Genomic DNA, 57,671 nt, shown 5'->3' with positions numbered 1-57,671 from the left:
CTAATTTGCATATTTTATCTGCATTAATAGAGACTTCTTGATCCAAAACAGATCGCTTCGCATCCCCCGAAAGATTAAAATAAGCATGATTCGTAAGATTTACAATCGTATCTTGATCGGTTTTTGCTTTATATTCAATAGTTAGTTCATTTTCATTATTAAGCTTATAGGCTACTGTTACTTCTAAATTACCCGGAAAGCCCTCTTCGCCATCCTTACTCAAATAAGTTAACTTTAAAATAGCTTCATTTTTGGTAACTTCTACTGAAGCTGTCCATATTTTTTTGTCAAATCCTTTAATGCCTCCATGTAAAGTGTTGCCGTTATTATTTTTAGCAAATGTATAGACTTTATCATTAATCGTTACTTTTGCATCATATATTCTCCCAGCTACGCGACCAATTAAAGCATTGAAATAGCCTGGGTTTTCTTCATAAGTCTCCATATTCTCCCAGTTAAGAAGAACATTCTCAAAACTACCTTCCTGATCCGGCACTAAAATTTTTGTAAGGATACCGCCTAAACTTAAAATTTCTACTTGCATGCCTTTGTCATTAATAAGTTGATAAACAGTAACTTCCCTGCCACTGCCAAAAGTCACTTTAGCATTTTGTATCTCCATCTCAAAACCCCTTTTCCTGAATATTAATAGACTGCCTATAAATTATCATATCAAATATTATGAATTTTTTCCACAACTTTCTCTTATAATAAGTCTAGTGGGAATTAATGTTTTTTTAGAAATCTTCCGGCCGCTTTTTAGTCTTTCAGCAAGTATCTCTACAGCTGTATCTCCCATAAAATCTGTATAAACCTTAATCGTTGTAAGCGATGGTGTCAGAAACTGCGCCGTATAAATATCATCAAATCCTATAATACTTATATCGGTTCCTATACGTAATCCTTTCTCTGATGCAGCCTTATAAGCGCCAATCGCCATAGGGTCACTCGCAATAAAAAAAGCAGTTAATCCTTGCTGTTTTTTAAGAGCCTCATGCATGAGATTATAGCCATCTTCTGGTGTAAAACTTCCCTTTAACATATGGTTCTCATTAAATAGATTCTTTTCTTTCATAAAATCTTTATAAGTTTCTTCGCGGTAATCTTTTATCATATCTTTTTTGTCATTAATATATTCTGATCCCCCAATATAACCAATAGCCCGGTGCCCCAATGCATAAAGATAACATAGGGCATCTGTAACTCCATTTTTATAGTCCGTAACAACGCTGTCATATCTAACCTCATCTGGTGAGGAATCTATAAATAGAATATGCTTAGAGAATTTATCCAAAATTTGGACCTCATCTTGTCCAAATTTACCAATAGCAATTAAGCCATCCAACTCTTTAGAGAGTGCTTCATAAAGACTAACATTTCTAAAATTTATACCCTCTTTCTCACACTTTTTTTCTACAGCAATTCGAATAGATAAATAGTATGGATCTTTAAGTTCCTCTGTCTCCGTATACCACTGCACAATGCCAATATTAAGCTTTTTAACACGATTTTTTCTTTGGTTAACTGTTACATATTGAAGTGCCTCAGCTACTTCAAAGATGCGCTTCTTAGTAGTTGGCGGCACATTAAGCGTCTCATCAAAATTAAGTACTCTTGATACGGTAGCAATAGATACTCCAGCTTTTTTTGCAACTTCTTTAATAGTAGCCATCACTCTACCCCTCTCATCTTTTTACTAAAATTAATTCACTTAGATTATATCCTTTTCCAGCTATAAAACGCTGATTTTCTGGGATGTAATATCTATATAATATTATATCCCTTTTTATTATTTCAATCAAGTCATTATTTTTTTAGTAAAAATCTTGATTTTTTTTACCTATCCTATATAATAAAAATATAATACTATTAAATCAGATTTAGGAGGATGCTTATGGATCTATCATTTTTTCAAGAAAAATTTACTGCTGTATTTGAAACCCGTCCGAAAGCCAGTTTTTTTGCACCAGGGAGAGTTAATTTAATTGGTGAACATATTGATTATAATGGCGGCCTTGTTTTCCCTTGTGCCATTACCTTAGGCACATATGGCAGTGTCAGTAAACGCTCTGATAAACTCTTCAGAGTCTATTCTTTAAACTTTGAAAGCTTAGGAATCATCGAGTTCTCATTAGATGATTTAGCCTATAATAGTGCACATAATTGGTGTAATTATTTAAAAGGTGTTCTTAAATATTTGCTCGCTGCTGGTCATACTATAGATTCAGGCCTTAATATCGCTATATTTGGAAATATCCCTAATGGTTCAGGCCTTTCTTCTTCAGCCTCTTTAGAAATTTTAATGTGTAAAATATGCACAGATATATATGATCTCAATCTTAGCAGCGTAGAAGCCGCTCTTTTAGGCAAAAAAGTCGAAAATGAATATATTGGTGTCAACAGTGGTATTATGGATCAATTTGCTATTGCACTTGGCAAAGAAGAGCACGCCCTACTTCTAGATTGTAATACCCAAAAATATCAGCACATTCCTTTTCAAATAGAAGGGTATAGTATTGTTATTATGAATACTAACAAACGCCGCGAACTAGCTGATTCTAAATATAACGAACGCCGCAGCGAATGTGAAAGTGCCCTTTTGAAACTCAAAAAAAGTTTTAATATCCAAGCTTTATGTGATCTTAAGGAAGAAAACTTAGATGAGGCTGCTGCAATCATTAATCATCCTACAGAATTCAAACGGGTTAAGCACACTATTACAGAAAACACACGGGTTATAGCTGCCACTAAAGCGCTTGAAGCTCGCGATCTTATCACCTTTGGCAAACTTCTTAATGCCTCTCATCTGTCTCTTAAAGATGATTATGAAGTCACTGGCAGAGAATTAGATACCCTTGCCCAAGCTGCATGGAACACCGAAGGGGTTCTTGGCGCACGTATGACAGGCGCTGGTTTTGGAGGTTGTGCCATTGCCCTTGTAGCGGACGAAAATGTAGAAATATTTATAGAAAAGGTTAATGCAGCGTATACAAAAGAAATTGGCTATGAAGCTTCATTCTATATTGCTTCAATAGGCAATGGCCCTAAACAAATTCATTAATACAAGGAGGTTCTTATGAAAATACTTATAGTTGGCGGCGCAGGTTATATTGGTTCTCATGCTGTTAAACAGCTTGTTGAAAATCATTTTGATGTAGTTGTTATAGATAGTTTAGAAACAGGTTATAGAGAAAGTGTTCCAAGTCATCTTCCTTTTTATCAGGTAGATATCAAAAACAAAGAAGCACTTAAAGAAGTATTTATTAAGGAAAAATTTGATGGGGTTATTCATTTTGCAGCCAATTCTTTAGTGGGAGAATCTATGACTAAGCCTCTTAAATACTATAATAACAATGTACATGGCACACAAATTTTATTAGAAGTTATGGTAGAAACAGGTGTTAAATATATTGTCTTTTCTTCTACAGCTGCAACGTATGGTAATGTTGAAACGATGCCTATTACTGAGGATATGGCGACACATCCTACAAACACTTATGGTGAAACAAAGCTTGCTATCGAAAAAATGATGAGTTGGACAAATAAAGCACATGACTTTCACTTTGTTTGTCTAAGATATTTTAATGTGGCGGGGGCAGATGCAAGTGCTGCAATCGGGGAGGCGCATAACCCAGAAACCCATCTCATTCCACTAGTTCTTCAAGTCCCCCTAGGTCAAAGATCTCATATTACCGTTTATGGCAATGACTATCCAACTCAAGATGGTACTTGTATCAGGGACTATATTCACGTTACAGATCTCGTGGATGCACACATTCTTGCCCTTGATTATCTTATGAAAGGCGGTCAGAGCAATATCTTTAATCTCGGCAGTAACAGCGGCTATTCAGTTTTAGAGATTATCAATGCTGCCAGAGAAGTAACAGGTCATGAAATTCCTTTAGCAATCGGCGAAAAACGTGCTGGAGATCCTGCTGTCTTAATTGCTTCTTCTACAAAGGCTAAAGAAGTTCTTAACTGGTCTCCACACTATACAGATGTAAAAACCATCATTTCTAGTGCTTGGAATTGGCATCAATCTCATCCCCAAGGCTATAAAGGAGAATAATATGAACAATGTATGTGCACTTATTGACAGGCTTATTGAAATTTCTATAGCAAATCATATCATTTCAGAAAGAGATATCATTTATGCCCGCAATAGATTACTTGCTCTATTGCAAGAAACAGAGTATGACCCCTCTGACAGTTTGAACCTGGATCTTTATCAAACCTTAGATGCACTGGGTGATATTGCTGCAGAAAAAGCTATTATCGCAGACAGTCTCTATGCTAAAGATATTTTTACAAGTACTATTATGGATGTCTTTTTACCTGTGCCTTCTATCATAGAAGAAAATTTTTATAACGCGTATAAAAGATCGCCTAAGGAGGCTACTGACTTTTTTTACAATCTTAGTCAAAGTTCAAACTATATTAAAATGAGCCGTATTGCTAAAAATATACAGTTTAAATCTGATTCTAAATATGGTCCTATAGATATCACTATTAACCTTTCTAAACCTGAAAAGGATCCTAAAGAGATTGCCCTTCTTAAAACGGCACCGCCTAATAAATATCCTGCTTGTTTATTATGTATTGAAAACGAGGGATATGAAGGTACGCTCAAACTTCCTGATAGGGCCAACCATCGTATGATAAACCTTAATCTTAATGATAAAGAATGGATGCTGCAATATTCGCCTTATCTTTATTACAACGAACACTGTATTTTACTTTCTAAAAAGCATGAGCCTATGAAAATGACCAAAGCGAGTTTTTATAATTTACTGCATTTTGTTGAGAAGTTTCCGCATTATTTTATAGGTTCAAACGCCGATATCCCTATAGTAGGTGGTTCTATTTTATCTCACGAACACTACCAAGGCGGCTGTTACCAGTTTCCGATTCATTCTGCAGGTACATTATGGGAGTTTAAAATCTCAAAATTTCCTCATGTAACTTGTAAAGTCTTAAATTGGCCTCTTTCTACCATTCAGTTATATGGAGAAAATTTAGAAGATGTTGCTGAATGTACAGACTATATTTATACTGCATGGCAATCTTATTCTGATGAAGAAGCTGAGATTCTTTCTCATACAGAGGATGTGCCTCATAATACAATAACTCCGATTGCACAAAACGACGGTCGCCAATTTGTGATGAGTGTGGTGCTTAGAAATAATCGTACTACAAGTGAACATCCTCTTGGTATATTCCACCCCCACGCAGATGTTCAGCATATCAAAAAAGAAAATATCGGACTAATAGAGGTTATGGGCCTTGCTATACTCCCCGGAAGACTTCTTGAAGAAATTGAGGCTATTAAAGCGTATTTACAAGGCCTAAGTGATGAGGTTTCAGATTATCATAAGCCATGGGCTAATCAGTTAAAAACTAATTACTCCCGTGAAATGGCTATAGATCTATACTTGCAAAAAGCACTGGGTGATAAATTTGTAAGGGTATTAGAAGATGCAGGAGTATTTAAGTTAAATGATTTTGGCATTCAAAGATTTAAAGCTTTTATTGACACTTTATAGCAGACTATTAACTTAAAAATACCCTATCATTACTAACAAAATAAAATAGTACATAAAGCAAAGTTTATTAATGCTTTATGTACTATTTTTGAATTTCTTATATTTTACTTTTACCTTTTATATACGCCAAGTTAAATTCTTATAATGCTTGTACTATTCCTAAAACAACAGTTGCAAGTCCAACTATTAAAGTATAAATTGCAAACACTTTATACTTATCCGTCTTAACTAACCAGGCAATAGCTTTTATAGAAAGAAAACCTGATAGTGCTGCAGCTATAAATCCCACTAGCATAGGTAAGATTTCAAGATTGGAACCTACTTCCAGAGCATCTTTTATCTCAATTAAACTTCCGCCCAATATTGCTGGTATACCTAGTATAAATGAAAATTTAACTGCAAATTCTTTTGAAAACCCAGCTATTAATGAACTGCTTATTGTAGAACCTGAACGAGATACCCCAGGGAATATAGCAAGTGCTTGAAAAAAACCGATAAAAAGCGCATTACCATATTTCATTTCTTTAATCGCTTTTCTTCCATGATCTTTTCGATCTGCTAGAAAGAGCACTGTTGAAGTAAACAAGAAACATGCCCCTAATATAATAAGACTCCCTTGCCTCACAATATTATCATAAATGGACTTAAAGGGTATTAAAATAAGTAAAGGTATCGTTGCTACGATCAGCATCATAATCATTTTTCTATTTAAGTTCATATTTTTCAAAGTAAATTTAAGCGTAAAAATATCTCCCAACATATTAAACGCCTCTTTAATAAGCTCCCAAATCGTCTTATAGAAAGCTATAAAAACTGCCAGTAGTGTGCCTAAATGAAGTACAGCCATAACGAAAGTGGAACTTTCCGGCGCCATTCCTGTAAAGTGTTGATATAATGCAAGATGCCCTGAACTTGATACAGGTAAAAACTCTGTAATTCCTTGTACAATACCTTGTATGATTGCTTCTAAAATTGTCATATGTACGCTCCTTATCTTTTTGTTCTTCCTGATGCTAAACGCTATCATTTATCTATACATGCTTTCTCATTATACAACTTTCTATCCTATTTTGAAAGCATTCCCAAAACTTAAAACCTTAATTTAAGGATAAATTTCTGTAATTACGGTAAAAATGTTAATATATTTTATAATAGGAGTGATACCATGAAATCATTGCAAAAAGTTATATCTCAAAACCAAAGCAGAGAGGATCATAATAAAGAAGCGTGGAATGCTAATAATGGTTTTAAAACAAATGGCAACAGCGGTGTTCAAGAAGGAATCGGGCAAACTAAAAACAAAAGATAAGCACTCAATGGGAGCAGAAAACACTGCTCCTATTTAATAGGATAAAAAAATCTATGCAGATTTATTTGTATAATAAGACTGAATAAATTTTATCATTGTCCAAATAAAGGCCGCACTTATAACTACTGCTTCCATAACTATAAATAGCGTGTCTACCTTATTCCAAAAAAGTGTGCTAAGTTTTATTATCCCAAATACAAAAAATAAAGCCGCGGAAAATGTTTTAATAAAAATATCCGGGATATTCTTTCCTATCTTACTTCCCACCCATATACCCATTACACTCGTTGCTACCATTGCGCCTACTGTCCCTATTAAAATCTCCCATGGACACACAGCATCCATGGATAGTGTAATCGCTGCAAGCTGCGTTTTATCTCCCAGCTCACCTATAAAAAAAGCTGATGCTACTGTAATAATAGGACTTTTATAATTGATTAATTCTTCTTTCTCCCCTTCTTCATATCTTAAAGAGGTAAAAGCAAAATATATAAAAGCTAATCCAGCGATAGTGCCAAGTAATGTGAGGGGTATGAGACACCCTAGCTGGTTGCCGAGCAGCACAGCGAGTCCATGATTAAGCAGCGAGCCTATAAATACGCCTGCCAAAACAGACCTTGCCTTATATCTCGTTGCAAACATCATCGCTAAAATCTGTGTTTTATCTCCCATCTCTGCAACAAATACAAGCAAAAAGGCACTCAATAATTCTCTCGTCATTACCAATCCCTCTTCCCTCTTGATACTGTGTATTTACCAAACTCCATAAACCTCATTAGAGCTTACTTTAATGTATATGCTTGTATACTAACAGGGTATAACATTAAATTTACAATTAATTTTTTGAATGCTCTAAATGGCCTTTTATAGACATAAAAAATAAGGGAACCAAAAAGCTTTAAACTTTTCGATTACCCTTATTATCTTATTTTTTATTTAATTATATCAATTTTATTTGAAATATCTTTTTAAAAGTCCTGCAAATGCCTGGCCATGTCTTGCTTCATCTTTGCACATTTCATGTACTGTATCATGAACTGCATCATAACCTAACTCTTTAGCAAGAGTTGCAAGGTCTTTTTTACCTTGACAGGCACCATTTTCTGCATCTACTCTCATTTGAAGGTTTTTGCGTGTATCACCTGTTACAACTTCACCAAGAAGTTCTGCAAACTTAGCAGCATGCTCAGCTTCTTCTATTGCAATACGTTTATAGGCTTCTGCAACTTCTGGAAATCCTTCTCTATCCGCTTGACGACTCATTGCAAGATACATACCAACTTCAGTACATTCACCCATAAAGTTTTGACGAAGACCCTCTACTACTCTCTCATCTAAGCCTTGTGCTACACCTATTCTATGTTCATCTGCCCATGCAAGTTCTGCTGCCTGCTCAGTAAATTTTGATGCTGGCGCCTTACAAATAGGACATTTTTCTGGTGCTTCATCTCCCTCATGAACATAACCACAGATTGTACATACATATTTTTTCATTATTTAACCCCTCCAAATATTTAATAATTTTTATTAAGTAATAATAATTATTACTTAATATGTTTATATAATAACATATTTTCTTGTTTTGTCAATAGCCTATTTTATTTTTATAAAAAAAACTACCTAAACAATTCAATATATGATGTTTAGATAGTTTTAAATGCTTATTTATTTAATGATGTCTATTTTATTATACAGATCTGTTTTTTCTACAGATAAAGCTTTGCTGAGCTTAATGAGTTCATCTTGAGCATATTGTGTTTTAAGCATGCCTTCACTATCTTGTTTTATTTGTTCAAGAGCTCCCACATCTCTAGCTTCTACCTTAATGATATGATAACCATAGTCTGTCTCTACAAGTTCTGGATATACTTTTCCTATTTCTCCTGTAAATGAAGCCTCTTCAAACTGTGGTACCATTTGGCCTCTTGGGAACGTATACTCTCCGCCACTGTCTTTTGACCCTGGATCTTCTGAATAAACTTTAGCAAGCTCTGCCATATCTTCACCTGCTATTGCCTTATTTAAAACTTCTTGTGCAAGTTCCCTTGCTTTTTCATCTTTACTGGCAATAAGGACATGTTTTACTGTTGCAGTCTCGTAACCCGCTTTAATCTGCTCCATTTGCGTATTAATCTCGTCTTCACTTGGTGTATAATTATCCCTTAAACCTTCTACAACCTTTTGTATCGTAAAATCATACTTAAGAAATCTCTCCATATCTTTAATATCAAATTTTAATTTCTCTACTAACTCTGTATTATTCATTATAATTGTATTGGCCTGTTCATAAACAAGATCTTGATCCTCTTTGGATAATTCTAATCCTAGGGCTTCAGCTTTTTGCTTAGCTGCAATAACGAGACTAATATTATCCAATGTATTTTCCTTAGCTATATCTAATGTTTTGCGTCCGCCCGTCTCCATTTCCCATATGTTAGGCCCAGCACTTTCAAACTGTTGCTGTGTAATCCAAAAGTATAAGTTGAAAACGGGATGTGTGATCTCTTCTCCACCTATTACAACTACAATTTGATCACTCTGACTACTCTCTGGTAATTGTTCTGCTGGACTATTAGCCGCATCTTTTAATTGATCTGCTGAAGGTTTTTGATTAGCGTACAACGCTATAAATATTCCAACAGCTATTAGAAGTACAATCCCTGCAATTAATTTAGTATGCTTACTTTTTTTAGTACCAATTTCTTCTTGAAATCCAGTTGGTTCCTCATTCGTTATATGACTTACTTCTGTATCATCTGTTACTTGTTCTTCCTCTACCGCTTGTTCTTCTTGAACAGTCTCTTGCTCTTCACTTAACTGTTCTCCACATTCTAAACAGTATATTTGATCCTCTGGATTCATATTGTCGCACTTATTACATTTCATCATATAGTCTCCTCTTTAAATTTTCTACAATGTTATTATTTTTTTATGTGTAAAATGTTTTTCACCGGTTGCATAATCTGCTACGATGTGTCCATTTCCACATAGCTTATATTTATAAATGAGTAGTCCTTCTATGCCTACAGGGCCTCTTGCATGAATCTTAGCTGTACTTACACCTACTTCTGCACCAAACCCATATCTAAATCCATCACTAAATCTTGTCGATACATTATGAAAAACATTCCCTGAATCAACTAGCATCATAAACTGAGCTGCTGTTTCTTCATTCTTCGTCACAATACAATCTGTATGGCCTGAGCCGTAGTTATTAATATGATCTATTGCTTCTTGAAGATTATCTACTATTTTAATAGAAAGTATATAGTCCAGATACTCGGTTTGCCAATCTGCTTCATCTGCAGCTTCTGCATGAATGATGTTTCTCGTTTTTTCGCATCCTTTTATAAGCACTTTGTATTGATCTAGAGATGCTTTAAGCTTTGGCAGAAATATAGGAGCAATCTCTTGATGAACGAGTAGTGTTTCTAATGCATTACATACTGCTACATACTGTACTTTTGAATCTGTTACTACTTTGACTGCAAGATCACTATCTGCTTCTTGATCCACATAAGTATGGCATATGCCATCCGCATGTCCCATAACAGGGATATTAGAATTTTTCATAATATAGCTTACAAACTCATTAGATCCTCTTGGAATAAGCAGATCTATAAACTTATCCATTTTAAGAATGGCATTTACATCTTGCCTATTTTCCATAAGCGCTATCCAGCCCGTAGGTATACCTATGTCTTCTGTTGCTTTTTTTATAATTTGAAAAAGTATTTTATTCGTTTCTTTTGCCTCGCTGCCACCTTTAAGGAGTACAGCATTACCACTTTTTAAACATAGTGCAGAGATCTGAACAAGTGCATCAGGTCTCGATTCAAAGATAACGCCTATAACACCAATGGGTGATGCAATCCTAGTTAAGATTAAATCTTTATCTAATTCTGTCTTAAGCTGAATCTTACCAACTGGATCTTCAAGACCTATAAGACTTTGTATGCCTTGTACTACGTCTTTTATTTTCTCTTCACCAAACTTCAATCTTTTTAAAAGCGGCATAGCTGCTTGTTCTTTTTCGCTGTTTTCTAGATCTATGCTATTGGCTTTTTCTATTGCATGCTTATTTTTCTCAAGGGCTTTAGCAATAGCTCTTAATGCTTCATTCTTCTTATCGCCATCTATGGCTGCTAATTGAATAGCTGCCTTTCTTGCGTTTTGGGCTGCCTCATATATATCCATATGCATAATCCTCCTTAAATTGTTCTGTCTTTACTAAACACATAGAACCATTATACCTTTTTTATAATAGGCTTACAAACATTATCTCATTTCCCTAAGCTTTTATAAGTTCTAAAAAATTCTCTTCTGTAATAATCGGGATGCCAAATGCTTTAGCTTTCTTGTTTTTACTAGAGCTTGACGCATTGTCATTATTAATTAGATAATGCGTACTCTTACTCACAGAACCTGTTACTTTACCACCTAGTTCTTCTATTTTAGCTTGCAGCTCCTTACGGTTTTTAAAGTGATAAACTTCTCCGGTTATAACAAACGTATGGTCTTTAATCTGTGATTCCGGTATAGCAGCCACACTCTCCTGTCTTAAGTGAAGTTCTTTCAGCATATTCTGCACCATAACTTGATTAACTTCCAAACTGAAATAGGCACTGAACTCTCTTGCAATAACCGGGCCAATCCCTGAAATATTTTTTAGTTCTTCCTCTTTTGCATGTATCATTTGATCAATTTCATAATTAAAATGTTTACAGATAAGCTTAGCTGTATTTAGTCCAACTTGTACAATCCCTAGTGCATAGATAAACTGTGCAAGGCCAACATCTCTTGATTTTTCAATAGATTGCATTAGGTTCTGATAAGACTTTTCTCCAAACCCCTCTATTTGAACGATTGATTCCTTATAGCCTTCTAAATGATAAAGCGAACTAAATTCCTGCAAATAACCTTTCTTAAGAAATTTATCGATTGTCGCTTCTGAAAGTCCTTCAATATTCATAGCATCACGACTTGTAAAATGTACAAAAGCTCTTAAGCGCTGCGCTTTACAGTTGGTATTTGTACAATAGAGTGTCTTCGATGCTTTCTCTTGTTTAATAATGGTATGTGCGCCGCACACCGGACATGCATCTGGCGCTTTAACAGGTCCAGTTGGGGTTACATTCTCTGAAATCTGAGGGATGATCATATTGGCTTTATATACCTTTACGGTATCCCCTATTCCAAGTTTTAGATCTTCTAATATACTTAAATTGTGGACACTAGCTCGCTCCACAGTAGTCCCTTCGATCTCTACCGGTTCAAAAATAGCTACTGGATTAATAAGCCCTGTACGAGATGTATTCCATTCAATATTAATAATTTGTGTCTCTGCTATTTCATCCTGCCATTTAAAGGCAATTGAGTCTCTTGGAAATTTTGCTGTTTCACCAAGCCCTTTAGCATAAAAAATATCATTATAAGTCAGTACAAGCCCATCTGATGCAAAGTCTTTATTTGATATTTCTTCTGCGAAGTATTTAACGCACCTTTCTAGGGTTGCTTGTGTAACTTTCTTATACTCTACAGTTTCAAATCCCTTTAAACTTAACCAATCTATCTGCTCACTCTTTGTCTGAAACGCCATACCACCTTCTACAATCGCAAAGGCAAAAAACCTAACTTTTCTATCTGCCGTAATTTTGGAATTAAGCTGTCTTACACTGCCGCTGCATAGGTTTCTAGGATTTTTATATTTTTCTTCTTTTTCACCTAGTTTTTCATTGATTTTATGAAAGTCTGAATAAGTAATAATCGCTTCACCTCTTATGACAAGTGACTCTTCATAATCTATTTTCAGCGGAAGATTTTTAAATACTTTTGCATTATTAGTAACATCTTCGCCAATTTCTCCATTTCCTCTTGTAACTGCACGGACAAGTTTACCTGCCTCATAAGTACATACAATCGTAAGGCCATCCAACTTCCAGGATAAGAGCCCTTCCTCGGCACCTAAAAATGTTTTAAGCCTCTCACTGTCTTTAGTTTTATCTAGTGAAAGCATTTTCTGTGTATGCATTATTTTAGGTAAGCTGCTTACAACACCATAACCTACCTTTTGGGTAACACTTCCTGCAAGAATAATGCCTGTCTGTTCTTCAAGATTCTTAAGTTCATCATAAAGCTTATCATATTCATAGTTACTCATTATTTCTGTATCTTGCTGTTCATATGCATAAGCCGCTCTATTTAATAGCTCTACCAATTCTTTCATTCTGCTCATTTGATCACTACGCATAAACTTCTCCTAACTTAAATACTTTATATTTTATAGGTTATAAGACTATTAGTAAAGCTCCCTAAAGCACTAAAATTAATACTTTTAAGGAGCTCTTCATATTATTATTTTTTTTGTTTGTAGCGCTGCATAAGTTTAGTCCCAAGTGTATGACATCTAGCTTGATCTACAAAATTCCTCTTAATAAATGTCATTTCATCATATTCCTCAGATGTCAGCCTTCCGCTTTTATACATATCCTCTGCAAGTTTTAAAAAATTTTCCGTGTTCTTAATGAGTTCTTGTAATAGCATATAGGATTCACACTTCCTTAACACAATATAACATATTGTATAGCATTTAAGCTTATTTTATCACTTCGTTATTTATTAATCAATTATTTATTCCTAAATATGCACTATTTACTATACAAAATAATTAAAACTGTTACTTATTAAAATTATAACTTTTGTAGTTTAGCAAACCTTGTACTTAACTGTCTTATTTCACCACTTTGAAAGCTAATTGTCACAAATACATCATCTTTAATTTTGTCAATTTGTTTAATAGTTCCTTGCCCAAACATCTTATGCTTTACAATATCACCTTCCGTAAAATCTAAAATGGGCTGAGGTAAATTTTCTATTTTAGAAGGTGCATGTCCTAGATTATGGCCTATAGGTCCTTTACTCCTAAAAGACGGCATAGTAGGCTTAGGTATTTCTTTAGTAACAAACGTTTTTTTCTCATTTGCAGACTTTGTCTCAAAGGTTCTAAGACTTTTGGAGTCTTCCTGAGATTTTTGCAGTCTTGATTCTCCTCTTCCAAGTTCTCTGATAAATCTAGAAGGTAAACTGTACTGTGTACGTCCAAAAAGTGTTCGCTGTTCTGCGTGAAGAATATATAGTTTTTCTCTGGCTCTTGTAATGCCCACATAACATAATCTTCTTTCTTCCTCTAATTTATCGTCTCCCTCTGTAAGGCTCATATAGCTTGGAAAGAGCCCTTCTTCTACCCCTGGCATAAACACGACAGGAAACTCAAGTCCTTTGGCACTATGTAGCGTCATAAGTACTACCGAGTTACTATCTTCATCGTAATTATCAATATCTGCTACAAGTGCAACTTCTTCTAAAAATTCATCTAATCTAGGCTCCTCGGCATGGCTCATATAATGCATCGTCTTTGCAATAAGCTCCTCGATATTTCTTAAACGATCTTCTGCCGTTTCAGCTTCTGTTTGACGAATGTAGTTTAAATAATCAGTTTTTTCTATAATGAGTTCAAGTAACGCTTGGATATTGTTTGAAGCTGCAGCTTGCTGTAACTCTTCTATAAGTACTGCAAAGCTTAAAACTTTTTGACTAGGCCCATTCCCTAGTATACCAAGTTCTTTTGAAAGTCTGGCTGCTTCAAAAAAATCCATGTTTTGTCTTAGGGCATAATCAGTCAGGGTATTAACACTAGCTGCCCCTACCCCTCTTTTGGGAACATTAATAATACGTTTTATAGCCACATCATCTTTTATGTTCGCCACCACTTTAAGGTAGCTGACTAAGTCTTTAATTTCTTTTCTCTCATAGAATCTTGTTCCGCCAAGAAGTCTATAGGGTATAGAGTTTTCTACCATTTTTTCCTCAAGCACACGGGACTGCGCATTAGTACGGTATAAAATAGCAAATTCTCTATAATCTCTTTCTCCTTCTTCAATACTCTTTACGATGTTTTTTGCAATAGCTTCCGCTTCTCTATATTCATTAGTTGCTGGTACTATAGTAATCGTTTGACCGTCTTCGTTATCTGTCCAAAGTTTTTTAGGTTTTCTCCCTTTATTGTAGGCAACTACTCGATTTGCAGCCTCTAATATGTTTTTAGTGGAACGATAATTTTGTTCAAGTTTAATGACTGTTGTTGCTGCAAAATCTTTCTCAAAGTCCAGTATATTGCTGATATCCGCTCCTCTCCAGCCATAAATAGACTGATCATCATCTCCCACTACACAAAGATTATGATGCGCCTTTGCCAACATTTCTACGAGCTGATACTGTGCACCGTTTGTATCTTGATATTCATCTACTAAGATATATTTAAATTTATTTTGATAATAGTTAAGTACGTCCGCGTGATCTCTTAGGAGTAAATAAGCATTCATTAAAAGATCGTCAAAGTCCATCGCATTATTATCCTTTAATTTTTTCTGATAAGCTGCATAAACTTGGGCTATAATCTTTTCTCTATAATCCTCAGCTGCTCTTTTTGTGGCCATATCTGTTGTAATAAGTTCATTTTTTTTACTGCTTATGGCGCCTAATACTGTACCTACTGGGAAATTTTTTTCATTAACATTAAGAAGCTTTAGGATATCTTTTAAAAGAGATTTTTGATCAGCGGTGTCATAAATAGTGAAATATCTGCCATATCCTAGCTTTTCTGAATATCTTCTTAAAATACGTACGCACATTGCATGGAAAGTACTAACCCACATATCATCGGCCATTTCTTCTCCAATTAAAGCAGCTACTCTTTCTTTCATTTCTTTTGCTGCTTTATTCGTAAAAGTAATGGCAAGAACTGACCATGGTGCTACGCCTTTATTTTCTACTAAATGGGCAATACGATGAGTTAGAACCCTTGTTTTGCCTGAGCCTGCTCCTGCCAATATAAGAAGTGGTCCTTCTGTATGAAGTACAGCCTCTTTTTGCATATCATTTAATCCTTTAGTAAAATCCATATCCTTATTTCTCCTTTATTTTAAACTTGGAAGATAAGCTTATGCTTTTTAGACTAACACAAAACGGCAGGCTCTTTAAGGGGCCTGCCACTACGGATTAGTAATACATTATAGCTTGCAACAGCATGTGTATCTATTTGCCAGAAACTGCTTATTTTTTCACTCTGTCTAGCACGACTTTATACCCATCTGAACCATAGCTCAGACATCGATTAACTCTGCTGATAGTCGCTGTTGAAGCGCCAGTCACCTGTTGGATTTCTATATAAGTCCTTTTGTCTTGTAACATCTTAGCGACTTCCAACCGTTGTGCAAGGGACTTAATTTCATGAACTGTACATATATCTTCAAAAAAAGCATAACATTCTTCTACTGTATCCAGTGTTAAAATAGCCTCAAATAACTTATCCGTTAAATCATCTTTAATCTTTGAGTTCATAATAGGCTCATTCATCTCCTCGCTATCTTCTTCACTTTAACATTTTACAGTATGGAACTCTTTATTTCAATCGCTTTTTTGAAATAAATGTAAGAAGTGCTTCTACATCAGTATTTATAACTAGTTCTTTTGGAAAGTTCAGTTCTTGAAGCAAATTATAAGATTCCTTAAATTCTCCTACATCATAAGCAATGTGCGCATCAGAACCTACTACAACATGTGTTTGGTATTTTATACAATAATGCAGCATTTCAATCAAGCTTTCCCTAACCCCGGGTCTGAAACTTGATGGTTTGAGTGAAGCGTTATTAATCTCAAGGAGTGTGCCTGTTTCTTTAGACATTTTCACAATTCTTTCAAAATCCAGTGGATATCTAGCGTCTCCAGGATGCCCTATAATATGGATTAAAGGATTTTGCATAACCTTTTCAATACAGCTTGTAACTGCCTCTTTTTTTGCAAAAGCAATACATGGCGGATGAAGACTTGCAATCACCATATCTACTTCATTCATAATCTCTTCTTGGGCATCTACATTGCCTTCATAATCGATAATATTAATTTCTGCGCCTCTAAGGACTTTTACACCATATATTTCTTCCGGTATTGCCCGTAGATTCATAAAATGAAAATCATGGGCTCCTCCCGGCATTCCACTTGTATGGTCCGTAATGGCAACAAGCTTCGTACCTTTTCTACTGGCTTCTCTTATTATTTCATCTACTGTACTGTAAGCATGACCGCTTGCTAGGGTATGGACGTGCGTATCTGCTAAAATTTTCATTTTTATTCCCCTTCTATTTTAAGTTGATAAATGATTGATTTAAGATGCCTTCAATGCTATTATTATACAGTATTATACGTATTTTAAAAGCCTTAATTTCATATATTAGTAGTACATACAGTCTTATAGACTATGATATTACTTTAAAATCAAGCTCAATAGACTAAAATTTTAAGTTAAAACTTTAAGTTACTTTTAACTACACAAATCTAAAAGTACACATGGGGAGATAAAATGAACGATCATTTATTTAATATAAAACGCATACTAAGTATTATCTTCGGAACTTTATTAATAAGCATTGCTATTAATGGCATATTTGTCCCTAACAAACTCCTTAGCGGTGGCGTTACCGGTATTGCAATTCTCTTTCATTTTATTTTTAATTTTAAAGTAAGTCTTGTTGTACTTATTTTAAATATTCCTCTTTTTATAATAGGCTCATTTTTTTTAAAAAAAACTTATCTGAGCTATAGCGTATTTGGCATGATTATGTTGTCTTTGTGGCTCGAGCTTACAAGTTCTCTTATCATTCACACAAACAATATTCTTTCAATTCTTGTAATAGGTGGTTTCTTGTATGGAGCTGGTATAGGCATTATCTTTAAGTCAGATGGTTCTACTGGCGGCATAGATATTATTGCTAAAATAGTCAATAAATATTTTTCTATTAATATGGCTACAGTTACTTTTTTTATCAATAATTTTATTATTCTCTTATCCATCTTTTTATTCGGTGTTGATATTGCAGTAACGACCATCAGCACGATGTTCATAGGGAGTAGAATAACGAACTTTGTAGTAGACGGTATCAATCATAAACGTACTCTGTTTATTATTACGGACAGTGAACATTATGAAGCCATTTCAAATCATATTATTCAAAATGTACACCGTGGTGTCACTGTTATCCCTGCTATAGGGGCTTATACAACGCGGCCTAAATATATATTATATACTACTGTTGGACTTCGAGAAGTGGCCAAAGTTAAACAGCTTATACTAAAACACGATCCTAATGCTTTTATGACTGTTTCTGAAACAGCTCAAGTTATTGGCAAAGGCAAAGGATTTTTGCATCTAGACACTGATTAATATATAAAAAAAAGACATTGGCCAATGTCTTTTTTTTTATATATTAATCAGCACCCCTTAAACAATTCTATTAAGCTCTGTCTGAGCTTATCTGCTAATGGGTACAAATCCAACCTTTTTCTGTACTTTTCTTAGGGTTTTTGCAGCTAAATAATTAGCTGTTTCTGCATTTTTCTTAATAATCGTATCTATATAAGTCTTATCTTTAGCAAGCTGCTTGAATTTATCTTGAAGCGGCCTAAGTTCTTCTACCACTGCTTCTGCAACTTTAAGTTTAAAGCTACCATATCCTTGGCCTTCAAATTCTGTCTCTATCTGCTGCATTGTCATTCCCGTTGCAACGCTGTAAATTGTCATTAGATTGCTTACTCCTGGTTTATTCTCAGGGTCAAAACGTACTACGGTATCTGAATCTGTAACAGCTCGTTTAAATTTACGCACAATAGTATCAGGATCATCTAAAATAGAAACTGAAGCATTGGTATCTTCATCTGATTTAGACATTTTTTTAGTTGGATCCTGAAGACTCATAATCTTAGCGCCTACCTTTGAAATATAAGGCTCTGGTACCTTAAAAGTATCTCCATGCGTATTATTAAAACGTATGGCTATATCCCGGGCTAGTTCTAAATGCTGCTTTTGATCTACTCCTACTGGAACTAAATCCGTTTGATATAATAAAATATCTGCTGCCATTAATGCTGGATAAGCAAACAAACCTACATTTACATTATCACTATGCTTTTGAGACTTATCTTTAAACTGTGTCATACGGTTAAGCTCTCCCATATAAGTAAAACAGTTTAAAATCCATGCGAGTTCTGCATGTCCTGAAACATGTGACTGCATATAAATAACATTTTTTTCTGGATCTAAACCTGCTGCTATATAAAGCATTAGTAAGTCTCTTGAATTCTTTCTAAGGACAGCAGGATCTTGTCTTACAGTTATAGCATGCATATCTACTATACAATACAAACAATTATATTCATCTTGAAGGTTTGTCCAATTTTTTAGCGCCCCAAGATAATTGCCTAATGTAATAACCCCTGACGGCTGCATACCGCTAAAAATGACCTTTTTTTGCTCACTCATTTTGTGCACCTCTTAACTTAGTAATCTTATTCAATGTTATCAAACAATCCATGTGAAATCAAGGAAAATGTCATTAGTTATGTACGAATACTATCATTATAGTATATAATAAAATTATCTATAGATAAGAAGGGATGTTTTTATGAAAAAAATAGCAAGCTTTAATGTTAATCATTTAGATTTATTGCCAGGCATTTATGTGTCTAGGATTGATTATATAGAAGAAATGCCACTAACAACTTATGATCTGCGTATGAAGGCCCCTAATCTAGAACCTGTTATGAATACAGCAGAAATCCATGCTATTGAGCATATTGGTGCTACATTTTTACGTAATCATTCGGTATTTGAAAAAGATGTTATTTATTTTGGACCTATGGGATGCAGAACAGGTTTTTACCTGATCTTAAAAGGCAGCCGTTCTTCTAGCGAAATCGTACCCCTTATTACTGAGTTATTTGACTTTGTTGCTAAATTTGATGGGGATATTCCAGGCGCTAGTGCAAGAGATTGTGGTAATTACTTGGATCTAAACTTACCTATGGCTGTTTTTGAAGCTAAAAAATATTTAGAAAATACCCTTTTAAAACTTACTGATAAAAATCTCAATTATCCCGAATAACTTCCATTAAAATTATATTAAAATACTGGGTGCCCCTCTAGATAGATGAGCACTCAGTTTTTTAATTTTCTTTTATTAGTAAAATTATATTAAGCTATCTCTAAACAGATTCTAATTCCATAGATTGTGTTGATGCTTTATATGTATTAAATTCTTTCAAAAGAAAGCCTGCTATGACGCCTGTACAAATAATATCACTTACTGGCTGTGCAAGCCACACCCCAGTTAGCCCCCATACACTTGAGAGCATAAACAACATAGGGATAAGAACAATAACTTGTCTTAACAAGCTTAAAAACATTGCAATGCCAGCTTTACCTATAGCTTGAAAGTAATTAGATCCTACAATAGAAACTGCTAAAATGGGCATTGTTGAAGCATAAATGCGTAGTCCTGGAACAGCTATATCTATCATAGCACCCTCTCCATCAAATAATCTAATAAGGGTATTCGGCATGGTTTCTATAATAATAAAACCAACTATTAAAATAATGGTTCCTCCGAGTACTGAAAAAAGTAATGCTTTCTTTGACCTTTGATAATTCTTTGCCCCATAGTTATACCCTATAATAGGTTGTGCGCCTTGGTTAATACCAAATAGAGGCATTAAGATCAGCATCATAATAGACATGATTGCCGTCATAGCTCCTATGGCAATCTCTTCTCCTGTAGCCTTCAAAGTATTATTCGTTATAATCTGTACTAAGCTTATAGCTATCTGCATCATAAAAGGAGCACTTCCTATTGCTAAAATAGGTTTGATACAAGGTAGCGTTATTTTAAGATTCTGTTTTTTAATCTTTAAGTGAGATTTTCCTTTTGTAAAGTATATAATGCCTAAGATTGCTGTAAGGATTTGTGAAATAATTGTTGCAGCGGCTGCACCTGCAATCCCCATACCAAGTACAAAAATAAAAAGGGCATCTAATACAATATTCAGCAAACATCCTGATACCATAACAATTGCTGCCATCTTTGGACTGCCATCTGCTCTCATAATATGATTAAGTGCAAATCCAACTAGATTAATTGTTGTGCCTAGTAAAAAAATATGAATATACGTTATACCATATTGAATAGTATTTTCGCTGCCACCAAATAACATAAGGAGCTGTCCTGAGAAAATGATACCTAGTATTGTTAATATAAAACCTATTAGGACCGAAAGGCTTACTGCATTTCCCAGAATAACCTCAGCCTCATCCCTTTTTCCTTGTCCTAGTTTGATAGATATACTCGCAGTTGCACCTGCACTTATAAGTAACGCAAAGGCTAGAATGATTGTAATAATAGGCATAGTAATCCCAACACCAGTAATAGCAAGTGCCCCTATTCCTGGTATGTTGCCTATAAACATTCTATCTACTACATTATATAAAGCGTTAACTAACATCCCTATAATGGCAGGAATAGAATATTTAACAAGTAATTTAATAATTGACTGTTCACTTAATTCTTTTTGTCTATCCATTAGATTCTCCTTCTTTTTATGCTATAGAGAAACATCCTATAAACTATTCATCTGTAATGTCATATAGCCTCATTCAGAATAAATATTGCAATTAAATTAGTATAATTCATTTATAATTATTTTACAATAGCATAAAACGTGCAAAACAAAAGCCCTGTATACTATTGTCTAGTACACAGGGCTTTTTTAAAAGAAAAGGGGAAACATTTTTTTGTATATCAATCCCTACATATATATTATCAAATAATTAATACAATCACATTTCATTTATATTAAAATTACACTACATATAGAGAAACAACTTATAGTTAGTTTATGTAACAAAGTTACATTCATTCCTTTTAAAAAGAAGTATATTATAATTGATGCTTCATATAGTAATGATAGTACTGAATGTATTCTAAATATCCTTTAAACAGGAGGTCTTATATGAATAAAACATATGTTATTGTCGGTGGTGTTGCTGGAGGTGCAAGCTTTGCAGCAAGACTTAGAAGATTAGATGAAACTTGCAGAATAATTATGTTTGAACGGGGCAAGTATATTTCTTTTGCTAATTGTGGATTGCCTTACTACGTAGGCGGTACAATTACAGATAAAAATCATTTAATTCTCCAAACCCCCGAGGAAATCCAAGATAAATTTAATATAACTATTCATATTCAAACGGAAGTAATAAATATCCTGCCAGATTCTAAAAAAGTAGTGGCTAAAAATTTAATGACTGACGAAGTATCAGAAGTTGCTTACGATCAACTCATTCTTTCTCCGGGGGCAACACCCTTTGTCCCAGACATTATGGGACTTTCAGATGCATCTAACCTTTTTACGCTGAGAACTATTCCTGATTCTGATAACATTAAATCTTTTGTTAAGTCTCAAGCTGCTAAAACTGCAGTTATTATTGGCGGAGGCTTTATCGGACTTGAAATGGCTGAAAACCTTAAGGACTTAGGGCTCCAGATAACGATTATTGAAAAAGCTAATCAGTTAATGAGTCCGCTTGATTTTGAGATGGCCGCTATTATCCATCACCACCTTAGAGAACACCATGTCAATATTCTTTTAGAGTCAGAAATTACTGAGGTTAAAGACAATGGCAGACGCCTTATGATTAACCATTCAAAAGAATTAACAGCTGATATTATTATTCTAGCTATTGGTGTCGTATCGGAAAGCGAACTTATAAAAAGTATCGGAGGCGCGCTTGGCGTAAGAAATACGATTAAGGTTAATGAGCGTTTTGAAACAAGTGTTAAAGATATTTATGCCATAGGTGATGCTATAGAGGTCACAGATTTTACAACTAAGACACCTACTTTTATTCCGCTCGCTTGGCCTGCCAACAGACAAGGCAGGCTGCTTGCAGATATTTTAAACGGAAGTGATGAAAGCTATAAAGGTACTTGCGGTAGCAGTATTGCTAAAGTATTTGATCTTACTATCGCTCTGACGGGTGCTAATGAAAAAAATCTTTCTAAACTGCACATACCTTATACAGCTATTCATACTCATCCCTACAATCATGCCGGTTATTATCCTGATGCTGCTATGATGAGCTTTAAATTACTATTTAACAGTCAAACTGGTCAAATACTTGGCGCACAAGGTGTTGGTATGAGTGGCACTGATAAACGTATTGATGTAATCGCCACAGCTATGCAGCTTGGTGCTCTGGCTCCTAAGCTTGCTGATTTAGAGCTTTGCTATGCACCTCCCTATTCTTCTGCAAAAGACCCAGTTAATATGTTAGGTTATATCGCTGAAAATATTCTAGACGGTAAAGTTAAAATTATATCCGCAAAAGATGTAGATACACTCTTAAAACAAAATCATGTAATATTGGATATCCGTGAAACTATTGAATATGAACTCTCTCACATTCCAGGCAGTATCCATATCCCTCTTGGAGAGCTCCGCACACGACTTGATGAACTGCCTAAAGATCAAACACTTATTACCACGTGTATGGTAGGCCTTCGTGGTTATGTAGCTGCCCGTATGCTTATACAGCACGGCTTTAATGTCCTTAATTTAGATGGCGGACTCAAAAGTTATGAACTTTTAACCTTAGGTACTAGTGAAGATGATATTATTTTAGATAAAGGAGATGCTAAAATGCCTGAAAAACAAACTGCTTCCCTTAATACCTTAGCTAAAACTATTGAACTTGATGCCTGTGGTCTTCAGTGCCCAGGCCCTATTATGAAAGTAAATGATACCTTAAAAACACTCCAAGACGGCGATATTATTAAAGTGAGTGCAAGTGACTTTGGTTTTAAAAAAGATATAGAAAAATGGTGTGGCAAAACAGGCAATACCTTTTTAGATGCTTCATTTGTAAATGGCAGAGTATCGGCCACTATTCAAAAAGGTACAAGTCTCTCTGCGTGCAGCGATACACTACAGCAAGCTATTCCACCGTCCACCAAAGAAGGTACTACTTTAGTTGTCTTCAGCGGCGATTTTGATAAGGTTATGGCAAGCTTTATCATTGCTAATGGGGCTGCTGCAATGGGCAAAAAGGTAACTATGTTCTTTACGTTCTGGGGACTTAATGTGCTTAGAAAATCAAATTCTCCAAAGGTTAATAAAGCCTTTATCGAAAAAATGTTTGGTGCGATGATGCCAAAAGGGGCCAGAAAACTTCAGCTTTCTAAAATGAATATGGGGGGAATGGGATCTGTAATGATGAAGGGGGTTATGACCAGTAAAAATGTTGACTCACTCGAAACACTTATTGAAAAAGCTTTAGCTGGGGGTGTCCATATTGTTGCTTGTACGATGAGTATGGATGTTATGGGGATCAAGCAAGAAGAACTTATAGACGGCATAGACTTTGGAGGCGTAGCTTCCTACCTTGCTGAAACAGATGATGCCAGCCTTAATCTGTTTGTATAAAACTTACTCTGCACTATGTAAAAACGGCTTAGAACCAAAAAGTTCTAAGCCGTTATATCATTACCTAACTTCCTGCTTACCAGTAATTGAAGATTTCTCATCCATCTTAAACCCAGCTTTAGCATCTTCACTATTAAAATAAATGTTTCCCTCAACTACAGCATCTACTAATTGAAAATCATTAGTTTCTACATAAAGTTCACCTTTAAAGGTTCCGCTTTGAATTCTGGCATTTGGACTCTTAATCGTTAGCTTAGGTGCTGTTAAAGTAAATCTGTTTGTTACTTTTCTATCATCATCTTGTGTATAAAGGGCTATTTTACGTTGAATAGCATCTGTCCCATCATCATTCTTTTTACCGTTTTTAAATTCACCTTCCAGAACAAGATCTTTCTCAAATGTTAAATCTTTTAACGCACATATAATCCAAGTCCCATCTTTTCCTATTGCTTTTTCAAAAGCATCCTCACTATCTACTATTGAAGCTGTTGTAACTGCATCAACTTTTTGTTCTTTATCTTGAGTACTCTTCTCTTCTGTTAAAGTTGTATCTTTATTGGTTTCCTCTTGTGTTGGAGTCTCAGTTGGTTTAGGCTCAGCTTCAGCTTTTGGGGTGCATCCTGCTAATATTGAAGCAGTTAAGGCTGCGGCTAAGATTAATACTTTCATTTTCATAAATTTATCCTCCTAGTTAAACTATAATCCTACATTCTCACATTATTTTTACCAAAAATTATTTTATTATACATTTTTTTCTATAAGCTATATTACCTTTTATAAACCACAGCTGCTGTATAATCTATATCATTTATCAAATACTAATAATGCGATATTTTAAAGGGGGTAACTTATGAATACTTTAACAACAAAAGAATTATCTGCTATTCAAGATTTACTAAGTATTGAAGAACTTACTATCAAAAAATTTGCCTCCCAAGCCAACCGCTAACACCTTATACACTCTAAATGATCAATAAGCTAGTTAAGATAACTATCTATCCTAACTAGCTTATTGATCATTTACTTTATTTTAGTACAGCCTGCTCATTTGTTAATCAAATCTAATTAGCCTACTATAGCAGCAGAATGCGCTGCATCTGCCTGAGAATAAGCTTCAAACAGATGGCAAGCTACAAAGTGCTCTTTACCACTTACATCTACAAGCTCCGGACATACCTTCATACAGCTTTCTAGTTTGTCCCTGTAACATCTTGTATTAAAACTGCATCCTTGAGGCGGATTAATTGGACTTGGTACATCGCCAGTTAGAATAATTCTTTCTTTTTTAGCTTTAAGCTTTGGATCAGTAATAGGTGTTGATGAAAGTAACGCTTTTGTATAAGGATGCGTAGGATTTGTATAAAGTTCTTTTTTGTCTGCAAACTCTTGGATTTTACCAAGATACATAACGCCTACACGATCACTAATATGTTTAACCACATTTAAGCCATGGGCAATAAATAAATATGTTAAGCCAAACTCTTCTTTCAAATCACTCAGCAAGTTTAAGACCTGTGCTTGGATAGATACATCAAGTGCCGAAACCGGTTCGTCACACACAATTAACTTTGGCTGAACAGCTAAAGCTCTAGCAATCCCAACCCTTTGACGCTGGCCACCGGAAAACTCATGAGGATAACGGTTACGATGGTGATTTGCAAGCCCTACACAATTCAATAAATAAGTCACACGTTTTTCTATCTCAGCTTTTGGTAATAATTTATTGATTATAATAGGCTCAGCAATAATATCTCCAATAGTCATTCTTGGGTTAAGTGATTCGTAAGGATCTTGAAATACAAGCTGGATCTCACTGCAGTATGCTCTTCTTTGACGTTCACTAAGCTTTGCTAAATCCACACCATTATAAAGTATTTGCCCGCTTGTTGGCGCATAGACATTGGCCAGCATTTTACCAATAGTTGTTTTGCCACAGCCACTTTCTCCAACAAGTCCAATGGCTTCTTGTTTATATATTTTAAAAGATACAGCATCTACAGCTTTAAGAACTTTAAGTGGTTTACCAAAAAAGTTTTTTTCTACTATGAAATGCTTGGAAAGATTTTTAATTTCAAGAAGTACTTCTTTTTCCATTATTTAGCCACCTCCAATTGTTCGTTATATAAATGACATCTCACTTTATGTCCTTCATATGCTATAGAATCTGGCATCACTTCTTTACAAATGTCCATACATTTCTCACATCTATCAGAAAAAGCACATCCTGTCGGCATCTGCATTGGATTTGGAACCATTCCCCTAATCATATAGAGTCTTTCCTTATCTTCTTCAATATGAGGTATAGAAGCTAAAAGACCTATAGTATAAGGATGAAGTGGCTTTTCAAACATCTTATCTACTGTAGCTTCTTCAACAATCTTCCCACAATACATAACCACTACGCGATCAGCAGCTTCTGCTACTACCCCCAAGTCATGGGTAATTAATAGAACTGCCATCCCGAGTTTTTCTCTTAACCTATAAATAATATCAAGAATTTGAGCCTGGATCGTTACGTCTAGGGCGGTAGTAGGTTCATCTGCTATCAATAACTCTGGACTACAAGATAAAGCCATAGCAATCATAACTCTTTGTCTCATTCCCCCAGACATTTGATGGGGATAATCTTTTATCCTTTGATCAGGTGAGGGAATACCCACTATTTCTAGCATTTCTACCGCTCTTTTAAGTGCATCTTTCTTGGATAACTTCATATGTAACATAATACTCTCTATAAGCTGATCTCCTATGCGCATAACTGGATTAAGTGAAGTCATGGGCTCTTGAAAGATCATGGATATTTGATTGCCTCTAAGCGCTCTTATCTCTTCGATAGGCTTTTGGAGTAAATCCTCACCCTTATATAAAATTTCTCCACCTGCAATCTTTGCATTATCTGCTAAAAGCTGCATAATAGATAAAGAAGTAACGCTTTTACCCGATCCACTCTCTCCAACAATGGCTAAAATTTCTCCCTTTTCACAGTTAAAGCTGATATCATTGACTGCACTTACTATGCCTTTTTTCATTTTAAATTCTGTTTTAAGATTTTTTACTTCAAGTAACATTTTCTCACCCCTTATATCAAATTACTTTCTAGCCTTAGGATCAAATGCATCTCTTAGCCCATCCCCTAAAAGGTTAAATGCAAGTACTGTAATCGTAATTGCAATTCCTGGGAAAATAAGCATATAAGGTGCTTCAAAAATAAATACTCGCGCGCGGCCTAGCATATCGCCCCACTCAGCTGCTGGTGGCTGAACACCTAGTCCTAAAAATCCAAGAGCAGCAGTATTTAAAACGGCTGTAGAAATACCAAGTGTTGCACGAACAATAATAGGCGAAAGTACGTTAGGCAGAATATGTTTAAATACTATTCTAACATCATTATTTCCAATCACTTTAGCTGCCTGCACAAACTCGCTTTCTTTAATAGAAAGAATGCTTCCTCTTACAATCCTTGCATATTCGGGAACTGTCACCAGTCCAATAGCAATAACGGCTTTATCAATGCCTCGGCCTAGTGCTGCCATAAAAGTAATGGCAAGCAATATATCTGGTATCGAAAGCATAATATCCATAAATCTCATAATAATAATATCTACTTTGCCGCCTTTATAGCCAGCAATAGCGCCCAGCACAGTTCCTACACTTAACGCAAAAGCAACTGCTATTACACCTACTGAAAGTGAGATTTTAGTACCATCAATAACCCGTGATAAGATATCCCTGCCCTGTTCATCTGTTCCAAACAAGTGGGCCGCAGATGGTGCCTGCTTATTAATAGATAAATCCGCATAGTTCGGATCATAAGGCATAATAAATTTTGAAAATACCGCTAAAAATATTAAAAACAAGATAATAATCATACCAGCAACAGCTGCTTTATTTTCAATAAGTGCATACCACATTTGTTTAAATTGAGACTCTGGCTTTTCGATATTTTGGGTGCCACCCTCCGCTTGAACGATCTCTTCTGTCTTCATCTCTGGGTCCCTCCTTTAAGAATATTTGATACGTGGATCAAGAAATGCATAGATAATGTCTACAACAAGGTTCATCATGACAAAGATAAATGCTATTAAAAGTACAACACCTTGTACAATAGGAAAATCAGATTTCATAATGGCTTCTACAGTAAACTTACCAATTCCTGGCCATGCAAATACAGTCTCTGTAAGTACTGCCCCGCCCATAAGATACCCTAATTGTATCCCTATGACAGTGACTATAGGAATAAGTGCATTTGATAGCGCATGTTTTTTAATTACCTTATGTTCTGCAATCCCTTTTGCTCTTGCTGTTCTTATGTAGTCTTTTGATAATGTTTCAAGCATTGTACTTCTGGTCATCCTTGCAATAATTGCCATAGAATACATAGCGAGCGTTACAGATGGAAGAATGAGATGCCTAAGGGCTGAAACAAAAGAATCCATATCTCCTTCTATTAAACTATCAATCAAATAAAATCCTGTTACATTGCTTGGTCTTAAAAGGGTTTCTATTCTGCCTTGTGCTGGAACCCACCCAAGCGTCCCCGAAAAAAGTATAATGAGTAAAATACCCAGCCAGAAAATAGGCATGGAAACACCTACTAAAGCTGTTACCATACTTATATTGTCAATAATAGAATTCTTCTTAACTGCAGATATAACGCCTAAGAATATCCCTACAATTGAGGCTAAAATTATAGCGCAGATTGCAAGTTCAATAGTTGCTGGAAACCTTGAAAAAATTTCTTTTGCAACTGGTGTTTTAGTATAATAAGATGTCCCAAAATTACCTTTAAATACCCCCTTCATATAATCTAAATATTGCGTTACAACTGGTTCATTAAGCCCATTTGCCTCGCGCCACTCAAACATTTTTTCCTGTGTTGCATGTTGCCCTAGTACAATAGATGAAGGATCTGGGGAAAAAACACGCATAATACTAAAAATGATAATAGAAACACCCAGTAATACTGGAATAAGTAATAATAGTCTTTTTATGATATACTTTATCATCTTATCTACTTTCCTCCTATGTTATTAATTGTCAAACTAAAGTGGTCATAAATCCCTTATTAAATAACATAGCAAATACCATTCACTTTCATTAATGAATGGTATTTGCTCTTGTATGATTCATTGAAATCTCTATTATTTAGCAGATTCCTTATACATATCTTTAAAGAAAATATTACCTGTTGCATGATAAGAATAATTCTGAACACTTGGGGTATGTGCTGAAAGGCTAGATGCATGAGAAATCGGAACCCAAATAGCAAGATCTGCAATATATTGTTCTGCTTTTTCATAGATTGCATCTCTTTCAGGACCTTTCTCAGTTGAAGTACCTTGTGAAATCATTTCGTTGTATGTAGCATCATTAAAACGAGAAACATTAAGTGCTGGATTTTGATCTCCTAAAAGATTAAGGAAGTTATCAGGGTCACCGTTATCCCCGATCCAACCGTAGAAACATACATCATAATCTCCAGCTATTACTTTATCTTTATAAGTGGTCCAGTCATAATCTTCTATTATAACATTTACACCCACTTTACTGAAATAAGATAGAATCGTTTCAGCTAAAGCTTTATTTCTTGGGTTATAAGGTCTTGGGTTATTATAAACAATCATTTTAATATCTTGATTAAATCCTGCTGCAGCAAGTTCTGCTTTTGCAGCTTCTGGATCATATGCAACTTGTTTAACATTCTCACTGTATCCTGGAATGAATGAAGGAAGTATTGTTGTTGCTGTTTCTGCATAATCACCATAAAGTGCTTTTACAAGTTCTGGTACATTGATTGCTTTAGAAAGAGCTACTCTTACAGCTGGATTATCAAATGGTTTTCTTGATACATTATAAGCCATGTAGTTGATATTCATACCTGGCATATTATAAAGCACATTGCCATCTGCTTCTATTTGAGCAACACCAGTTGAGTCAATACCGTCTATAATATCAACTTCACCATTTTTAAGTGCAACGATTCTAGCTGAGTTATCAGGAATAAATTTAAATACTACGTTTTGAGTCTTTGCTTTTTCTCCCCAATATTCTTCATTTCTTTCTAAAATAATATCCTCTGCTGGACTCCAGCTTACAAACTTATAAGGGCCTGTTCCAACTGGTGCTTTATTGACATTACCAGCGTTTTCTTCAAGTGCTTTAGGGCTTACAATAGGCGCTGCAAGGCTCATTGCAAGGTTTGCAAGAAATGCTGAGTTTTGTTTTGTAAGATTAATCTTAACAGTATATGTATCAATAGCTTCTACATCTTTCACATCTGCAAAAACGAAGCTTGCATAGGGCATATCTTCAACAACCTGTGGTGGAATTTGTCTATCGATATTCATTTTTACTGCTTCTGCATTAAAGTCAGTTCCATCGTGGAATTTAACCCCTTCACGTAATTTAAACGTGTAAGAAAGGCCATCATCACCTTTTTCCCAACTTTCAGCGAGCGCTGGTATAACTTCTGTAGAATCTTTTTCATATGCTAAAAGACCTTCATAAATATTAACGATTACCTTTGATGATTCGCCATCATCAACAAATGCAGGGTCTAATCCTCGTGGTTCTGCCCCTTGTGCAAATACTATTGTTTGACTTGCTTTATCTTCTTTCGTACTAGCACTACTTTCACTAGCATTTTTACTACCTGTTTCACTGCTACCACAACCAGTAAGCATTGTAAAAGCCAGTGTTGAAGCTAATAATAAAGCCCATGTCTTTTTCATTCTCTTTCATCTCCTCAACAGTTTACATAAATTCGATCACACGTATCCATTCCGAATCATTATTCGCTTTACTGCAAATTTATACACTTCCTTGTTTTTATGTATACTGTTCAATATTTTCAACAGTATCATAATTTGCAGTTTAAATAATAAAAACATTTTTTTATTATTAGTACGTGCTCTATGTATTATATATTTACTAGTAAATTATGTCAATAAAATATCAACTATTTGCCACTATTAAATAGTTTATCTATTCAAACATTTAATTTTTTAGCAACATAAAATTTCTCTTTTGTAGAATTATCTCCTTTCAATCATTTTATCTATCTATTTTGTTATTTCTTTTCGCCTAATAATAAATGTATAATTAAAAATACCTATAAACTTTTTTTAACTTATAAGGAGGTATCGACAACTTCAACGCGTTATCGTTACCTCCTTATAAGTAGATCTAGTAATAATTTAATATACAAAGCTGCTGATAGTTATACCCTTTAGCCTTTACTACTGCTCTATACTATGCGCTATGATTAATTAGTATTATTTTCTTCTTACAACTATATGAATCCCTTCATCTTGTTTCCATTCACCATAAAAAACATCCTCAATCTTTTCAACGCCAGATAAACGTACTTGTTTTAGAAGCCACTTTTCATCAAATCCAATCGCCTTTAAATTATGCATTAAAACTTCTCCGTCTAGAATTATTGCTATAGAAAGAAATACAGGCTTATAGGGTAAGTTTAAATCCTGGGATATAGGTCTATCATATTGAGATTTTTTTAAAACACTAATGGCCCCACTCTGTTCCAAAATAGCAAACTCAATCTCTCGTATTGAGAAGGTGTCTTTTTGTCTTAAAATACTGAGCAACTCATTTATGTCTAACTTTTGCTTTTTGATTACTTCATAGTCAATTTGACCATCTCTTATTATTATTGCCGGATCTCCTTCTAAAAGCTTTCTTGTTCTTCTGAATTTTTGTGTTATCCATTCAACTGTGTATGTTAAAATGCCCCATAAGCAAAGTGCGTAAAGTATATATCCGATCGTAATTTCATCATCATAAATTGCATTTCCTAATAGTTCTCCAAGTACAATAGCTGATAAAAAATCAAAGGGCGTTATGGCATTTATTTCTGCTCTACGTACAAACTTTGTCAGGGTAAATAGTGCAAAAAATCCAATAATAAGTTCAAATGTTAATTGCGAAATGGGCCCCTCAAACATCATCTCACCTCTTTTATCCTTTTGATAACTAGATACATCTTTGAGCAAAAAAATATGTAAGTTTACTGGATTATACTTACTCTCCTATCTTGTCCAAATTCATCTAATATATCCTCTAAAGTAAAGTATGGTTCTTGGCACACGGCTATCCCACCCACACAAGAAAGTGTGCAAAAAACGCACACACTTGTGAAACAGGAAAGTTTGGTCTCTTGCAAGTAAGACGCACTTTCCTATTTCAAAATAAAAGCAGCTACTCCATAATCTAGTAGCTGCACGTTAAAAATAAGTATTAACTTATAACCAGGGATACAATCATTTATAAAGATTTTAATTTTAATCACTGTTTTTTAAAGTTTGATAAATATGGACGTCCCTTTGTGGAAATGGTATCGAAATGCCCTCTTTATCAAAAGTTACTTTAACTTGTTCTTGTAAGTCATAATAAATACTCCAGTAATCTTCTTTTTTACACCATACTTTAACTGCAAAGTTAATAGAACTTTCTGCGTGTTCTGCAACTCGGATAATTGGTTCAGGATCTTTTAATATCAGTGGGTGCTCTATACTGATTTTATTAAGTATGCCTTTAACTTTAACTATATCCTCTTGATAACCAACGCCAAATATCAAATCTACACGACGGGTATCTTCAACAGAATAATTAATCATCTTGCCATTTGCTAAATCGCCATTAGGTATGACCACTCTCTTATTATCAACTGTCGTTAGATACGTATATAATAGATGTATTGTAGTAACTGTTCCCATATAGCCTTGCGCTTCTATAAAGTCCCCCACATTAAAGGGGCGAAACGTTAAAATCAATACCCCTCCTGCAAAGTTTGAAAGACTATCTTTTAAAGCTAACCCAACCGCCAAGCCTGCTGCGCTTAATACTGCAATAAAAGTAGTCATTGGAATGCCCACTATAGTTGCTGCTGTTATAAGCACTATTATCTTTAAGATAAATGATGCTACTGATTTGATAAAAGAGTGCAGGGACATATCTACCTTGCTTTTAGTTAATGTGTTATCCAACATATGAATAATACCTTTAATTACTTTAAACCCTATAAACAATACAAGAAGTGCGCCCAAATATATAGGACTGTACTGCATAGTAATTTCCATAAGTTTTTCTTTCACATTCATAGCTTTTCTCCTCCCTATCTGCTAGTCATATTTTTTGATGCTTTTTATTGTACATAGCCTATATGTATAAATGATAAATAGCTCCTATCCTATACATTATAAAATTATCCTGTAATATCTTCAACACTTAATCAAACTGAGCACTTATTAATAGTATTATATCCATTTATAAAAAAATACCTAAAGGAGCCGTCACCTCTAAACTGACCGTTCCTCTAGGTATTTTAATTTGATTAATTTCTTATACTTATAATTACTTTATTTTTGTTAGTTCAATAGCTCTGGCATCTGCGAAAAATTGGTTTTCACCTGACATAGCCCATATAAAAGAATAGTTTGTTGTACCAACACCGCTATGAATAGACCAATACGGTGAAATAACTGCTTCTTCATTTCTAATCACAATATGCCTGGTTTGATCTTCACATCCCATAAAATGAAATACAAGATCTGTTTGAGGTATATTGAAATACAGATAGACTTCACTTCTTCTTTCATGAATATGAGGTGGCATACTATTCCATACACTACCTTCTAACATCGTCGTGAATCCCATTACTAAATGGCAGCTCTTAACGCCACTAGGATGAATGTACTTATAAAGCACGCGTTCATTAGCAGCTTGCGCCGTCCCCAGTTCAAGTTTTTGGGCATCTTTTTTATAAATCATTGTAGTTGGGAATGTTACATTGGCTACCGTACTTATAAAATAAAACTTAGCTAAATTGTTAGGATCTTGACTTGAAAATTCAACAGACTGTTGTCCTTTACCAATATAAAGTCCATCCATTAACTCCAAATGATATGATACACCATCAACCTTAACATCTCCAGGCCCGCCAATATTAATTATTCCCATCTCTCTGTTTTCTAAAAAGAAAGTTTGGCTAGGTGGTGTTAGTTCTTTAATATCAAGAGAGTTTTCTGGATAAACACCTCCAATAATCATACGGTCTGCATGAGAGTAAACTGCTTTTATAGTATTTAATACAAATAATTCATTAACAAGAAATGCTTCTCTTAATTGATCCGTATCAAAGTGCTTAACCTCATTATAATGAGATATGTGTTTTTCCTGCATAACTAAATCTCCTTATAGCTCTATATTTTATACTTTGAGTGATTAAATTTATCTAAAGTCTTGACCGCCATTTATTTGAATGACTTCACCTACAAGATAACTCGACTCTTCAGATGCAAGGAAATACATTGCATTTGCTACATCTTCTGGTGTTCCAAAACGCTTTGCAGGAATACCTTGTTTCCAGCTCTCCATAAGTTCTTTATTGGTTGCACTATGGAAGTCAGTATCTACAACCCCTGGTGAAACCGCATTAACTCTAATATTATAGCCAATAAACTCTTTTGCTGTAGCTCTTGTAAAAGCTAAAATAGCAGCCTTTGCAGCAGCATATGCCGCAATACCTGGGCCTCCGCCATTGTATGCTGCGATAGATGTAATGTTAAGAATACTTCCGCCCTCATTTTTCATATAAGGAATAACGGCTCTTGTACAATAAAAGGGATTATACAGATTAAGCGCTAAAACTTTATTCCAAAAATCTGTACTCATTTCTTCTACTGGGCATCTACCACATAAACTTCCTGCATTGTTAATAAGTACATCAATCTTACCATACTTCTCAGCTACTGCTTTCATCATACTGTTAACTTCTTCTTCCTTTGTCACATCAGCATAGAAAAAACTTGCTTCATAACCTTCTTTATTTAGGGTTTCTATAGCGTCTTTTCCTGCTGCTTGATCTATATCATTAAGTGCTATAGTATAACCTTCTTTTGCAAATCTCTTTGCAGTTGTAAAACCAATACCTCTTGTTCCACCTGTAATTAAAATAACTTTTTGTGCCATTGTATGATCTCCTTTTTTATATTTATTAATTAATCTTTCAAAATTAACCTAGATTACTTGTTTTTTGTAAGCTGTCCTTAGATTTTCTACCATCTTCAGAGCACCTGTTGATGCCGCTCTGTCTGTAATATCATCTGTAAGCACAGTAATATCAGTTTCACTAATGCCTTTAGCCTCTAAAACCACTTTGAAAATATCTTTTAAAGGTGAAGAACCTCCTATATAAATGTGATGATATTTATTTTGGATATCTGATATAATATTTGGATTAATATCATTACAAATCAATGCTCCTGCTAAAAAGTTAGCCCGCTCATTAGGTGTAGTATCTAGTTGAATATCCATAAGCCTAACTGCAAAAGCAGATTTCGTTACACCATTTTCAAGTTCAAAGGCTATACCTTTTTTGACAGACTCTTCATCGATTTCTGTAATGAGACTAGGTAATATTGAACTTGATAAAATAGTAGCATTTACAAGTGCATGTAAAAACTCACCTAACATCGTTGTCGAACACTTTTCAATTTCATTCGCTTCATTGATCCATACAAACTTTGTATGAGATCCTGGTAAAATCATAAGTGCAGGCCCTTTGATATTGCAAAGCTCAATAATGCCAAAAGCTTCAACTTCTTCGCCTCTCATAACATCTATCTGACTTAAAGTTTCCATAGAAGGTAGATCTACAGCATTCTTTACCCCTGGTATAAAATAAAAAGGTTTGTTTTCTAACCAAGTAAATTCTTTCTTTTCAATGCCATTTATTAGATCATTCATAGAGACTGGGCTTATGCGATAAGGTAATTCCATGAGCCCTAGATTACATGTAATCATACCAGAAGCTGCGAAGTATTCTACATCTGATATTTGTCGACCCGCTTTTTCTAACCCTTCAAAAATAATTTTAGCAAGCCCGGATTCTAGAATATCCTGACTGCCTGTAATAGCTACGTCTTTAATCCCTACTTTAGTGCTGGCTGTAGAAAGAATTTGACGACCCTCTATAACTTTAATACGACTATTTGTTGTTCCAACATCAACTGTTATTGCTATCACTTATGTTCCTCCCTCGTTGTCTCATTTGTGTAATTATATTTTTAATGATCGGCATGAAGAACGTAACAACTGCAATACTCAATAAGACAGCACTAATAGGTCTTGTAAATAAAACGTTAATTTCTCCACCTGACATCATCAATGATTTTCTAAGTTCTCTTTCAGCCATAGGCCCAAGTATTAGTGCAAGTACAATAGGCGAGGCAGGAAACTCAAGCTTTTGCATGATATAACCAATAATGCCACTTATAAACATGACTATCACATCAAAAAAGTTATTATTAATGGCATAAGATCCTACTATACACAGTACAAATATTACAGGTGTAAGTATGTAAGATGGGATGGCTATAATTTTTGTAAACCATTTAATACCTATAAAACCGAGAATTAGCATAAAAAGATTGGCTGTTAAAAACCCAATGAAAATTGTATAAACTAAAGGTCCGTGATCTCTAAATAGAAGTGGTCCTGGCTGAAGTCCCTGCATAATAAGTGCCCCCAGCATAATAGCCGTTGTTGCGTCTCCTGGTATCCCAAGTGTTAATAAAGGCACCATCGCACCACCTGTTACTCCATTGTTTGCAGCTTCTGGTGCTGCAATAGCTTCCGGTATACCTGTTCCAAATTTCTCTGGATGTTTTGAAAATCTTTTTGCTTCATTATAAGCTACAAAAGCACCGATATCTCCACCCGCGCCCGGTATAATTCCTATAAAGGTCCCAATAAGTCCAGAACGTATTGCCGTTGGTATAACTTTTTTCAAATCTTCCCATGTTGGCAAAACACGGCTTACTGTTTGTTTGATACTTATTTTTTTCATCATGTCCTCAAGGCTGATAAAGGATTGAGATAAAGCAAATAACCCAATCATAACAGGAATAAAAGAAAAACCATTAAACAAATTCATATTACCAAAAGTAAATCTTTGATATCCTGTTACAATGTCAATCCCTACAGTTGATACAAGCAGTCCGATTACCCCTGCCATAATACCTTTTAGTACATGTTTTCCTGAAACACTTGCTATAATACTAAGTCCAAACATCGCTAGTGCAAAATACTCAGGCGCACTAAATTTTAAGCCGATCTTAGCAAGCTGTGGTGAGATAAGTATAAGTAAAATAACACTCAATGTTCCACCGATATAAGAAGAAACTGTAGATATTCCCAGTGCTCTTCCGGCTTCACCTCTTTTTGACATTTCAAATCCATCTAAAGCTGTAGCTGCAGCAGCTGGTGTTCCTGGGGTTTTAAGAAGTATTGCTGAGATTGAGCCGCCATAAATGGCTCCCGCATAAATACCTAATAAAAGCAAAATGCCACTTTCAGCATCCATTCCAAATGTAAGTGGTAAGAGCAGTGCTACTCCCATTGTTGCAGTTAAGCCTGGAAGGGCTCCTATTGCAATACCTGCTGCAACACCACATGCTATCATAAATAATATTTCAAAGCTCATTACTGCTGCCAAACCATGTCCAAGTAGTTCTAGCATTTCTTTTCCTCCTAACCTAGTATGCCTGTTGGCAGCGGTACAGCTAGCAACAGTTTAAACACACTGTATATAATCCCTGTAACAAGAACAGATGATAAAACCAGTTTGGGATAATGTTTCATACCATAAAAACGAATAAGTCCAAATAAAAAGAGTGGCGTAGCAATAATAAAACCAATCACATTAAGTAGTATCATATAAACGAGTAAACTCACCATTGTAATATATGCCTTGATTGCATATATTTCAAATAAACCTGTTGTACTCTCATCCTTACTGAGCATGCTTGATATAAAAAGCAAAATGCTGAGTCCAATTAAACTAAAAGCCAATATTCTTGGAAAAAAGTCAGGACCTGTTATCTGACCGCCGCCTATACTTGGAAATGTCGTAATCTCTATAAGAACAAAAATCCCAATTAAGATAAAAAGGATAGATATAATCATATTTCCCTTTTTCACAATTGCACCTCCATGAAGTTGTAATAGATAGGCAAATAACGGGTATTCACCTATCTATATATCTTTAAAATGAATTATTTAATATCAGCTACAAGATCTTTGAAAAATTTATTTTCTGTATTCATTTTTTCTCTATATTGTGCTTCATCTAATATTGCAATAGATAATCCGCTAGAGGCCATAAATGAAGTAAACGATTCTTCCTTAACCGCTTTACCAAATCCATCTTTTAATACATTCATCACATCATCTGGCGTATCCTTTGGTACTGCTAAACCTCTCCATGTACCAATTGCAACATCATAGCCCACTTCTTTAAGTGTTGGTACATCTGGAAATGATTTAGATCTTTCGTTATCTGCAACAGCAAGTATCTTAAGTTGACCAGCTTCAACTTGTGATGCAACCTCAGCTGGACTTACAGTTACTGCTTCAATATGTCCGCCTAAAAGTGCTGCAACTGCTGGTGCTGCGCCTTCATAAGGAATATGATTAAATTCAGCGCCAGCTGCTTTTTCAATAGCTACTGCAGCTAAGTGCCATATCGCACCTACTCCTGAATTACCTATCTGAACTTTTCCTGCATTGTCTTTAGCATATGTTAGAAACTCTTCTACTGTATTCCAAGGTGCATCTGCTGCCACAGTAATAGCCGCAGGTTCTGCATTGATTTGCATAATTGGTCTAAAGTCATCGCTTGTAAACGGTGCTAAATTTTGTGGTGGTAATGTTGTTAGTTCAACACAAACTGTTGTAACTGTATAACCATCTGGCTTCGAATTTGCACCTTCACCCATACCTACCGCACCGCCTGCTCCTGTTTTATTAACAACTACAAGTGGCTGTGCAAAGTGATTTTTGGCTGCATCTGCAACTGCTCTTGTAACAATATCCGTTCCGCCTCCAGCTGAAAATGGAACAATCATTGTAATAGGACTACTTGGAAATTTTGCTTCTTCTTTTTTACACCCAGTTAACATTGTAGCTCCAAGTGCTGCTATTAATACTATTGAACCTATTTTTTTTGTAAGTCTTTTCATTTTTTTACCTCCGCATTTTTTAGTTTTGATATACCCCTATTTATTTTAAGACATTATGTCCCAAAATCTAACTTATTAAGTTTACATATTCCTGGAAATGGGATTTTAATAAATCATATCTGCCTTCACTTATAAGTTTAGTATTGACTAAACATGACCCAAGTCCAAATGCATTAACCCCTGCCTTGATATAGGCTCCCATATTACTAAGATCCATCCCACCTACAGCCATTATTTTAACATCCTGCAATGGCCCTCTAAGCTGCTTTATGTATTCTGCACCCAGTGCAACTGCCGGAAAGAGTTTTACAATTTCACAGCCTAATTCACACGCCTTAACAATTTCAGTGGGACTAAATACCCCTGGTGCAATAAGTACTTTCTTTTGAAGTGCTGCCTCTATACATTCCTCTGAAAGATTTGGCGAAATCAAAAACTGTGCGCCCGCCTCAATAGCCTGTAGTGCATCTGTTTTGCTTTTGACAGTTCCAGCTCCAACGTATGCCGCCTTTTCATATTTCTTAGATGCTTCTTCAATAATTGTTAATGCTTTTTTTGTATTTAAGGTTACTTCAAAATTTGTGATCCCAGCTTCTATTAACGTCTCCATTACCTTAAAGTTATCTTCATACTCTAAACCTCTTAAGATAGCAACTATTTTCTTATTTAAAATATTCTCTAACACTTGCTGTTTCATCTTAAATAGCCTCCTTCTTAGTTCCATAATACGTTTATTAAAACAACAGCATCCATTATTTCAGTGTGTTTTTCACATTATGCAATAATGTTCCCGTTATTAACCTTGTATATTCTAATACCTTAAAACCCTATTCAATGCCTAATCGTTCCACATAATGAAACAGTGTTCCGTTATATCTTTGTAAAAATAGTGGAATATCTCTATTCCATCATTTGTTTCACAATGTGAAACTCCGTTCCCTTTTACTGTTAAAAAAATATTTGGATTTCGTTTGTTCCATATTATGAAACCACGTTCCAGTAATATTGTATAAAAATAACAATATATATTTTTAATTGAAATGACCTAATTGATAAGAAATCATCTTTGTCGTTTCAGTTATCTGCTGAACAAGCTCTGGCACCCGTTCTTTCGTAATATAAATGGTTGGTCCTGCTATACTTATAGATGCAATAACTTTACCATATCGATCATAAATAGGGGCTGCCACACATCTTATACCTTCTTCGTGTTCGATCTCATCAAAGCCATAACCTTGTGCCTTAATTTTTTTAAGCTCTGCTTCAAAGTCTTTATGATTTGTAATTGTATTGGGCGTATAATATGTCATATCTTCTTCTTTTACTAAGGCTTTGACCCTGTTAAAATCCATATCACATAAAAGGACTTTTCCAACTCCTGTACAATGAAGCGGTACACGTTTACCAATCTGAGAATAAATACGAATAGTATTTGCCCTTATACTTTCTACCTTATCAATATATACGGCTTCTTCACCATCAAGTACTGCAAGATGAACAATCTCCTGAGTTTTATTTGCTAGATCCTGAATATATGGTTTCGCAATAATCCTTAAATCCATAGATTCTAATAACGATCCTGCAAGCAGTAATATCTTTGTACCCAAGCTATAGTTATTTGTCTCTAAGTCTTGTTTAACATATCCTCTGTTTAGTAATGACATTAATAATCTATGAGTTGTACTTTTGTGTAAGCCCAAGATATTTGCTAAAGTAGTAACACCACAACCATTTTTATGTCTCGCAAGCTCTTCTAAAATAATAAGTGAGCGGTCAACAGATTGTACAGCCCCCTCCTTATATTCTTTCATTTTCAGCCTTCTTCCACAATAGATTTTACAAATTTTGGTTTCACTCTAGTTTTATGTAGCTATATCAAACAAAATAATTATAAGTTAATATTTTTTTTTGTTCACATTGCTTTGTATAACTAATTATATGACTGTCGTTTCATAAAGTCAAGCAAAAACTTATAAAACCTTATTTCCCCTTAAAGTCTATCTCTTTAAATACTTTAATATCATAAAAATCACCTTAGTTCCCTTGTGCTTAAACACACGTTATAAGGTGATTTTTAATGCCAATCTCTAATTTATCATTACTAACTTTTTAAATCTACTGATAAAATATCGATCTGCTCCGCTATCTGCGATGAAATGGCACAGACTTCTTCGGCAGATTCTATTGTATTTTGAGTTGCCACAAACACCTCTTCGATAATAGCTGAAACATCCATCATTTGATTAGATACTGCTTCTATATCTCTAAAAATATTATTGAAAAATTGACCGGCATCTTCAACCATAGAGACACCTGCCTCAATCGCGCCATTGCCCTCCCCCATGGAAACAACCGCATGTTTAATTTCAAGCTGTATTGTACGAATAAGATTACCAATTTCACTGGCTGCACTGGCTGATTGTTCCGCTAACTTTTTAACTTCTCCTGCAACTACCGCAAACCCTTTTCCTTGTTCTCCTGCGCGAGCTGCTTCTATCGCAGCATTTAAAGCCAGAAGATTAGTTTGTTGTGCAACACTCGTAATGAGCGATACAATACGGCCTATTTCCTTTGAGTTATCTTCTAAATGATCAATTGCTTTTGTTGATATCTCAAATTTCTTCCCTATTGACTGCATTTGTTTAAAAACTAAATCAATGACATTTGCACCTTCTTCTGCTTTTAAAGAAGCTGCTACAAACGATTCAACTACATTTTGCAAGTCACCGTCGATCTTTTCCATTCCTATAGTAATGGTTGCAGATGAATCAGCTATTTTGCTCGACATACTCGCCTGCACATGTGTAGATGTTTTAACTTCTTGTATGGATTTGCCTATATTGTTTATAAAGTTATTTCGCTCTTGATTTGTATTTATTAAGTACTCTGGCAAAACATTATTTTGCTTTTTATTTTTTTCTATTTGTTGCAGTGTAGTCTTTAGATTTTCTGAAATGTCGCTTAGATTATTATAAACTAAACGCATTTCATCTACGTTACTATTTGGCATCTCATAGGTAAAATTATCTTTAGATATAGCATAACTCCATTCATAAATACATTTTATATGCCTATTAATAACTTTTGAAAAAATGATAAAACCAATAAGCACTACACTCGTAATACATCCGATAGCGACTAAAATGATTTGTACAAATGGTTCTTTAAAATTGATACTTAGCCAAGCTTGCATGAAATAAACTAATAAGCTGAGCAGTACATTAAAACCTAGTAAGAGAATTGCTAAAATAGTTAACACCTTCATATTTAAGATTTTTTTCAATTGTATCTCCCCCATTTTGATGTATTAGCTTTGGTTTTAAAATAAGAGCAGGTGAAAAACTATTCACATGCTCTTATTTTACCTTTTAGGCTATAATACTTCAGTTAATTCCTTATTCAATCTCTCTTCAACCATTTTTTTAGTTTTTAATAATACTACTTCATCAACTACTTGTGCACATTGTTTTTGCGATAAGTTCTGGACTTGTTCTCGTGTTTCTAAAATCGATCTCGGAGACATACTTAATTCGTCGATCCCCATACCAATCCATAATGGAATTAGTTTTTTATCAGCTGCAGCTTCACCGCACATCCCAGCCCAAATACCAGCTGCGTGAGCACTGTCAACAATTTTTTTGATTAAACGGATAACTGCTGGCTGGTAAGATGAATATAAGTGTGCTACATCTGTATTCATTCGATCTACAGCAATAGTATACTGAATAAGATCATTAGTCCCAATGCTAAAAAAGTCAACTTCCTCTGCAAACAAGTCAGCCATTATCGCTGCAGCTGGTGTTTCCATCATCATACCTACTTCGACGTGCTCATTAAACGGTATACGTTGTTGTCTTAATTCTTCCTTTGTCTCTTCTATAACTGATTTAGCCTCTATTAACTCTTCCATATCAGCAATCATCGGTATCATAATACGAAGCTCCCCATAAGCGCTTGCCCTAAGTAAAGCTCTAACTTGCACTTTCCATAGTAAAGGGTTTTTGAGGCATAACCGAATTGCTCTGCATCCTAAAAAGGGATTCATCTCTTTTGGAATCTCGAGATAATCTAATTCTTTATCGCCCCCTATATCAAGCGTTCTTATGACTACTGGGCGCCCATCCATTTTTTCTAAAACTTCTTTATAAGCAAGAAATTGCTCTTCTTCATCTGGAAAATCACTTCTGCTCATATAAAGAAATTCTGTTCTAAAAAGACCAATGCCTTCTCCATCATTTTCTAATACCATCTTCACATCTTTTGGCACACCAATATTGCCTGCAAGCTCAACTTTGATGCCGTCTGATGTGATACTTTTGGTTCCTTTAAGCTGTTCTAAAGCTGCTCTTTTGTTTACGAGTTTAATCTGCTTTTCTTTATAGGTTTTAATACATTCTTCAGTCGGATCAGTATAAATCGCCCCTGTTTCTCCATCAAAAACCATCATTTGCCCATTTGATGTGAGTTCAGTCATGTGAGGTGCAACTACTAAAGGTATTCCCAGCATTCTGGCAATAATTGCAGCATGAGAAGTCGGTCCCCCTATTTCGTTAATAATCCCTATAACTAACTCCGGATTCATCTGAGCCGTATCTGAAGGTGTGAGGTCATCTGCAATAATAATAGACGGTTCTGACAGGTCTAAAATATTGAAAGCTTCAGTACCCGCAAGAAGCCTTTGAATGCGGCTGGTAATATCTTTTATATCCATAGCACGCTCTTTCATATAAGCATCTTCCATAGCTTCAAAGATAGCAATAAATTGATTTGCAACACAATCCAGCGCCCATTCAGCATTGCAGCTTTGTTCATCAATCGCTACTTCTACGCCCTCTATCAATTCAATGTCTTCTAGCATTGTAATATGCGCATCAAATATTTGTGCTTCGTTTTCACCCTTTGTCTGGATCATCTCATTATAAATTTTTGTCACTTCTTCTATGGCTTTTGTTCTGGCAGTATGAAACCTATCTTTTTCCTGCTCTTTGTCTTTCCCCTGTATAAAAAGAATATCATGTTTAACAGTGTTTTTTATCAGAACTTTTCCTATTGCTATGCCCGGTGATATAGGTGTACCTTGTATGCTGGTCATAATGTCCTCCTACTCGCCACATCCACTTTGAATGAAAGTTGTAATGGCCCCAATAGCCTCTTTTTCATCACTTCCTTCTGCAACAAAAGTTAACTTATCCCCTTGGGCAGCTCCTACTGACATTACTGAAAGAATACTTTTTGGCTGATACTTTTTATTATCTATGTCGTTTTTATAAAAATAAATTTCAGACTTAAAATCTTTTACAAGTTTTGTAAGAAGGCTTGCTGGTCTTGCATGCATGCCTTGAGGGTTTGTGAGTGTTAAAGTAATTTTTTCCATAATAATCTCCTTTATTTTTCTAAATGATTTAATAAATAACGCTCTGCTTCTGCTGACCATAATCCTTTATGTTTATCAATAATATCTGCAAGTTCTTTATAAAAAGGATCACTTTCTCCTTTTGTCCTAAAGTCTTCAAGTGCAGTTAAAGGCATATCAATCCCATTATATATCAATTTCTTGCCACCTGGAATATTGGGCAGATTTAAAATAGCCTCTGATGCGCTATCAATTCCTCCAACATGTGTAATCATAACTGCGGGATTAATTAATCCTTTTGCAGACATTTCCAGTGACTCTCTCATATCATCATCATTACCGCCTGTCGAGCCCATAATATGGGTAGGTGTATAATGAATGTTATAAAAGTTAACAGAAGCTGAAAACTCTGTATCTGTCGGACCTGCAAAGAAATTCATACAGCCGTCTTTACCTAAGATCTTATCTGCATCTTCAATAAGTTTGCGAATAGGTGCATATACAAAAACATCATCATAGCCTGTGCCCCCTACAATACTATTTAGGTGGGCTGGTACGTCTTCAATGTCTTTTGTGTTCACATAAATAAGCTCAACACCACATGTTTTTGCATGTTCTTCACTAAATAATGTTTTTGCACGGTTAATTCTTGCTTCATCAATATCAGTTACAACAAGAATGCCTGGTCTTCTGTCACAATGAAGCGCGTAGTCTATGGCACCAAGTCCCATAGGTCCAACACCTGCTAAAAGTGCCATTTTACCCCCTTCAACAATACCCATATGATGTACATATTTGCCTGTTTCTGTATGGTAGTTTGCATGAAAACCGCCTATAATACAAGACATTGGCTCTGATAATGAAGCATCATAAAAAGCTTCACCTTCATATTTTAATAAAAATCCAAGTTCCATAACTTCTTGAGGGATAATCGTATAAGTTGCATTACCACCGAAGAATTCAAATGAATAACCTGGTGCATAAGGACTGCCTTTATAGTTAAGCGCTGGCTGAATAGCAAATTTTTCACCTGGTTTAAATTGATCTTGCCACTTTTTACCTACCTCTACTATAACCCCTGCAAACTCATGCCCCATAATTGTTGGATGTTCTGCAATGTTTTCTGGTACCCTTTTATGCTTAGATCCTTGAATAACAGCTTTATAGGTTGACATACAAACACTGTCTGATACAACTTTAGCCAGTATTTCATCGTCTTTAATAGCCGGTAAGTCAAATTCCTCTAGTTTTAATGTATTCACATCATATAATCTTACTGCTCTTGTTTTCATTCTTCTATCTCCAATCTTCTAAATAATAATGTTAATCTTTTGCTTGAGTGCTTCTATCGTATCCCATTCACCCATAATCGTACCTTCTTGCATAACTGTCGCTGCACTAGCCGCTACGCCAAGTGTAATGGCTTCTTTAAGTGAAGCTTTATTATTTAATGCATGAGCAAGCGCTGCTACCATAGAGTCTCCTGCACCAACAGTACTTTTAACGGGAACTTTAAGCCCTTCTATCATCAGTTGTTCATTTTGTGTAACAACAATACATCCTTTTTCACCTCTTGAGATTACAATTACCTCAGTTTTACCTTTTAATAAGCTCTTTGCAAGTTTAATAGCCTTATCAATCGTTTCTATTTTCTGGCCGCAGAGTTCCTCAAGTTCATGAATATTAGGTTTGATAAGATAGGGCTCTGCATCAATCCCTTCTCTTAGCATCTCTCTGTCTGCATCTAAAATAACTTTAGCCTGAACTAAGTTGGCTCTTTGTATCCATTTCTTATAAATAGCTTTAGAAACATTAGCAGGTACACTTCCTGCAAGTACTAAAAAATCTCCTTCAGTTAAATAACTAAAAATAAGTTCTTCTAACTGTTTTAAAACTTCATCTGAAACAGGCGCACCGGTCTCATTAATATCCGTATAGGTCTGATGCCGTTTATCAACAATTTTTATATTCGTTCTTGTTTGTCCTTCGGCTTGAATAAAATGATGCTTAATACCTATTTTATCCAACTGATCTTGTATAAATACACCCGTTTTTCCGGCACAAATTCCCAGTGCTAAGCTTTCACCTTTTAGGTTTTTGATCATCTTAGAGACATTAATCCCTTTTCCCCCGGCATCTTCCCTAACTGTTTCTGCGCGATTAACCTGATCTACTAATAAGTTGCTTAGTATAATCGTTTTATCCACAGCTGGATTAAGTGTTACTGTATAAATCATGGCTTTTTCCTTCCTTAAATTACTTCTATTTTAATCTATTAAACACTGATTATTGTCTTGTAAATTGTTTATACATATAATCTACATCTGTTGTTTTTCTTAATTCTTCTACTTTAGATTCCTCTTCTAACATTTCTGCTAAATTAGCTAAAATCATAAGATGCTCATTGCCTATTCCTGCAATCCCTATTACCAAATAAGCAATGCCTTCTCCAAAATCAATACCGTCTGGAAACTGTAAAATACTAATACCTGTTTTATGAATTCTTTCTTTAGCATCGCTTACGCCATGAGGAATAGCTGTACCATTTCCTATATAAGTTGTTAAATCTTCTTCTCTTTGTAACATCGCATCAATATATTCAGGATCTACATAACCACCATCTACAAGTAACTGTCCCGCCATTTTAATAGCTTCTGTTTTGCTTACACTTTTAAGTCCTAACTTAATATTTTTTTTACTAAGCGCTGTATTTTGTTCTCCCTGTACTTCAGTCTCAGGTGTATAGCCTGTTTTCCCAGTAGCTGCTAATCTTTTCACAAGTTCATCATAGACATTAGTATTAATAAAATCATCTATAGAAATGTGCTGTGCATTAGGAGCTGATGATTTTGCTCTATCTGTAAGCTTTTCATGTGTGATTACAATATCTGTATCTTTAGGTATTGCTTCAATTGCAGTATTAATAACTTCAATATTAAGTCCTGCTTTTTTTACTTTGCTTTTTAATTTACTTGCACCCATAGCACTTGATCCCATACCTGCATCACATGCTACAACGATTTTATTAACATCTGATCTTATTTCTACATCATTTGATTTTGTTTGTACAACGCTTGATTTCTTACCTTTAAGATCGACCATTTTTCCTTTCGCTGCTTCAAACCCTTCTTCATCTTCATCTGTTTTTTTAATAAGTACAGATGCTACTAAGAAAGTTACAACTGTTGATACAACTACACCTGCAAGCACTTGGAACAGTCCACCTTTTGGTGCCATTGCCATTAATGCAAAAATACTTCCTGGTGATGGTGTTGCTACAAGCCCTGCGCCTGTTACTACAAATGTAAGAACACCGCTTGCTCCCCCTGCTATAGCTGCTAAAAGAAGCTTTGGCTGCATAAGTACATATGGGAAATAAATTTCATGAATACCGCCTAAGAAATGAATAATAATTGCTCCTGGTGCTGATTGTTTGATAGAACCCTTTGAAAATACCCAGTAAGCCAGCAAGATTCCAAGACCTGGACCTGGATTTGTTTCTAATAAGAAGAAGATACTTTTTCCAAGTGTTCCTACTTGCTCTATCCCTAATGGTCCAAGCACCCCATGATTAATAGCATTGTTTAAAAATAAAATTTTAGCTGGTTCAATAAAGATAGATGCCACTGGTAATAATCCTATATTAACAATCGCCTGTACACCTGATCCTAGACCTGTGCTTAATGCTTCTACAACTGGTCCGATTCCAAGATATGCTGCCAGTGCTAAAAGCGTACCGATGATCCCTGCTGAGAAGTTATTCACAAGCATTTCAAAACCTGATGGTACTTTGCCATCTACAAGTTCATCAAATTTCTTAATCACATATCCACCTATCGGTCCCATAATCATAGCCCCGATAAACATTGGAATACTTGCTCCAACAACAACACCCATTGTTGCTATTGCTCCAAGTACGCCGCCTCTGGCACCTGATACCATTTTGCCGCCTGTATATCCGATGAGCAGTGGCAATAAATAAGTGATCATTGGACCAACTAGTGTAGATAAGTTTTCATTTGGTGTCCATCCTGTTGGTATAAAAAGTGCTGTAATAAGTCCCCATGCAATAAACGCGCCAATGTTTGGCATAACCATTCCGCTTAAAAATCTTCCAAACTTTTGAACCCCGCCGTGTAGCTTTGTATTTTCCATAAAGGCCCCTCCTAATAATTATTATAGTTTTATGTTTTATATTTATTTGTTATCTTTTGATAGTTTAAGGCAGTTACCATAACGACCTAACTCATATAATTGTTATGATAACCACCTTACACATTTTTATTAATCTTCTAAAAATTTAATAAAAAATCAATTAACTACTTTTTCAACTTTTCAACTAACTCGTCATATACTGGGGTATTAATAAAATCTTTAATTGAAATATGCTGTGCATTTGGTGCTGATGATTTTGCTCTGTCTGTTAGTTTTTCATGGGTGATTACAATATCTGTATCTTTGGGTATTGCTTCAATTGCAGTATTAATAACTTCAATATTAAGTCCTGCTTTTTTTACTTTGCTTTTTAATTTACTTGCACCCATAGCACTTGATCCCATACCTGCATCACATGCTACAACAATTTTTTGAACGTCTGACTTAGTTGCTACAACACTTGATTTTGTTTGCACAACACTTGACTTCTTACCTTTAAGATCGACCATTTTTCCTTTCGCTGCTTCAAACCCTTCTTCATCTTCCTCTGTTTTTTTAATAAGTACAGATGCTACTAAGAAAGTTACAACTGTTGATACAACTACCCCTGCAAGCACTTGGAACAAGCCGCCTTTTGGTGCCATTGCCATTAATGCAAAAATACTTCCTGGTGATGGTGTTGCTACAAGCCCTGCGCCTGTTACTACAAATGTAAGAACACCACTTGCTCCCCCTGCTATAGCTGCTAAAAGAAGCTTTGGCTGCATAAGTACATATGGGAAATAAATTTCATGAATACCGCCTAAAAAATGGATAATAATTGCTCCTGGTGCTGATTGTTTGATAGAACCCTTTGAAAATACCCAGTAAGCCAGTAAGATTCCAAGACCTGGGCCTGGATTTGTTTCTAATAAGAAGAAGATACTTTTTCCAAGTGAATCAATTTGTTCGATACCTAGTGGTCCAAGCACCCCATGGTTAATGGCATTGTTTAAAAATAAAATTTTAGCTGGTTCAATAAAGATAGATGCCACTGGTAATAATCCTATATTAACAATCGCCTGTACACCTGATCCTAGACCTGTGCTTAATGCTTCTACAACTGGTCCGATTCCAAGATATGCTGCCAGTGCTAAAAGCGTACCGATGATCCCTGCTGAGAAGTTATTCACAAGCATTTCAAAACCTGATGGTACTTTGCCATCTACAAGTTCATCAAATTTCTTAATCACATATCCGCCTATCGGTCCCATAATCATAGCCCCGATAAACATTGGAATACTTGCTCCAACAACAACACCCATTGTTGCTATTGCTCCAAGTACGCCGCCTCTGGCACCTGCTACCATTTTGCCGCCTGTATATCCAATAAGCAGTGGCAGTAAATAAGTAATCATTGGGCCAACTAGTGTAGATAAGTTTTCATTTGGTGTCCATCCTGTTGGTATAAAAAGTGCTGTAATAAGTCCCCATGCAATAAACGCACCAATGTTTGGCATAACCATTCCGCTTAAAAATCTTCCAAACTTCTGAACCCCGCCGTGAAACTTCGCTTTTTCCATATATACCCCTCCTGATAATTAATTATTAATAATTGCTACTTCCTTAGAATTTTTTAACTTGCTACTAAGTAACAGTTACTTTGTGATCATCACCCTGTTTTGTATAAAGTTGTCTAAAATAGTACTTATCCCCATATAAACATCTTCCTTAGTTCCTTGTTTTAAAGTTATTGCAAAATCACTTGTAATAGTTTTTCTAGTAATCTCACTTAGGATTTCTAAGGCATGACTGGTAATTTCTAAGGGTGCGATCATTACAATAATCGTATTAATTTCAGATAATTCACTTCTTGTATTATTAATGAGTATTGTGCCTTTTAATCTAACAACCATTACGTAAAGCTCATTAACAGCTCTTGACCTACAGTGCAAAAGCATCATACCTTTTTTACCCAAAATCGTTGAACCTTTTTCTTCTCTATCTATAAATGCATTTTCAAGTTCAATACGATTAGCACTAGTTGTAGTAACTTGTGTGCTTACAAACTGAATAAGTTCATTAACATCTTCTAACGATACTCTCTCAACGAAAGAAAAGTTGTCCATAACCTGCAGCATTAAGTCACTATATAGTTTTAGAGTTTTTAACTTTTCTCTAAAGTATATCGTTTTAATTTTTTTATCTGGAATATCTTCTGGCAAGACATTCTCCAGAACTTCTTTTATTCTTTTTTTATCTTGGCTTCCTAAAATAGTATTTACTATAACAATAGGTAAGTCGCAGTTAGCAATAGGTACTGTTGAAATGATTAAATCAACATCATCTTCTGCCAAGCTTAAAGCTCGCATATCAATGGTTGAAATAACCTCTACTATTTCTATACTAGGAAATTCCTTTTCAATTTCTGTTACTAATAGCTGTGATGCACCAATACCGTTAGTACAGGCCACTACTGCGCGGTATATTTTGCGTACATTACGCTTTTCACTCTTTATGGCTGCTCCAATATGGGTTGCTAAGTATGCTATTTCGTCCTCTGGAACATTTACATGCTCTTTCACTTCAATAACCTGAGCACATTTTCGTGTTGTTTCAAAAAGTTTAGGATACATCTGCTTAATATCTTCAAGTAATGGATTCATAATATCTAAATGCATCTTCATTCTATAAATAGCTGGTCTTAAATGTCTTACAAGGCCTATTAATAGCTTTTCATTATCTTCTAGATAAATCCCTGTTTCTTTTTCTGCAATATAGATGATTTCTTTAGCTAGTTTAATGGTCTTATAGTCTTCGGTCATAGAAATCTTATTATAAGAAAGTGTTTCCCGAAGCTTAGCCCCTTTTATATGAATAGCAAGATAATAAATTTCTTCTTGTGGCAGTTCATTAAAAGGGAGTGACTCTTGCATATGAAACCATTTATTAACTAGTGAAAAAATCTTTTCGCTTTTAGCAGGTTCCTGATACTCCTGGTTGTTTGAAATAAATATGCCTTGTTCACATCTTTTTACCGTCACACTAAATCTAATAATTAAGGCTACAAAAGAATTATCTGCAATTTGATATCCCATATGTTCTTCAATATAAGCTAGTAACTTTTTGCCGAGTTCTATATTGCTCATATCTATAAATTCCAGTATAACTTGATTAATCTTATTTTGAATCATACTCATAGGAGCATGACTCTTTTCTTTATTAATAATAAGATTAATAAGATCTGCCTCATGAAACTGCTCATAAATAAGAGAAATTATAGCACTTCTAACAGACATTTCGCTGCCCTCAATGTAAATACCAAGTCCAGGTTTTCTAGTCAGTGTAAGATTGTACTTTTCAAGCCACGTCTCTAACTTGTCTAAATCAGCACTAATAGTTCCTTCTGTCACACCAAATAGTCTCGTTAAAGTATAAAGCTTTGTGAGTTCAAACTTCTTGAGCAGTTCTGCTTTTAACATTACAAGTCTTTGCTCAGGTTCATAAATAAGATCAGCTTTTTCTTCCATAAGAGATTCTTTTAGTTTTTCTCTTTCAGCAACACCTAGTTGTATTCTTATTCCTGTACCTTTTTTCTTCTCTAACAATATACCTTTTTCGTTTAGCCAATTCTCTACTAATATAAGCTCACGAATCACAGTTCTTGAACTTATATTAGTATTTTCAGCTATAAGCTGAACCGTTATATAATTGGTTTCTTCTAATAAAAGATGTATCATTTTTTTAATGCGTGAAGTTAACTTCATTTTCAACAACCTCTCTTTGTTGAACAACTGTTGTACTTAAAGTATATGACGTAATCTCCTCTATCGTAAAGATAAAGAAAAAGAGTTATGGCAATTTCTATAAGTGACACAATTGCAAATCCTATAAAATAGGGAAATTTTAATAGGTTATATCTTTTTCATATCTCTATTTAGTTATTTTTCTCTAACAAAAAAATTCTTCAGTTCAAGACTAAGTTATTATGTCTCAAAACCAAAGAATTTTATTTCAGTCGCTGACTACTTTTATTTTAAATAACCTACATATTTGCAATTAATTGATCTGCGGCTTTTGAATCTATCTGTTCTATATACTTAATGTATTTTGCTAAGTTTTTTACTTCATCGATGTGCTTATTAAATAAAAGCATCTCAAGATTTTGTCTTATCTGATTGACAGCATCTAACTCATCCTCAGAACCCTGATAATATTTTATAAATTTTAAAGTTATGCCTAATCCCTCTATAATCTTATCCCGATCATAATTTTTGCTTAGACTTTTTTGAAGGTCTATTAAATGATAAAGCTGAGTAGTTTCCTCCCCATCATTTCCTTTTTTAATAAGCGTTTTGGTATAGCCAATAATACAATTATTTTTTTGACAGGCACCGCACTTACTTTCACCCAAACAGATATGATTCATTTGCTGATTCATTTGGTGATAAAAGGCATAAAGTTCCTTTGCTGTTTGCTTAAAAGCAGATAGTTTACCTTGTTTGTGTATTTTAAATAAAGGTACTAGCATCCAAGCTGTAGTCCCACTTAATAATAGGGCAAAAATAGTAAGACTTACCTGATTAATATAGGCAGTTGGTAATGCTGCATATAATTTTGTTACCCCAAAAAACATAAATATCGAAGCTGATACTAGTTTAATGGCAAGTTCAGGAATTTTATCTCCAAGCTTACTTCCTACAATAATCCCTAGTCCCCCGGTAATCACCATTCCCGAAACAGTTCCCATTAGAATAATAAAAGGAAAACGCGCATCTGCTGCCAGCATAATCGTTGTAAGTTGTGTTTTATCGCCAAGTTCCCCAATAAAAAAAGCAATAGCAACTGTAATAACTGCTCCAAAATTTTCTTTCTTTTTTTCTTTTTCCGCGTCTTCTTCTAATTTTAAAGACCATAAAGCAAAGACTACAAAAGAAAATCCTGCGATTATTTGTATGGTTTGAATTGGAATAAGCGTTGAAAGATACGCTCCTAATATAACTGCTAATCCATGGTTTAAAAGTGATCCGATAAATATACCCATAAGAACTTTTTTAACTTTGTATTTTGTTGCAAATGCTATAGCCAGTATCTGTGTCTTATCCCCCATTTCTGCCATAAAAATCAAAAACATCGCCCTGATAAATTCCTGTAACATAGCCCATCCTCCATTATCATTTAAATAAAAAAAAGAGCAAACTCTTAAATTAGTATACCCTAAGCACACTAATCTAAAAGTCTCGCTCCTTTAAAATTAATTTTAAAGCAAATAGGACCAGGATTGCTCCATCATGTTGACCCTATTTATGTCTAAAACACAGCTACTCCCTTTTAGAAAACATTATAACTTTTTTTACTATAGCATGTCCTTATTGATTTATCAATAGTATAAAGTAATATTATCCATTTTTTTATAGGTATTAACTATAATTTTCTTGCCTGCAAAATACAAACATGGGCATCCTCTTTTTTAGAGATCTCATACTCCTTCAGCATAGTATACTGTGTGCTATACCTTATATGCTTTCTAACAAGCTCTTTGTCTCTTGTATACATAACAATAATTGCTTCATCTTGTAATACTTCCAACGCTTTCTCAAAAAATTTGATGTATAGGAGTTCTATTTCTTCTTCTGTTTTTCTGCCACCTCTAGCAGGCATATTCGTAAATATTTCATCAAATAAATACTCATGTTTAAAGTCAAAAAAGTCCCTATTAATAAAATGAATAACTGTATCATCTATTGCTGAATTTTCACGGGCTTTATCTATGGCTTCTCCAAAAACATCAAGCCCATACATTGTCTTAGCCCTAGCACATTTATTGCGTTCAATCAGCATTGTTCCAACACCGCAAAACGGATCCAATACTTGTGCACCCTCTTTTAAATAATCTTTTGCAAGTGCAGCAATAAGGGCTGCATTAACAGGTGCTATACTGGCTGCAACAGCGTTTTTCCTATACTTAAATCTTTGATCTTTAATGGTATAGAGCTTAATGAGCACATTAAACGCCCCCTCCTTACTCTCAATTAACCGAATCTCAACCTCATAATTAGACGTTGAATTAATCAATTGTCTTTCTGAGAGGCCTTCAAGCTCTGAAGCTGTTTTCTTAGCAAAGATACTTTTCTTATCGAGCGCCATCTTACTTTTAATTTCTATTCTGAAGTAATACGGCGGCGTCCCTTCATGTCTTGTATTTAAAAACGCCAGTATCCCTCCCTCATAGATCGCACGGGCAACAGCCTTGGGTGTATGCTCTGTGGCACTAACATCATTTAAACGAAATAGCAGATCTGAAAACGTTCTAATATTTATAATTTCATGAAGGTCTTTTGTTCTGACTAGTACCCCTGCTCCAAATTCTTTTGAAATACCTTTACTTATTTGATCTAATGTTATCTTTTGATGATCTCTATTTGTAAGCAAAATAAGATCAGACAGCTCATTAAAGCCAGTAAATTCATGCATACTCGGCTTTTCCATCTTAATAAGCATATCTGTCAAAATTCTAATTTCTTCACGAACATGTTTAAGACTTGTTTCTTCAAATGTATTACTTGTTAAAAAATCTAATCTTTTTTTAAACTTCTCTAAAAGAACATGATAGTCGAAATGACGAATCGCTGTAAGATAATCACTTTTAATAAATAATTTATCTTCATTTTGATAGGCTGCATACAACTTATTCATAAATTCTGGAACCGCTAATTCACCCATTATTAAAGCTGCATTTTTACGTACTTTAGGATCCTCGGCTTCTAATAGCTTGTATAAAGCAGTATAATCCCCTGCCAGTCCATAAAGAAAAGCTGTTTTATTATGGGCTTCTTTTAATTCCATTTTTAGCGCTATAAGATTCTTTCTTATCTCTTGACCTTTTAATATGTTTTCATAAATATCTCTAATCATTATTTCTCCTTACGTTTTAGTAAACTTCTTTTGAAGTTTAGTCATATGACTTAACACTATCACTTTTCTTTATACTCGGCAACCACCTATCCCTTAATCCTTTATAATATTTAATAAAAAATTAAAGATCTAAAAAAACGAAAGCTGATTATTGCCATAGTCTTGCTTATAGCCTTTAATAATATCATGCATTTTATAAAGAATACCAAGTCTTTCACATTCCTTTTGAAACATTTTCCATAGTACTTTTGCACTTGGAGAATGACATTCATACGCATTTCCAAACTGCTCGACATACTTTTTACTTAAATTTGGAAAATGCTGATCAAGCTTTTTATAATACCACTCTCTTTGATTTTGTCTAAGTGTTACCCCAAAAGCCGGATAAATAAATTTTGCGCCGCTTTCATAGGCCATACTTATGATGCCTCTTATGTTTTCTTCATTGTCCTCTAAAAAAGGGAGTACGGGCATGAGTAATAGTCCTGCAAATATCCCCTGACTTGAAAGCTCAGAAATAGCATCAAACCGCTTTGATGCTACTATCACATTGGGTTCTACCTTTTTACACAGGTCATCATCGCAGGTGGTGATGGTCATTTTAATAAGTACAGGCGAATGTGTTTTTATTGCCTTTAGTACATCTAAATCCCTTGTAATTAAATCACTTTTAGTTGCAATAGAAACTCCAAAGCGATATTTATGAATTAACTCCAATGCCCCTCTTGTTAAACAGTACTTTTTTTCAAAAGGATTATAAGGATCACTCATGCCCCCTGTACCAATGACACCGTTCCTACGTTTTGATTTAAGTTCTTGTGCAATTAGAGTTAAAGCATTTTCCTTTGCCCTTACCTGATCAAAATGGTCTATTCTATAACATTCGCTGCGACTGTCACAATAAATACAACCATGAGAGCAGCCCTTATAAATATTCATGTTATAATTATTGCCAAACCAAGAATAGCCGGTACTATAGCCCGATAAGATAGTCTTTGCCTGAATAAACTCCATATCCTAGTCCCTTTTCCTCAAGAAATTTTATAAACTTTTTCTCAGATAATATTTCGTTTGTTACAAATATGCCATTATAAAAAAGGCTATATGTCGTGAAAGGCGAAGGTGCCCCTTGCGCTTCACTTGCTGATTTATATTTAACTGATGTAAAAGCCACTCCCCTGACTTTCGCAATCTGTGCTACTTTCTCAACATACTTTTCAGTATGAGGGCATTGATTTGTATAATACAAAACAATATCCTTTTTATATATTTGTCCGCTTTTTGTGCATGCCCTAAAACTTGGCTTTTCTGCTTTTTCGTTAAAAGGCATATACAATAACTCAAAGTAAGGACTAGCCGTATCTGCTAATAGAAAGCCTTTATACTTCAAATACTTGGGATCAGATAAAAAGGGGAGCTTATTTTTTGAAGAAACTATAACAAGACCCTCTTTTCCCTGTTTTTGACTATCAGCTATACATTCTTTTAACAATAAGTTTGAGATGCCCTGCCCTTTATATTGACCGGATACCCAAAAACAGTTAATAAACATATAATCCTTTGCATGAATTGGACACCAGGCCCTATCAGCAGGTATATATTCAATAAATACTTTACCGCGTACATTGGCTTTTTTAAATACTAGCCCTTCACTAAAGCGTTCTTTTAACCAGGCTTTTTTTGATGAAACACAGTTTTCACCTTTTTTATCAGAAATCGCACAACAAATATGCTCCGTATCAATATTACTATGATTAACAGTTATAATTTCCATTTGTCCCTCCAACGTAATTTAATACACTAAGTATACATCTAATACCCTGACAACGGTCTGTCATATAATATTTTTTTAGGTTTAAAAAATAAGCCAGTAAGGGTAATATGAAGTGCTCCCTGTCAAGTGGACAGTGGAAAAAATAAAAATCAGTTATAACGTCAACCCTAGATTCTGGTTGGCGTTATTTTTTATGCAGCTTTATTCATGAGATATTGCCTGTATTCAATTGGTG

General features: G+C 34.9%; 49 protein-coding genes (1 of these 49 running past the window's edge). 7 read left to right on the top strand and 42 right to left on the bottom strand.

The window, feature by feature from the left end:
• Together BN3326_RS18705 and BN3326_RS18700 are read right to left on the bottom strand one after the other, a co-directional pair.
• A protein-coding gene (locus BN3326_RS18705; protein WP_070000782.1) for an aldose epimerase family protein crosses the window boundary here: on the bottom strand, positions 1-622 show its 5' portion. It extends 425 nt beyond the left edge of the window; the window shows 622 of its 1,047 coding nt (coding positions 1-622); its start codon is at positions 620-622; its stop codon lies beyond the left edge, outside the window.
• A 57-nt stretch (positions 623-679) separates the two neighbouring features.
• Complete coding sequence (locus tag BN3326_RS18700) at positions 680-1,672, bottom strand: LacI family DNA-binding transcriptional regulator (protein ID WP_070000781.1); 993 nt, start codon at positions 1,670-1,672, stop codon at positions 680-682.
• Positions 1,673-1,894: 222 nt separating this feature from the next.
• Here BN3326_RS18700 and BN3326_RS18695 point away from each other — a divergent pair, with 222 nt between their 5' ends.
• Genes BN3326_RS18695 through BN3326_RS18685 form a run of 3 tightly spaced genes read left to right on the top strand, consistent with a single transcriptional unit; the run spans position 1,895 to position 5,543 of the window.
• Positions 1,895-3,061 carry a galactokinase gene (locus tag BN3326_RS18695; protein WP_070000780.1) on the top strand — a complete coding sequence of 389 codons (1,167 nt, stop codon included), beginning with the start codon at positions 1,895-1,897 and terminating at the stop codon, positions 3,059-3,061.
• Between the two features lie 15 nt (positions 3,062-3,076).
• Positions 3,077-4,069 carry a UDP-glucose 4-epimerase GalE gene (galE, locus tag BN3326_RS18690; protein ID WP_070000779.1) on the top strand — a complete coding sequence of 331 codons (993 nt, stop codon included), beginning with the start codon at positions 3,077-3,079 and terminating at the stop codon, positions 4,067-4,069.
• A 1-nt stretch (position 4,070) separates the two neighbouring features.
• Positions 4,071-5,543, top strand: a complete 1,473-nt coding sequence (locus tag BN3326_RS18685) for a UDP-glucose--hexose-1-phosphate uridylyltransferase (protein WP_070000778.1) — start codon at positions 4,071-4,073, stop codon at positions 5,541-5,543.
• Between the two features lie 139 nt (positions 5,544-5,682).
• On the opposite strand, the gene BN3326_RS18680 is transcribed toward BN3326_RS18685, so the two are convergent.
• On the bottom strand, positions 5,683-6,522 hold the full coding sequence (locus BN3326_RS18680; RefSeq protein ID WP_070000777.1) for an undecaprenyl-diphosphate phosphatase: 840 nt from the start codon (positions 6,520-6,522) through the stop codon (positions 5,683-5,685).
• A gap of 186 nt (positions 6,523-6,708) precedes the next feature.
• Between BN3326_RS18680 and BN3326_RS22125 the strand changes: the two genes are divergently transcribed.
• On the top strand, positions 6,709-6,852 hold the full coding sequence (locus tag BN3326_RS22125) for a hypothetical protein (protein ID WP_171903869.1): 144 nt from the start codon (positions 6,709-6,711) through the stop codon (positions 6,850-6,852).
• Positions 6,853-6,903: 51 nt separating this feature from the next.
• On the opposite strand, the gene BN3326_RS18675 is transcribed toward BN3326_RS22125, so the two are convergent.
• From BN3326_RS18675 to BN3326_RS18635, 9 genes are all read right to left on the bottom strand, one after another.
• On the bottom strand, positions 6,904-7,572 hold the full coding sequence (locus BN3326_RS18675; protein WP_070000776.1) for a TMEM165/GDT1 family protein: 669 nt from the start codon (positions 7,570-7,572) through the stop codon (positions 6,904-6,906).
• A 231-nt stretch (positions 7,573-7,803) separates the two neighbouring features.
• Entirely contained in the window at positions 7,804-8,346 is a 543-nt protein-coding gene (locus BN3326_RS18670) for an NADH peroxidase (protein WP_070000775.1), read from the bottom strand.
• Positions 8,347-8,517: 171 nt separating this feature from the next.
• Positions 8,518-9,738 (bottom strand): peptidylprolyl isomerase, encoded by a 1,221-nt coding sequence (locus BN3326_RS18665; RefSeq protein ID WP_070000774.1) that lies wholly within the window; start codon positions 9,736-9,738, stop codon positions 8,518-8,520.
• 24 nt (positions 9,739-9,762) lie between these two features.
• Positions 9,763-11,049, bottom strand: coding sequence for a glutamate-5-semialdehyde dehydrogenase (locus tag BN3326_RS18660; RefSeq protein ID WP_070000773.1), 1,287 nt, complete (start codon positions 11,047-11,049; stop codon positions 9,763-9,765).
• A 94-nt stretch (positions 11,050-11,143) separates the two neighbouring features.
• Positions 11,144-13,102 (bottom strand): NAD-dependent DNA ligase LigA, encoded by a 1,959-nt coding sequence (gene ligA / locus BN3326_RS18655; RefSeq protein ID WP_070000772.1) that lies wholly within the window; start codon positions 13,100-13,102, stop codon positions 11,144-11,146.
• 104 nt (positions 13,103-13,206) lie between these two features.
• Positions 13,207-13,395: a hypothetical protein gene (locus tag BN3326_RS18650; RefSeq protein WP_070000771.1), complete on the bottom strand. Its 189-nt coding sequence runs from the start codon at positions 13,393-13,395 to the stop codon at positions 13,207-13,209.
• Positions 13,396-13,541: 146 nt separating this feature from the next.
• Positions 13,542-15,812 (bottom strand): DNA helicase PcrA, encoded by a 2,271-nt coding sequence (gene pcrA, locus BN3326_RS18645; RefSeq protein WP_070000770.1) that lies wholly within the window; start codon positions 15,810-15,812, stop codon positions 13,542-13,544.
• Between the two features lie 151 nt (positions 15,813-15,963).
• A complete protein-coding gene (locus BN3326_RS18640; protein WP_070000805.1) occupies positions 15,964-16,251 on the bottom strand; it encodes a YerC/YecD family TrpR-related protein in 288 nt (95 codons plus the stop codon).
• Between the two features lie 61 nt (positions 16,252-16,312).
• Positions 16,313-17,035: a phosphatase gene (locus BN3326_RS18635; protein WP_070000769.1), complete on the bottom strand. Its 723-nt coding sequence runs from the start codon at positions 17,033-17,035 to the stop codon at positions 16,313-16,315.
• Between the two features lie 234 nt (positions 17,036-17,269).
• Here BN3326_RS18635 and BN3326_RS18630 point away from each other — a divergent pair, with 234 nt between their 5' ends.
• Positions 17,270-18,130: a YitT family protein gene (locus BN3326_RS18630; RefSeq protein WP_070000768.1), complete on the top strand. Its 861-nt coding sequence runs from the start codon at positions 17,270-17,272 to the stop codon at positions 18,128-18,130.
• Positions 18,131-18,217: 87 nt separating this feature from the next.
• Here the strand turns inward: BN3326_RS18630 and trpS are convergent, their stop codons facing one another.
• On the bottom strand, positions 18,218-19,225 hold the full coding sequence (gene trpS / locus BN3326_RS18625) for a tryptophan--tRNA ligase (protein WP_070000767.1): 1,008 nt from the start codon (positions 19,223-19,225) through the stop codon (positions 18,218-18,220).
• A 142-nt stretch (positions 19,226-19,367) separates the two neighbouring features.
• Between trpS and BN3326_RS18620 the strand changes: the two genes are divergently transcribed.
• Positions 19,368-19,847: an S-ribosylhomocysteine lyase gene (locus BN3326_RS18620; protein ID WP_070000766.1), complete on the top strand. Its 480-nt coding sequence runs from the start codon at positions 19,368-19,370 to the stop codon at positions 19,845-19,847.
• A gap of 100 nt (positions 19,848-19,947) precedes the next feature.
• Here the strand turns inward: BN3326_RS18620 and BN3326_RS18615 are convergent, their stop codons facing one another.
• Positions 19,948-21,318 (bottom strand): MATE family efflux transporter, encoded by a 1,371-nt coding sequence (locus BN3326_RS18615; RefSeq protein WP_070000765.1) that lies wholly within the window; start codon positions 21,316-21,318, stop codon positions 19,948-19,950.
• A 429-nt stretch (positions 21,319-21,747) separates the two neighbouring features.
• Between BN3326_RS18615 and BN3326_RS18610 the strand changes: the two genes are divergently transcribed.
• Positions 21,748-24,219, top strand: a complete 2,472-nt coding sequence (locus BN3326_RS18610; RefSeq protein ID WP_070000764.1) for a DsrE/DsrF/DrsH-like family protein — start codon at positions 21,748-21,750, stop codon at positions 24,217-24,219.
• Between the two features lie 60 nt (positions 24,220-24,279).
• On the opposite strand, the gene BN3326_RS18605 is transcribed toward BN3326_RS18610, so the two are convergent.
• From BN3326_RS18605 to BN3326_RS18470, 28 genes are all read right to left on the bottom strand, one after another.
• Positions 24,280-24,894, bottom strand: coding sequence for a hypothetical protein (locus BN3326_RS18605; protein WP_070000763.1), 615 nt, complete (start codon positions 24,892-24,894; stop codon positions 24,280-24,282).
• A 390-nt stretch (positions 24,895-25,284) separates the two neighbouring features.
• Complete coding sequence (locus tag BN3326_RS18600; protein ID WP_070000762.1) at positions 25,285-26,313, bottom strand: ABC transporter ATP-binding protein; 1,029 nt, start codon at positions 26,311-26,313, stop codon at positions 25,285-25,287.
• Positions 26,313-27,287 carry an ABC transporter ATP-binding protein gene (locus tag BN3326_RS18595; RefSeq protein WP_070000761.1) on the bottom strand — a complete coding sequence of 325 codons (975 nt, stop codon included), beginning with the start codon at positions 27,285-27,287 and terminating at the stop codon, positions 26,313-26,315. The genes BN3326_RS18600 and BN3326_RS18595 overlap by 1 nt, the downstream gene beginning before the upstream one ends.
• Positions 27,288-27,308: 21 nt before the next feature.
• Entirely contained in the window at positions 27,309-28,205 is an 897-nt protein-coding gene (locus BN3326_RS18590; protein WP_070000760.1) for an ABC transporter permease, read from the bottom strand.
• A 15-nt stretch (positions 28,206-28,220) separates the two neighbouring features.
• A complete protein-coding gene (locus BN3326_RS18585) occupies positions 28,221-29,225 on the bottom strand; it encodes an ABC transporter permease (RefSeq protein ID WP_070000759.1) in 1,005 nt (334 codons plus the stop codon).
• A gap of 135 nt (positions 29,226-29,360) precedes the next feature.
• A complete protein-coding gene (locus tag BN3326_RS18580) occupies positions 29,361-30,950 on the bottom strand; it encodes an ABC transporter substrate-binding protein (RefSeq protein WP_070000758.1) in 1,590 nt (529 codons plus the stop codon).
• Between the two features lie 543 nt (positions 30,951-31,493).
• Complete coding sequence (locus tag BN3326_RS18575; RefSeq protein ID WP_070000757.1) at positions 31,494-32,183, bottom strand: DUF421 domain-containing protein; 690 nt, start codon at positions 32,181-32,183, stop codon at positions 31,494-31,496.
• Positions 32,184-32,519: 336 nt separating this feature from the next.
• Positions 32,520-33,338 (bottom strand): mechanosensitive ion channel family protein, encoded by an 819-nt coding sequence (locus BN3326_RS18570; protein ID WP_070000756.1) that lies wholly within the window; start codon positions 33,336-33,338, stop codon positions 32,520-32,522.
• Positions 33,339-33,591: 253 nt separating this feature from the next.
• Complete coding sequence (kduI, locus tag BN3326_RS18565) at positions 33,592-34,419, bottom strand: 5-dehydro-4-deoxy-D-glucuronate isomerase (RefSeq protein ID WP_070000755.1); 828 nt, start codon at positions 34,417-34,419, stop codon at positions 33,592-33,594.
• A gap of 48 nt (positions 34,420-34,467) precedes the next feature.
• Positions 34,468-35,208 (bottom strand): SDR family NAD(P)-dependent oxidoreductase, encoded by a 741-nt coding sequence (locus tag BN3326_RS18560; RefSeq protein WP_070000754.1) that lies wholly within the window; start codon positions 35,206-35,208, stop codon positions 34,468-34,470.
• Positions 35,209-35,256: 48 nt separating this feature from the next.
• Positions 35,257-36,264 (bottom strand): 2-dehydro-3-deoxygalactonokinase, encoded by a 1,008-nt coding sequence (locus BN3326_RS18555; protein ID WP_070000753.1) that lies wholly within the window; start codon positions 36,262-36,264, stop codon positions 35,257-35,259.
• Positions 36,245-37,759 (bottom strand): tripartite tricarboxylate transporter permease, encoded by a 1,515-nt coding sequence (locus BN3326_RS18550; RefSeq protein WP_070000752.1) that lies wholly within the window; start codon positions 37,757-37,759, stop codon positions 36,245-36,247. Before BN3326_RS18550 ends, BN3326_RS18555 begins: the two co-directional genes overlap by 20 nt.
• Before the next feature lie 11 nt (positions 37,760-37,770).
• A complete protein-coding gene (locus BN3326_RS18545) occupies positions 37,771-38,220 on the bottom strand; it encodes a tripartite tricarboxylate transporter TctB family protein (protein ID WP_070000751.1) in 450 nt (149 codons plus the stop codon).
• 74 nt (positions 38,221-38,294) lie between these two features.
• Positions 38,295-39,260, bottom strand: a complete 966-nt coding sequence (locus BN3326_RS18540; protein WP_070000750.1) for a tripartite tricarboxylate transporter substrate binding protein — start codon at positions 39,258-39,260, stop codon at positions 38,295-38,297.
• Positions 39,261-39,327: 67 nt separating this feature from the next.
• Positions 39,328-39,957, bottom strand: a complete 630-nt coding sequence (locus tag BN3326_RS18535) for a bifunctional 4-hydroxy-2-oxoglutarate aldolase/2-dehydro-3-deoxy-phosphogluconate aldolase (RefSeq protein WP_070000749.1) — start codon at positions 39,955-39,957, stop codon at positions 39,328-39,330.
• A gap of 334 nt (positions 39,958-40,291) precedes the next feature.
• The gene (locus BN3326_RS18530) at positions 40,292-41,071 is read right to left on the bottom strand and encodes an IclR family transcriptional regulator (protein WP_070000748.1); all 780 of its coding nucleotides are present in this window, start codon (positions 41,069-41,071) and stop codon (positions 40,292-40,294) included.
• Between the two features lie 290 nt (positions 41,072-41,361).
• Positions 41,362-42,543: a methyl-accepting chemotaxis protein gene (locus BN3326_RS18525; protein ID WP_070000747.1), complete on the bottom strand. Its 1,182-nt coding sequence runs from the start codon at positions 42,541-42,543 to the stop codon at positions 41,362-41,364.
• A gap of 90 nt (positions 42,544-42,633) precedes the next feature.
• The gene (gene ptsP, locus BN3326_RS18520) at positions 42,634-44,352 is read right to left on the bottom strand and encodes a phosphoenolpyruvate--protein phosphotransferase (RefSeq protein WP_070000746.1); all 1,719 of its coding nucleotides are present in this window, start codon (positions 44,350-44,352) and stop codon (positions 42,634-42,636) included.
• 9 nt (positions 44,353-44,361) lie between these two features.
• Positions 44,362-44,634 (bottom strand): HPr family phosphocarrier protein, encoded by a 273-nt coding sequence (locus BN3326_RS18515; RefSeq protein ID WP_070000745.1) that lies wholly within the window; start codon positions 44,632-44,634, stop codon positions 44,362-44,364.
• Between the two features lie 11 nt (positions 44,635-44,645).
• The gene (locus BN3326_RS18510; protein ID WP_070000744.1) at positions 44,646-45,905 is read right to left on the bottom strand and encodes a zinc-binding dehydrogenase; all 1,260 of its coding nucleotides are present in this window, start codon (positions 45,903-45,905) and stop codon (positions 44,646-44,648) included.
• Between the two features lie 18 nt (positions 45,906-45,923).
• On the bottom strand, positions 45,924-46,850 hold the full coding sequence (pfkB, locus tag BN3326_RS18505; RefSeq protein WP_070000743.1) for a 1-phosphofructokinase: 927 nt from the start codon (positions 46,848-46,850) through the stop codon (positions 45,924-45,926).
• Positions 46,851-46,899: 49 nt separating this feature from the next.
• Positions 46,900-48,768, bottom strand: a complete 1,869-nt coding sequence (locus tag BN3326_RS18500) for a PTS mannitol transporter subunit IICBA (RefSeq protein WP_070000742.1) — start codon at positions 48,766-48,768, stop codon at positions 46,900-46,902.
• 164 nt (positions 48,769-48,932) lie between these two features.
• Entirely contained in the window at positions 48,933-50,330 is a 1,398-nt protein-coding gene (locus tag BN3326_RS18495) for a PTS mannitol transporter subunit IIBC (protein WP_070000741.1), read from the bottom strand.
• Positions 50,331-50,405: 75 nt separating this feature from the next.
• A complete protein-coding gene (locus BN3326_RS18490) occupies positions 50,406-52,514 on the bottom strand; it encodes a BglG family transcription antiterminator (RefSeq protein WP_070000740.1) in 2,109 nt (702 codons plus the stop codon).
• Between the two features lie 278 nt (positions 52,515-52,792).
• Entirely contained in the window at positions 52,793-53,905 is a 1,113-nt protein-coding gene (locus BN3326_RS18485; RefSeq protein WP_070000739.1) for a TMEM165/GDT1 family protein, read from the bottom strand.
• Between the two features lie 266 nt (positions 53,906-54,171).
• Positions 54,172-55,662: a TRM11 family SAM-dependent methyltransferase gene (locus BN3326_RS18480; protein WP_070000738.1), complete on the bottom strand. Its 1,491-nt coding sequence runs from the start codon at positions 55,660-55,662 to the stop codon at positions 54,172-54,174.
• A gap of 129 nt (positions 55,663-55,791) precedes the next feature.
• Positions 55,792-56,676 carry an SPL family radical SAM protein gene (locus tag BN3326_RS18475; RefSeq protein ID WP_070000737.1) on the bottom strand — a complete coding sequence of 295 codons (885 nt, stop codon included), beginning with the start codon at positions 56,674-56,676 and terminating at the stop codon, positions 55,792-55,794.
• Positions 56,636-57,436, bottom strand: coding sequence for a YoaP domain-containing protein (locus BN3326_RS18470; protein WP_070000736.1), 801 nt, complete (start codon positions 57,434-57,436; stop codon positions 56,636-56,638). The genes BN3326_RS18475 and BN3326_RS18470 overlap by 41 nt, the downstream gene beginning before the upstream one ends.
• Positions 57,437-57,671 lie beyond the last annotated feature (235 nt).

This window comes from Cellulosilyticum sp. I15G10I2 (assembly GCF_900095725.1).
GTDB lineage: Bacteria > Bacillota > Clostridia > Lachnospirales > Cellulosilyticaceae > FMMP01.
Note: the sequence above shows the minus strand (reverse complement) of the source record. Positions and strands in the feature narration are given on the sequence as shown.

Coding starts and splice junctions, on each gene's coding strand:
- BN3326_RS18700 (WP_070000781.1), bottom strand. CDS start 1,672: ATGGCTACTATTAAAGAAGTTGCAAAAAAAGCTGGAGTATCTATTGCT.
- BN3326_RS18695 (WP_070000780.1), top strand. CDS start 1,895: ATGGATCTATCATTTTTTCAAGAAAAATTTACTGCTGTATTTGAAACC.
- galE (WP_070000779.1), top strand. CDS start 3,077: ATGAAAATACTTATAGTTGGCGGCGCAGGTTATATTGGTTCTCATGCT.
- BN3326_RS18685 (WP_070000778.1), top strand. CDS start 4,071: ATGAACAATGTATGTGCACTTATTGACAGGCTTATTGAAATTTCTATA.
- BN3326_RS18680 (WP_070000777.1), bottom strand. CDS start 6,522: ATGACAATTTTAGAAGCAATCATACAAGGTATTGTACAAGGAATTACA.
- BN3326_RS22125 (WP_171903869.1), top strand. CDS start 6,709: ATGAAATCATTGCAAAAAGTTATATCTCAAAACCAAAGCAGAGAGGAT.
- BN3326_RS18675 (WP_070000776.1), bottom strand. CDS start 7,572: ATGACGAGAGAATTATTGAGTGCCTTTTTGCTTGTATTTGTTGCAGAG.
- BN3326_RS18670 (WP_070000775.1), bottom strand. CDS start 8,346: ATGAAAAAATATGTATGTACAATCTGTGGTTATGTTCATGAGGGAGAT.
- BN3326_RS18665 (WP_070000774.1), bottom strand. CDS start 9,738: ATGAAATGTAATAAGTGCGACAATATGAATCCAGAGGATCAAATATAC.
- BN3326_RS18660 (WP_070000773.1), bottom strand. CDS start 11,049: ATGGATATATATGAGGCAGCCCAAAACGCAAGAAAGGCAGCTATTCAA.
- ligA (WP_070000772.1), bottom strand. CDS start 13,102: ATGCGTAGTGATCAAATGAGCAGAATGAAAGAATTGGTAGAGCTATTA.
- BN3326_RS18650 (WP_070000771.1), bottom strand. CDS start 13,395: ATGCTATTACAAGAACTCATTAAGAACACGGAAAATTTTTTAAAACTT.
- pcrA (WP_070000770.1), bottom strand. CDS start 15,812: ATGGATTTTACTAAAGGATTAAATGATATGCAAAAAGAGGCTGTACTT.
- BN3326_RS18640 (WP_070000805.1), bottom strand. CDS start 16,251: ATGAACTCAAAGATTAAAGATGATTTAACGGATAAGTTATTTGAGGCT.
- BN3326_RS18635 (WP_070000769.1), bottom strand. CDS start 17,035: ATGAAAATTTTAGCAGATACGCACGTCCATACCCTAGCAAGCGGTCAT.
- BN3326_RS18630 (WP_070000768.1), top strand. CDS start 17,270: ATGAACGATCATTTATTTAATATAAAACGCATACTAAGTATTATCTTC.
- trpS (WP_070000767.1), bottom strand. CDS start 19,225: ATGAGTGAGCAAAAAAAGGTCATTTTTAGCGGTATGCAGCCGTCAGGG.
- BN3326_RS18620 (WP_070000766.1), top strand. CDS start 19,368: ATGAAAAAAATAGCAAGCTTTAATGTTAATCATTTAGATTTATTGCCA.
- BN3326_RS18615 (WP_070000765.1), bottom strand. CDS start 21,318: ATGGATAGACAAAAAGAATTAAGTGAACAGTCAATTATTAAATTACTT.
- BN3326_RS18610 (WP_070000764.1), top strand. CDS start 21,748: ATGAATAAAACATATGTTATTGTCGGTGGTGTTGCTGGAGGTGCAAGC.
- BN3326_RS18605 (WP_070000763.1), bottom strand. CDS start 24,894: ATGAAAATGAAAGTATTAATCTTAGCCGCAGCCTTAACTGCTTCAATA.
- BN3326_RS18600 (WP_070000762.1), bottom strand. CDS start 26,313: ATGGAAAAAGAAGTACTTCTTGAAATTAAAAATCTTTCCAAGCATTTC.
- BN3326_RS18595 (WP_070000761.1), bottom strand. CDS start 27,287: ATGTTACTTGAAGTAAAAAATCTTAAAACAGAATTTAAAATGAAAAAA.
- BN3326_RS18590 (WP_070000760.1), bottom strand. CDS start 28,205: ATGAAGACAGAAGAGATCGTTCAAGCGGAGGGTGGCACCCAAAATATC.
- BN3326_RS18585 (WP_070000759.1), bottom strand. CDS start 29,225: ATGATAAAGTATATCATAAAAAGACTATTATTACTTATTCCAGTATTA.
- BN3326_RS18580 (WP_070000758.1), bottom strand. CDS start 30,950: ATGAAAAAGACATGGGCTTTATTATTAGCTTCAACACTGGCTTTTACA.
- BN3326_RS18575 (WP_070000757.1), bottom strand. CDS start 32,183: ATGTTTGAGGGGCCCATTTCGCAATTAACATTTGAACTTATTATTGGA.
- BN3326_RS18570 (WP_070000756.1), bottom strand. CDS start 33,338: ATGAATGTGAAAGAAAAACTTATGGAAATTACTATGCAGTACAGTCCT.
- kduI (WP_070000755.1), bottom strand. CDS start 34,419: ATGCAGGAAAAACACATATCTCATTATAATGAGGTTAAGCACTTTGAT.
- BN3326_RS18560 (WP_070000754.1), bottom strand. CDS start 35,208: ATGGCACAAAAAGTTATTTTAATTACAGGTGGAACAAGAGGTATTGGT.
- BN3326_RS18550 (WP_070000752.1), bottom strand. CDS start 37,759: ATGCTAGAACTACTTGGACATGGTTTGGCAGCAGTAATGAGCTTTGAA.
- BN3326_RS18540 (WP_070000750.1), bottom strand. CDS start 39,260: ATGAAAAGACTTACAAAAAAAATAGGTTCAATAGTATTAATAGCAGCA.
- BN3326_RS18535 (WP_070000749.1), bottom strand. CDS start 39,957: ATGAAACAGCAAGTGTTAGAGAATATTTTAAATAAGAAAATAGTTGCT.
- BN3326_RS18530 (WP_070000748.1), bottom strand. CDS start 41,071: ATGAAAGAATATAAGGAGGGGGCTGTACAATCTGTTGACCGCTCACTT.
- ptsP (WP_070000746.1), bottom strand. CDS start 44,352: ATGACCAGCATACAAGGTACACCTATATCACCGGGCATAGCAATAGGA.
- BN3326_RS18515 (WP_070000745.1), bottom strand. CDS start 44,634: ATGGAAAAAATTACTTTAACACTCACAAACCCTCAAGGCATGCATGCA.
- BN3326_RS18510 (WP_070000744.1), bottom strand. CDS start 45,905: ATGAAAACAAGAGCAGTAAGATTATATGATGTGAATACATTAAAACTA.
- pfkB (WP_070000743.1), bottom strand. CDS start 46,850: ATGATTTATACAGTAACACTTAATCCAGCTGTGGATAAAACGATTATA.
- BN3326_RS18500 (WP_070000742.1), bottom strand. CDS start 48,768: ATGGAAAATACAAAGCTACACGGCGGGGTTCAAAAGTTTGGAAGATTT.
- BN3326_RS18495 (WP_070000741.1), bottom strand. CDS start 50,330: ATGGAAAAAGCGAAGTTTCACGGCGGGGTTCAGAAGTTTGGAAGATTT.
- BN3326_RS18490 (WP_070000740.1), bottom strand. CDS start 52,514: ATGAAGTTAACTTCACGCATTAAAAAAATGATACATCTTTTATTAGAA.
- BN3326_RS18485 (WP_070000739.1), bottom strand. CDS start 53,905: ATGTTACAGGAATTTATCAGGGCGATGTTTTTGATTTTTATGGCAGAA.
- BN3326_RS18480 (WP_070000738.1), bottom strand. CDS start 55,662: ATGATTAGAGATATTTATGAAAACATATTAAAAGGTCAAGAGATAAGA.
- BN3326_RS18475 (WP_070000737.1), bottom strand. CDS start 56,676: ATGGAGTTTATTCAGGCAAAGACTATCTTATCGGGCTATAGTACCGGC.
- BN3326_RS18470 (WP_070000736.1), bottom strand. CDS start 57,436: ATGGAAATTATAACTGTTAATCATAGTAATATTGATACGGAGCATATT.